General features: G+C 66.0%; 59 protein-coding genes and 1 pseudogene (2 of these 60 only partly in view). 34 read left to right on the top strand and 26 right to left on the bottom strand.

The window, feature by feature from the left end; all coding sequences use genetic code 11:
- Positions 1 to 74, top strand: partial view of a VOC family protein gene (locus NG696_RS08040; protein ID WP_252575075.1) — the 3' end only. It extends 307 nt beyond the left edge of the window; only the last 74 of its 381 coding nucleotides appear in the window; its start codon lies beyond the left edge, outside the window; its stop codon occupies positions 72 to 74.
- A gap of 230 nt (positions 75 to 304) precedes the next feature.
- Here NG696_RS08040 and NG696_RS20745 read toward each other — a convergent pair whose 3' ends face one another.
- The 5 genes from NG696_RS20745 to NG696_RS08020 all read right to left on the bottom strand — a co-directional run bounded on the left by NG696_RS20745 (position 305) and on the right by NG696_RS08020 (position 2,025).
- Positions 305 to 433: a hypothetical protein gene (locus NG696_RS20745; RefSeq protein WP_256470929.1), complete on the bottom strand. Its 129-nt coding sequence runs from the start codon at positions 431 to 433 to the stop codon at positions 305 to 307.
- Positions 434 to 486: 53 nt separating this feature from the next.
- On the bottom strand, positions 487 to 636 hold the full coding sequence (locus NG696_RS08035; protein WP_252575074.1) for a hypothetical protein: 150 nt from the start codon (positions 634 to 636) through the stop codon (positions 487 to 489).
- 191 nt (positions 637 to 827) lie between these two features.
- Complete coding sequence (locus tag NG696_RS08030; RefSeq protein WP_252567690.1) at positions 828 to 1,211, bottom strand: PIN domain-containing protein; 384 nt, start codon at positions 1,209 to 1,211, stop codon at positions 828 to 830.
- Positions 1,208 to 1,477, bottom strand: a complete 270-nt coding sequence (locus NG696_RS08025) for a type II toxin-antitoxin system Phd/YefM family antitoxin (protein ID WP_252567692.1) — start codon at positions 1,475 to 1,477, stop codon at positions 1,208 to 1,210. Before NG696_RS08025 ends, NG696_RS08030 begins: the two co-directional genes overlap by 4 nt.
- A 143-nt stretch (positions 1,478 to 1,620) precedes the next feature.
- Positions 1,621 to 2,025 carry a DUF5997 family protein gene (locus NG696_RS08020; RefSeq protein ID WP_252567694.1) on the bottom strand — a complete coding sequence of 135 codons (405 nt, stop codon included), beginning with the start codon at positions 2,023 to 2,025 and terminating at the stop codon, positions 1,621 to 1,623.
- 112 nt (positions 2,026 to 2,137) lie between these two features.
- Between NG696_RS08020 and NG696_RS08015 the strand changes: the two genes are divergently transcribed.
- Positions 2,138 to 2,887, top strand: a complete 750-nt coding sequence (locus tag NG696_RS08015; protein ID WP_252567696.1) for a LysR family transcriptional regulator substrate-binding protein — start codon at positions 2,138 to 2,140, stop codon at positions 2,885 to 2,887.
- A 38-nt stretch (positions 2,888 to 2,925) separates the two neighbouring features.
- Here NG696_RS08015 and NG696_RS08010 read toward each other — a convergent pair whose 3' ends face one another.
- Complete coding sequence (locus NG696_RS08010; protein ID WP_252567697.1) at positions 2,926 to 3,261, bottom strand: hypothetical protein; 336 nt, start codon at positions 3,259 to 3,261, stop codon at positions 2,926 to 2,928.
- A gap of 17 nt (positions 3,262 to 3,278) precedes the next feature.
- On the bottom strand, positions 3,279 to 4,007 hold the full coding sequence (locus tag NG696_RS08005) for a GntR family transcriptional regulator (RefSeq protein WP_252575072.1): 729 nt from the start codon (positions 4,005 to 4,007) through the stop codon (positions 3,279 to 3,281).
- Positions 4,008 to 4,113: 106 nt separating this feature from the next.
- Here NG696_RS08005 and NG696_RS08000 point away from each other — a divergent pair, with 106 nt between their 5' ends.
- Genes NG696_RS08000 through NG696_RS07985 form a run of 4 tightly spaced genes read left to right on the top strand, consistent with a single transcriptional unit; the run spans position 4,114 to position 9,799 of the window.
- The gene (locus NG696_RS08000) at positions 4,114 to 4,872 is read left to right on the top strand and encodes a LamB/YcsF family protein (protein WP_252567701.1); all 759 of its coding nucleotides are present in this window, start codon (positions 4,114 to 4,116) and stop codon (positions 4,870 to 4,872) included.
- A 60-nt stretch (positions 4,873 to 4,932) separates the two neighbouring features.
- Entirely contained in the window at positions 4,933 to 6,285 is a 1,353-nt protein-coding gene (locus NG696_RS07995) for an MFS transporter (protein WP_252567703.1), read from the top strand.
- Between the two features lie 18 nt (positions 6,286 to 6,303).
- Positions 6,304 to 8,016: a 5-oxoprolinase subunit B/C family protein gene (locus tag NG696_RS07990; protein ID WP_252575064.1), complete on the top strand. Its 1,713-nt coding sequence runs from the start codon at positions 6,304 to 6,306 to the stop codon at positions 8,014 to 8,016.
- 7 nt (positions 8,017 to 8,023) lie between these two features.
- Complete coding sequence (locus NG696_RS07985) at positions 8,024 to 9,799, top strand: acetyl/propionyl/methylcrotonyl-CoA carboxylase subunit alpha (protein WP_252575062.1); 1,776 nt, start codon at positions 8,024 to 8,026, stop codon at positions 9,797 to 9,799.
- Between the two features lie 144 nt (positions 9,800 to 9,943).
- Here NG696_RS07985 and NG696_RS07980 read toward each other — a convergent pair whose 3' ends face one another.
- A complete protein-coding gene (locus NG696_RS07980; protein ID WP_252567709.1) occupies positions 9,944 to 10,348 on the bottom strand; it encodes a RidA family protein in 405 nt (134 codons plus the stop codon).
- A gap of 570 nt (positions 10,349 to 10,918) precedes the next feature.
- On the bottom strand, positions 10,919 to 11,140 hold the full coding sequence (locus tag NG696_RS07975) for a hypothetical protein (RefSeq protein ID WP_252575060.1): 222 nt from the start codon (positions 11,138 to 11,140) through the stop codon (positions 10,919 to 10,921).
- 272 nt (positions 11,141 to 11,412) lie between these two features.
- On the opposite strand from NG696_RS07975, the gene NG696_RS07970 reads away from it, so the two are divergent.
- Positions 11,413 to 12,108 (top strand): HD domain-containing protein, encoded by a 696-nt coding sequence (locus NG696_RS07970; protein ID WP_252567713.1) that lies wholly within the window; start codon positions 11,413 to 11,415, stop codon positions 12,106 to 12,108.
- A gap of 71 nt (positions 12,109 to 12,179) precedes the next feature.
- Entirely contained in the window at positions 12,180 to 12,974 is a 795-nt protein-coding gene (locus tag NG696_RS07965; protein ID WP_252575058.1) for an IclR family transcriptional regulator, read from the top strand.
- 4 nt (positions 12,975 to 12,978) lie between these two features.
- Here NG696_RS07965 and NG696_RS07960 read toward each other — a convergent pair whose 3' ends face one another.
- Positions 12,979 to 13,569, bottom strand: a complete 591-nt coding sequence (locus NG696_RS07960; protein ID WP_252575056.1) for an RES family NAD+ phosphorylase — start codon at positions 13,567 to 13,569, stop codon at positions 12,979 to 12,981.
- A 41-nt stretch (positions 13,570 to 13,610) separates the two neighbouring features.
- Positions 13,611 to 14,003: a hypothetical protein gene (locus tag NG696_RS07955; protein ID WP_252575054.1), complete on the bottom strand. Its 393-nt coding sequence runs from the start codon at positions 14,001 to 14,003 to the stop codon at positions 13,611 to 13,613.
- Positions 14,004 to 14,649: 646 nt separating this feature from the next.
- On the opposite strand from NG696_RS07955, the gene NG696_RS07950 reads away from it, so the two are divergent.
- From NG696_RS07950 to NG696_RS07915, 8 genes are all read left to right on the top strand, one after another.
- Entirely contained in the window at positions 14,650 to 15,927 is a 1,278-nt protein-coding gene (locus NG696_RS07950; protein WP_252567721.1) for a cytochrome P450, read from the top strand.
- 2 nt (positions 15,928 to 15,929) lie between these two features.
- Positions 15,930 to 17,045 carry a PEP/pyruvate-binding domain-containing protein gene (locus NG696_RS07945; protein ID WP_252575052.1) on the top strand — a complete coding sequence of 372 codons (1,116 nt, stop codon included), beginning with the start codon at positions 15,930 to 15,932 and terminating at the stop codon, positions 17,043 to 17,045.
- 63 nt (positions 17,046 to 17,108) lie between these two features.
- Positions 17,109 to 18,986: a PEP-utilizing enzyme gene (locus NG696_RS07940; RefSeq protein ID WP_252575050.1), complete on the top strand. Its 1,878-nt coding sequence runs from the start codon at positions 17,109 to 17,111 to the stop codon at positions 18,984 to 18,986.
- A complete protein-coding gene (locus NG696_RS07935) occupies positions 18,979 to 19,752 on the top strand; it encodes an SDR family NAD(P)-dependent oxidoreductase (RefSeq protein ID WP_252567727.1) in 774 nt (257 codons plus the stop codon). Before NG696_RS07940 ends, NG696_RS07935 begins: the two co-directional genes overlap by 8 nt.
- A 45-nt stretch (positions 19,753 to 19,797) precedes the next feature.
- Positions 19,798 to 20,118 carry a 2Fe-2S iron-sulfur cluster-binding protein gene (locus tag NG696_RS07930; RefSeq protein ID WP_252567729.1) on the top strand — a complete coding sequence of 107 codons (321 nt, stop codon included), beginning with the start codon at positions 19,798 to 19,800 and terminating at the stop codon, positions 20,116 to 20,118.
- A gap of 2 nt (positions 20,119 to 20,120) precedes the next feature.
- Entirely contained in the window at positions 20,121 to 21,422 is a 1,302-nt protein-coding gene (locus NG696_RS07925; protein ID WP_252575048.1) for an NAD(P)/FAD-dependent oxidoreductase, read from the top strand.
- 30 nt (positions 21,423 to 21,452) lie between these two features.
- Positions 21,453 to 22,202 (top strand): HD domain-containing protein, encoded by a 750-nt coding sequence (locus NG696_RS07920; RefSeq protein ID WP_252567732.1) that lies wholly within the window; start codon positions 21,453 to 21,455, stop codon positions 22,200 to 22,202.
- Positions 22,199 to 23,728 carry an aldehyde dehydrogenase family protein gene (locus NG696_RS07915; protein ID WP_252575046.1) on the top strand — a complete coding sequence of 510 codons (1,530 nt, stop codon included), beginning with the start codon at positions 22,199 to 22,201 and terminating at the stop codon, positions 23,726 to 23,728. Before NG696_RS07920 ends, NG696_RS07915 begins: the two co-directional genes overlap by 4 nt.
- A gap of 27 nt (positions 23,729 to 23,755) precedes the next feature.
- On the opposite strand, the gene NG696_RS07910 is transcribed toward NG696_RS07915, so the two are convergent.
- Complete coding sequence (locus NG696_RS07910; RefSeq protein WP_252567736.1) at positions 23,756 to 24,766, bottom strand: DMT family transporter; 1,011 nt, start codon at positions 24,764 to 24,766, stop codon at positions 23,756 to 23,758.
- Between the two features lie 240 nt (positions 24,767 to 25,006).
- Between NG696_RS07910 and NG696_RS07905 the strand changes: the two genes are divergently transcribed.
- The 8 genes from NG696_RS07905 to NG696_RS07870 are packed head-to-tail and all read left to right on the top strand — an operon-like array spanning position 25,007 to position 31,166.
- Complete coding sequence (locus NG696_RS07905; RefSeq protein WP_252567738.1) at positions 25,007 to 25,309, top strand: urease subunit gamma; 303 nt, start codon at positions 25,007 to 25,009, stop codon at positions 25,307 to 25,309.
- Positions 25,310 to 25,323: 14 nt separating this feature from the next.
- Complete coding sequence (locus tag NG696_RS07900) at positions 25,324 to 25,671, top strand: urease subunit beta (RefSeq protein ID WP_252575044.1); 348 nt, start codon at positions 25,324 to 25,326, stop codon at positions 25,669 to 25,671.
- Positions 25,668 to 27,380: an urease subunit alpha gene (gene ureC, locus NG696_RS07895; protein WP_252575042.1), complete on the top strand. Its 1,713-nt coding sequence runs from the start codon at positions 25,668 to 25,670 to the stop codon at positions 27,378 to 27,380. Before NG696_RS07900 ends, ureC begins: the two co-directional genes overlap by 4 nt.
- 24 nt (positions 27,381 to 27,404) lie before the next feature.
- Complete coding sequence (gene ureE / locus NG696_RS07890) at positions 27,405 to 27,890, top strand: urease accessory protein UreE (protein ID WP_252567744.1); 486 nt, start codon at positions 27,405 to 27,407, stop codon at positions 27,888 to 27,890.
- Entirely contained in the window at positions 27,871 to 28,581 is a 711-nt protein-coding gene (locus tag NG696_RS07885) for an urease accessory protein UreF (protein WP_252575040.1), read from the top strand. The genes ureE and NG696_RS07885 overlap by 20 nt, the downstream gene beginning before the upstream one ends.
- Positions 28,582 to 28,623: 42 nt before the next feature.
- Entirely contained in the window at positions 28,624 to 29,238 is a 615-nt protein-coding gene (ureG, locus tag NG696_RS07880) for an urease accessory protein UreG (RefSeq protein WP_252567748.1), read from the top strand.
- Entirely contained in the window at positions 29,235 to 30,104 is an 870-nt protein-coding gene (locus NG696_RS07875) for an urease accessory protein UreD (RefSeq protein ID WP_252575039.1), read from the top strand. Before ureG ends, NG696_RS07875 begins: the two co-directional genes overlap by 4 nt.
- Positions 30,105 to 31,166: a HoxN/HupN/NixA family nickel/cobalt transporter gene (locus tag NG696_RS07870; RefSeq protein WP_252575037.1), complete on the top strand. Its 1,062-nt coding sequence runs from the start codon at positions 30,105 to 30,107 to the stop codon at positions 31,164 to 31,166.
- Between the two features lie 52 nt (positions 31,167 to 31,218).
- Here the strand turns inward: NG696_RS07870 and arfB are convergent, their stop codons facing one another.
- Complete coding sequence (gene arfB / locus NG696_RS07865) at positions 31,219 to 31,641, bottom strand: alternative ribosome rescue aminoacyl-tRNA hydrolase ArfB (RefSeq protein WP_252567754.1); 423 nt, start codon at positions 31,639 to 31,641, stop codon at positions 31,219 to 31,221.
- A 163-nt stretch (positions 31,642 to 31,804) separates the two neighbouring features.
- Here arfB and NG696_RS07860 point away from each other — a divergent pair, with 163 nt between their 5' ends.
- Positions 31,805 to 33,031 carry a multidrug effflux MFS transporter gene (locus NG696_RS07860; RefSeq protein WP_308291955.1) on the top strand — a complete coding sequence of 409 codons (1,227 nt, stop codon included), beginning with the start codon at positions 31,805 to 31,807 and terminating at the stop codon, positions 33,029 to 33,031.
- A 36-nt stretch (positions 33,032 to 33,067) separates the two neighbouring features.
- Here the strand turns inward: NG696_RS07860 and NG696_RS07855 are convergent, their stop codons facing one another.
- From NG696_RS07855 to NG696_RS07835, 5 genes are all read right to left on the bottom strand, one after another.
- Complete coding sequence (locus NG696_RS07855) at positions 33,068 to 33,361, bottom strand: type II toxin-antitoxin system RelE family toxin (protein ID WP_252575035.1); 294 nt, start codon at positions 33,359 to 33,361, stop codon at positions 33,068 to 33,070.
- Positions 33,358 to 33,633, bottom strand: coding sequence for a type II toxin-antitoxin system Phd/YefM family antitoxin (locus NG696_RS07850; RefSeq protein ID WP_252575033.1), 276 nt, complete (start codon positions 33,631 to 33,633; stop codon positions 33,358 to 33,360). The genes NG696_RS07855 and NG696_RS07850 overlap by 4 nt, the downstream gene beginning before the upstream one ends.
- Positions 33,634 to 33,734: 101 nt before the next feature.
- Positions 33,735 to 34,439 (bottom strand): alpha/beta fold hydrolase, encoded by a 705-nt coding sequence (locus NG696_RS07845; RefSeq protein WP_252575031.1) that lies wholly within the window; start codon positions 34,437 to 34,439, stop codon positions 33,735 to 33,737.
- Positions 34,440 to 34,448: 9 nt separating this feature from the next.
- A complete protein-coding gene (locus NG696_RS07840) occupies positions 34,449 to 35,213 on the bottom strand; it encodes an ABC transporter ATP-binding protein (RefSeq protein WP_252575029.1) in 765 nt (254 codons plus the stop codon).
- A 34-nt stretch (positions 35,214 to 35,247) separates the two neighbouring features.
- Positions 35,248 to 36,402, bottom strand: coding sequence for an ABC transporter permease (locus NG696_RS07835; RefSeq protein WP_252575028.1), 1,155 nt, complete (start codon positions 36,400 to 36,402; stop codon positions 35,248 to 35,250).
- 165 nt (positions 36,403 to 36,567) lie between these two features.
- On the opposite strand from NG696_RS07835, the gene NG696_RS07830 reads away from it, so the two are divergent.
- The 3 genes from NG696_RS07830 to NG696_RS07820 all read left to right on the top strand — a co-directional run bounded on the left by NG696_RS07830 (position 36,568) and on the right by NG696_RS07820 (position 39,959).
- On the top strand, positions 36,568 to 37,989 hold the full coding sequence (locus NG696_RS07830) for a sensor histidine kinase (protein ID WP_252575026.1): 1,422 nt from the start codon (positions 36,568 to 36,570) through the stop codon (positions 37,987 to 37,989).
- Positions 37,989 to 38,642 carry a response regulator gene (locus tag NG696_RS07825; RefSeq protein WP_252575024.1) on the top strand — a complete coding sequence of 218 codons (654 nt, stop codon included), beginning with the start codon at positions 37,989 to 37,991 and terminating at the stop codon, positions 38,640 to 38,642. Before NG696_RS07830 ends, NG696_RS07825 begins: the two co-directional genes overlap by 1 nt.
- A 165-nt stretch (positions 38,643 to 38,807) precedes the next feature.
- Complete coding sequence (locus NG696_RS07820) at positions 38,808 to 39,959, top strand: GGDEF domain-containing protein (protein WP_252567768.1); 1,152 nt, start codon at positions 38,808 to 38,810, stop codon at positions 39,957 to 39,959.
- A gap of 90 nt (positions 39,960 to 40,049) precedes the next feature.
- Here the strand turns inward: NG696_RS07820 and NG696_RS07815 are convergent.
- A pseudogene (locus NG696_RS07815) lies at positions 40,050 to 40,915 on the bottom strand (SulP family inorganic anion transporter); the annotation flags it as partial.
- A 168-nt stretch (positions 40,916 to 41,083) separates the two neighbouring features.
- Here NG696_RS07815 and mptB point away from each other — a divergent pair.
- The gene (gene mptB, locus NG696_RS07810; RefSeq protein WP_252575022.1) at positions 41,084 to 42,703 is read left to right on the top strand and encodes a polyprenol phosphomannose-dependent alpha 1,6 mannosyltransferase MptB; all 1,620 of its coding nucleotides are present in this window, start codon (positions 41,084 to 41,086) and stop codon (positions 42,701 to 42,703) included.
- A gap of 40 nt (positions 42,704 to 42,743) precedes the next feature.
- On the opposite strand, the gene NG696_RS07805 is transcribed toward mptB, so the two are convergent.
- The 6 genes from NG696_RS07805 to NG696_RS07780 form a co-directional block, all read right to left on the bottom strand.
- Entirely contained in the window at positions 42,744 to 43,046 is a 303-nt protein-coding gene (locus NG696_RS07805) for a hypothetical protein (RefSeq protein WP_252575020.1), read from the bottom strand.
- Positions 43,047 to 43,070: 24 nt separating this feature from the next.
- Positions 43,071 to 44,291 (bottom strand): glycosyltransferase 87 family protein, encoded by a 1,221-nt coding sequence (locus tag NG696_RS07800; RefSeq protein ID WP_252567774.1) that lies wholly within the window; start codon positions 44,289 to 44,291, stop codon positions 43,071 to 43,073.
- Between the two features lie 61 nt (positions 44,292 to 44,352).
- The gene (locus NG696_RS07795) at positions 44,353 to 45,705 is read right to left on the bottom strand and encodes a glycosyltransferase family 87 protein (RefSeq protein WP_252567776.1); all 1,353 of its coding nucleotides are present in this window, start codon (positions 45,703 to 45,705) and stop codon (positions 44,353 to 44,355) included.
- Between the two features lie 132 nt (positions 45,706 to 45,837).
- Positions 45,838 to 46,947: a GTP pyrophosphokinase gene (locus tag NG696_RS07790; protein ID WP_252567778.1), complete on the bottom strand. Its 1,110-nt coding sequence runs from the start codon at positions 46,945 to 46,947 to the stop codon at positions 45,838 to 45,840.
- Positions 46,948 to 47,060: 113 nt separating this feature from the next.
- On the bottom strand, positions 47,061 to 48,110 hold the full coding sequence (locus NG696_RS07785; RefSeq protein WP_252567780.1) for a LacI family DNA-binding transcriptional regulator: 1,050 nt from the start codon (positions 48,108 to 48,110) through the stop codon (positions 47,061 to 47,063).
- Positions 48,111 to 48,157: 47 nt separating this feature from the next.
- Positions 48,158 to 49,201 carry an NAD(P)-dependent alcohol dehydrogenase gene (locus tag NG696_RS07780; protein ID WP_252575018.1) on the bottom strand — a complete coding sequence of 348 codons (1,044 nt, stop codon included), beginning with the start codon at positions 49,199 to 49,201 and terminating at the stop codon, positions 48,158 to 48,160.
- 127 nt (positions 49,202 to 49,328) lie between these two features.
- On the opposite strand from NG696_RS07780, the gene NG696_RS07775 reads away from it, so the two are divergent.
- From NG696_RS07775 to NG696_RS07755, 5 genes are all read left to right on the top strand, one after another.
- Complete coding sequence (locus NG696_RS07775) at positions 49,329 to 50,228, top strand: helix-turn-helix domain-containing protein (protein WP_252567784.1); 900 nt, start codon at positions 49,329 to 49,331, stop codon at positions 50,226 to 50,228.
- Between the two features lie 42 nt (positions 50,229 to 50,270).
- A complete protein-coding gene (locus NG696_RS07770) occupies positions 50,271 to 50,819 on the top strand; it encodes a DapH/DapD/GlmU-related protein (RefSeq protein WP_252567786.1) in 549 nt (182 codons plus the stop codon).
- Between the two features lie 140 nt (positions 50,820 to 50,959).
- Positions 50,960 to 51,988, top strand: a complete 1,029-nt coding sequence (gene uriH, locus NG696_RS07765) for a uridine-preferring nucleoside hydrolase UriH (RefSeq protein WP_374211194.1) — start codon at positions 50,960 to 50,962, stop codon at positions 51,986 to 51,988.
- Positions 51,989 to 53,416 (top strand): uridine transporter UriT, encoded by a 1,428-nt coding sequence (gene uriT / locus NG696_RS07760; RefSeq protein WP_252575015.1) that lies wholly within the window; start codon positions 51,989 to 51,991, stop codon positions 53,414 to 53,416. It abuts the gene before it with no gap.
- The gene (locus tag NG696_RS07755) at positions 53,413 to 54,396 is read left to right on the top strand and encodes a ribokinase (protein WP_252567790.1); all 984 of its coding nucleotides are present in this window, start codon (positions 53,413 to 53,415) and stop codon (positions 54,394 to 54,396) included. The genes uriT and NG696_RS07755 overlap by 4 nt, the downstream gene beginning before the upstream one ends.
- A 102-nt stretch (positions 54,397 to 54,498) precedes the next feature.
- Here NG696_RS07755 and NG696_RS07750 read toward each other — a convergent pair whose 3' ends face one another.
- Positions 54,499 to 55,404, bottom strand: partial view of a polysaccharide deacetylase family protein gene (locus tag NG696_RS07750; protein WP_252567792.1) — the 3' portion only. Its footprint extends 54 nt past the window's final position; only the last 906 of its 960 coding nucleotides appear in the window; its start codon lies off the right edge, out of view; it ends in the stop codon at positions 54,499 to 54,501.

Genomic DNA, 55,404 nt, shown 5'->3' with positions numbered 1-55,404 from the left:
CAGAGGATCCGTCTGGGATCAGTGCGGTCTTCGACGACGGCTGCGGCAACTTCGTGCAGCTGCACCAGGACTGATTAGCCGGCCTTCGGCACGGCGAGGAATGTGCTTTCCTGAAGTTCACACGTGGTTTCGATGCTGCCTGGCAGGTGGTACCAGCGGGGTGCGGGGCCGAAGTTGAGGACTCTGATGAGGTGGAAGACCTCAGCTTGCGCTTTCCGGCACTGTGCAGCCGCCGTCGTTCAAGGTCGACGACGGCTTCCTCGCCGCCGACCCCGAGCTTTCGGTTGCTCGCCTCAACTGTTGCTTAGTCGTAGTGACGCGCTGACCGGGCGCCGGCCCGGGCGTCCGGGAGGACGATTTTGGGGATCGGGGACCACTCGAAGTCGAGTGCGCCAATTGCTGCGGCGTCAGGCGTGTGCAGCGCCTCGGCCAAGACTTGCTCAATGATCGACGGCGAGGACGCCAGTTGCGCTTGAACTTCAGCGATCAGCGCGTGCTGGTAGTTCTGGCTGGCTGGTATCCCTTGATGGGGCGAAGGCCCAGCCTCATCATGACGGCCGAGATGTTCTGGTGCTTATACTCGACGGCGGTGCTGGTCCGGTTGTTCAGCAGGGCCAGCAGCCGATCCCGGAACATCGTTTTACTGTAGGGCTGCCCTAGCACTTCCAATCGCAGCATCTCAAGGTAGCTGGCTACGGTTGCCGCGATTTCAGCTGCTGACCAGTCTCTGGCCGTCAAGGTGTTTCGCTCCCGGTGCGCATAGCGTCCAGGCTATCGCTTCGGCGCACGGACCTGGCCGCGAATGGGTTGGATTGTCAGTCCCGCACTCAGTCGCCTGCCTCCAGGATCTCCACCACATCTTCGACCAACTCGAAGTCCCTGGCGTTGCGGGTCATCAACGGGATGCCAAGAGAGTGGGCTTGCGCGGCGATCATTATGTCCTTACTCCTGGCATGTTGGGGCCTCAGGCGCTTGACCCGCGCAGCCAGCTCGCCATAACTCTCGGCGGCATGCTCGTCAAAGAGAATCCAGTCCATCAGTTCCCGCCAGACGGCAAGGCGGTGCACCCGGTTCCGGCGGATCTCCTCAGACGCTGACGATCGGATTCCGAATTGGAGCTCCGCCAGCGAGATGATGCTCGAGCCGAGTACGGCGCCGGCCGGCCACACGGCCGGTGGTGCGATCAGGACATTCGTGTCAAGGAGGATCACTGGGTAGTCCACGGATCAACAAGGGGATCGGCATCTCTGGATTCTTCATGTTCCGTGAGCCACCCGGTCTGGTCTGCGCCGAGCTGGGCGAGCTTCAGGGCAATTGCCACTTCAGCGGCTGAAGTCCACTTCTTGCGATGCGTTACAGGTGAGATCACTGCGACCGCACGGCCTTGGAGGGTTATCTCAAGAGTGGCTCCGTGCTCAACCCGCTCAATGACAGCCCTTGGATTTTGCTTGAGTTCCCGAACCCCTACCTTGTCCATGGCTGCATTCTACGCTTGATGTAGCCCTTGTTCTACGATTGGCAATGAAAGGAACAACAGAGGCCTGTCCGCGGATCCGAATCGTGAAGGTTCAGATCCGCGGACAAGCCTAGGAAAAGCGCAGGTGACTCAGAAAGCGGAGGCTATTCGGCCTGGGCGCGGGCTTTCTTGGCGTCCCTTTTGACGGCTTCGTCCTTGACGCGCTGGGCTTCGGTGCGGACGGCGGCATGAGTGGAGCGCTCGGTGACCAGCCATGCCGGGGGAGCCTGCAGCAGCGCGGTGATTTCCGCCGTCGTCAGCGCTTCCTCAACACCGCCGCGGGCCAGGCCGCTGATGGAGACGTTCAGCTTCTGGGCCACCACCGGGCGGGGGTGCGGGCCGTTGCGCCGGAGCTCCGCGAGCCACTCCGGCGGGTTGGCCTGGAGTTCGGCGAAATCGGCGCGGCTGATGGTTGAATCCTGGAACTCCTGCGGTGTTGCCGGCAGGTAGATGCCAAGCTTCTTGGCAACGGTGGCCGGCTTCATGGACTGGGAGTTTGCAGAGGTCATGGTTCAAGGGTATCCGGCTGCCTGCCCGTAGGGCACCATCTCAGCACCAGTCCCGCACCAGCTCCACCCCAGTTCCGGCATTGCGGGGCCGCGCGGGCGGTACTGTGAAGACGTGCCCGCAGACAATGAATCCCCCCAGAACGCAAGCCCCGCCGAATCGCCGGAGCAGGAGGCACCCCGAGTGCTCCGCTTCGCCTACGTGGCCGGCGTGACCCCGGGCAAATGGATCCGCCGCTGGGAAGAGCGCGTCCTGGACATCCCGCTGGAGTCGTTTATGTCCGACGACGGCGCCCAGCTTTCCGTATTAAGTGACGGTTCCGCGGACCTTAGCTTTGTCCGGCTTCCGGTGGAACGCGAGGGCCTCAACGTGATCCCCCTGTATGAGGAGCAGCCCGTGGTGGTGGCGCCCAAGGGGCACGAGATTTCGGTGTTTGAGGAAGTGGCCCTGGCCGACCTGTCGGCAGAGACGTTCCTGGACGTAGCCGAAATGGGTGGCCCGGAAGCGGCCATGCAGGTGGTGGCGTCCGGTGCGGGCCTGGTAATCCTGCCCATGTCCGTGGCCCGGCATTTCAACGTCAAGGACACCGTTGCCCGCCGGCTAACGGGTTCCCCGGTCACGGAGATCGCGCTCGCCTGGCCCAGCGATTCTTCGGACGACATCATCGAGGAGTTCATCGGGATTGTCCGCGGCCGCACCGCGGCGAGCTCCCGGCAGCCCTCGGCCCAGCAGGAGAAGCCCAAGAAGGAGCCGAAGCCGGACCGGCGCGGCCCCGCGGTCAAGAAACCGAAGGTGGCCCAGCGTTACGCCCCGAATCCGGACAAGGGCCGCGGCAAGGGCTCACGCAAAAAGGGCAAGCGCTAACTTGTGAGCCCGCGTTGCTCTAACAGGAACAGCCGGAACTAAGCCGAGCAGGCTTCCGTCAGTGCTGTGACTGACTCAGCCGGCACCTGGTCTCCGGCTTCGGCGATCTGGCCCAGCGGCGTCGTAATTTCCGCGGGCACCCCGGCAGTGTCCGCGGCGGACACCAGCCCGCCCAGCAATGCCTTGTCCTGGACGCTGACCAGCCCGTCCTCCACCACGGTGCAGACCTGCTTCCTGACCTCGTCCGAGGCTGCGGTAGCCACCTTGGAGGCGGCATCGTTTGCGGTGTTTTCAGCGACTTCCTGGACCGATCCGCAGGCGGAGAGGAGGAGTATCAGGGGGACGGCGGACAGGGCTGCAAGGCGGCGTTTCATTCGTCCAGCCTAACGGCTCAGTCTGTTCCGGCTTCGCCGTGCACTTCGCTCAGGTTGTCTTCGGAGCGGTCCAGATACGCCTGGAGAAGGTCGGCCGCGCGGTCCAGTTCCCCGGCTTCCAGGGCCAGGCAGATCGCTTCGTTGTCCGGCAGGTAGTGCTGGTAGAACTGCGCGTCCACGGTGGCTTTGTGGAAGAACAGGCGCATCTCGGCCAGGACCTGGCTCATGATGCTGTTCAGCCGCGGGCTTCCGGCCATGGCCACAATGGCGCCGTGGAAGTGCTGGTTGGCGGTGCCCAGGGCTTCGTCGTCACTGGCCGCCGCGGCACGCTTGCCTTCCTCGACGGCGGCCCGGACGGCGGCCACATCCTCCGGGCTGCCTCCGGCACGCAGCGCGCTGACCTCGATGGCGCGACGGACGGTATAGACGTCATGGACGTCCCCTGCCTCCAGGCTTGCCACGAAGACGCCGCGGTTGGGATGGCGGACCACCAGGCGTTCGCTGGCAAGTTCAACGAAGGCCTCACGCACCGTGTTGCGGGAGACGCCGAGGTCCTCCGCGATGGTGGATTCGGTGAGCCGAGTTCCCGGGAGCAGGGCTCCTTCCGCCAACTGCAGGCGGAGTTCATCCGCAACCCGCTCCGCCACGGACGGAACGGCCACCCGCAGGCGCCCTGCGGCGGTCCGGGCCGCCGAGTGATTCGTCGAAAGTCGGGAAGAGGGGACAGTCGGTTCTGAAGAGGCCATACTCGAGAATTTACACGATCGTCACATTGTTGAATCGAAGGATTGTTGAACAATCCGTAAATTTAGTGCATCCTAGTAGGACCACTCAATGAGACGGGGATCACAAATGGCAGCGATTGACCTGAACAGCGACGTCGGCGAGTCCTTCGGCCGCTGGAGCCTCGGCGATGACCTGGCCATGTTCGGCTCGGTTTCGAGCGCGAACGTGGCCTGCGGATTCCACGCCGGCGATCCCAGCGTCATCCGCAGGACCTGCCGCGAGGCTGCTGGAGCCGGCGTTGTCATCGGCGCCCACGTCGGCTACCGGGATCTCGCCGGTTTCGGACGCCGTTTTATGGACATCAGCCCCACAGAACTGGCCGACGATGTGGTGTACCAGATAGGTGCCCTGCAGGCCCTGGCCGCCGTTGCAGGAACCCAAGTCCGGTATGTGAAGCCGCACGGCGGACTGTACAACGCCATCGTCACACACACAGCGCAGGCCCAGGCCGTCGTCGACGCCGTGAAATCGGTTGACCCCAACCTTCCGATCCTCGGCCTCCCCGGTTCGGAAGTCCTGCGGCTTGCAGAAGCAGCCGGACTGCGCGCAGTGACAGAAGCGTTCGCGGACCGGGCCTACAACCCGGACGGCACCCTGGTGTCGCGCTCCCTCCCGGGAGCAGTCCTTGAGGATCCGGAACAAGTGGCGGAACATGTCCTACGGATGGCCACGGAATCCTCAGTCCGCGCAATTGACGGGTCCACCCTCAAAATCCGCGCGGAAAGCATCTGCGTGCATGGTGACTCACCGGGGGCCGTAGCGATGGCCACTGCAGTGAAGTCCGCTCTCGGCGACGCCGGTGTCAGCATCAGCTCGTTCCTCTAGCCCCATCCCACGGCCGCACGCCGGCCCCCCGCACCACCCCTCATCCCCCCGGAGGAAACCATGACCAGCACCAACAAGGCAGCAAAGACCGCGGCAAGGAAGCCGCCGCCTGGCGCGCTCAAGGCGTACGTTGCCAGCCTCACCGGCACCTCGCTTGAGTACTACGACTTCGCCATCTACTCGGTGGCGTCAGCCCTCGTCTTCCCCAAGATTTTCTTCCCCTCGGACGATGAATTCGTAGGCCTCCTCCTGTCCTTCTCCGCCTTCGCCGTGGGCTACCTCGCCCGCCCGATCGGCGGCATCATCTTCGGCCGGCTCGGCGACAAGGTGGGCCGCAAGTACGTCCTGGTCTTCACCCTGGTACTGATCGGCATCGCCACCGTCCTCATCGGTGCGCTGCCCGACTACTCCGCAATCGGGATCTGGGCCCCCATCATCCTGGTGCTCCTGCGCCTGGCCCAGGGCATCGGCGTCGGCGGCGAATGGGGCGGCGCGGTACTGCTGTCCAGCGAATTCGGCGACCCCAACAAACGTGGTTTCTGGTCCTCCGCAGCCCAGATCGGCCCTCCCGCCGGCAACCTCATGGCCAACGGCGTCCTGGCCATCCTCGCCGCCTCACTCAGCACCGAAGCGTTCCTTTCCTGGGGCTGGCGCGTAGCCTTCCTGGCCTCGGCCCTGCTGGTGGTCTTCGGCCTGATCATCCGCCTCAAGCTCGAGGAAACCCCGGTCTTCAAGGCCATCGCGGCCCATGGTGACCAGCCGAAGGCCCCCATCAAGGAAGTCTTCACCACCCAGCCCCGTGCGCTGATCTCCGCTGCCCTGTCCCGCGTCTGCCCGGACGTGCTCTACGCACTGTTCACCGTTTTTGTGGCCGTTTACGCCACCAAGGAACTGGGCATGACCACCGGCAACGTGCTGGCTGCCATCCTGATCGGCTCCGCGTTCCAGCTCTTCCTCATCCCGCTCGCCGGCGCCCTGACCGACCGGTTCAACCGCCGCTGGGTTTACGGCATTGCCGCTGCCGCCACCGCCGTCTACATTCCCCTGTTCTTCCTGATGATCGCGGGCAAGTCCGTGGTGATGCTGATCATCGGCGTGGTGATCGGACTGGCCCTGCACGCCTTTATGTACGGCCCGCAGGCAGCCTTCATCACCGAGCAGTTCCCGGCCCGCCTCCGCTACGCCGGCAGCTCCCTGGCCTACACCCTTGCCGGCGTGATCGGCGGCGCTGTGGCTCCGTTGATCTTCACCGCCCTTTACGGCGCAGCGTCCGGCGGCTGGTACCTGATCGCCGGGTACATCCTCCTGACGGCCATCATCACCATCGTGGGCATGCGCCTCGGCCGCGACCCGCAGCCGGAAGAGGACCTCCGCCTGCTGCACAGCGATGACGCGAAGGAGAGCCGCGCCTGAGCGGCGCGGCCTGATCCCATGGAGACAGTCAGCAAGCCCGCTGCCGCGGCCCGGGTGCTCGCCGTCCGGCCGGTAGGTACGACGGCGGTGCTCGCCGAACTCTCCGGGCTCCACGACGTCCTGGCCCTGCAGGCCCTCCTGCTGGAGGAGCCGCTGCCCGGCCAGGCGGACGTCCTGGCCGCCGCCGAAACCGTGATGGTCAAGGCGGATTCGCCCGCTGCGGCGCGCCGGATGGCGGCCCTGCTGCTGGAGATGGACCTGACGGTCCAGTCCCACGCCGAAGGCAAACTGGTGCAGATTGAGACCGTGTACGACGGCGACGACCTCGCCGAAGTGGGCCGGCTCACCGGGCTGGGCGCTGACGGCGTCATTGCAGCCCACACCGGACAGGTCTGGACGGTTGCGTTCGGTGGCTTCGCGCCGGGCTTCAGCTACATGGTGGGGGAGAACCAGCTACTTGAAGTCCCGCGTCGGAGTTCGCCCCGGACCGCCGTCCCCGCAGGTTCCGTGGCCCTGGCTGGCAATTATTCGGCCGTGTACCCGCGGAAATCCCCGGGCGGCTGGCAGCTGATCGGCCGCACCGCGGCCTCCATGTGGGACCTCAGCCGGGAGCAGCCGGCCCTGGTTGCGCCCGGTGACCGAGTGCAGTTCAGTGCGGTACGCGAGCTCATTGAAGTCGCGGACACCCAGGCGGGGGCGGCGGATTCCGAAGCCCCGGCCAGCCAGGAACCGGACGTCCAATCCGGCCTGCTGATTCTGTCGCCGGGACTGCAGAGCCTGATCCAGGACCTCGGCCGCCCCGGTCACGCCGGGCTCGGGGTGTCCTCAGCCGGTGCACTGGACCGCTCCTCCCTGCGACGCGCCAACCGGATCGTGGGCAACGACCCGTCGGCCGCCGTCGTCGAATCCGTTGCCGGCGGGCTCCGCGTGCAGGCCGTTGGGGACCAGGTGCTGGCAGTGGCCGGCGCGCCGTCGGCACTGACTGTGGTGACGCCGTCGGACGTTCCCGGCCCGGACGCACCGGACGACGCTGACCAGTCCGATTTTGACCGGCCGGAGCAGGTGCGCGAGGTGCCCATGGCCACCGCGTTTGCCCTGCTGGACGGCGAGATCCTGACCATCGGCGCGCCCGAACGCGGCTTCCGCAGCTACCTGGCCATCCGCGGCGGCGCAGCAGTCGATGCGGTGCTGGGGAGCCGGTCCACGGACACCATGTCCGGGATCGGACCTGCACCGCTGGCCGCCGGGCAGCTGCTGGGCGCCGGCGCCGCCACGTCCTCCAACGTGGTGGGCAACCCCGAACTGCAGCCCGACTTCCCGGACACCGGCGTGACGGTCCTGGACATCGTTCCCGGACCCCGCGATGACTGGTTCGACGCCGCAGCACTGGAATCACTCTGCGCCCAGGACTGGGCGGTGACGCCCCGCTCCAACCGTGTGGGCATGCGCCTGGACGGTGAGGCGCTCAGCCGAAGCCGCGACGGGGAGCTGCCCAGCGAGGGAACCATGGCCGGCGCGCTCCAGATCCCGCCGGAGGGACAGCCGGTTCTCTTCCTGGCCGACCACCCCATCACCGGCGGCTACCCCGTGATCGCCGTCGTGGTGGATCACCAGCTGGACCTGGCCGCCCAGGTTCCCATCGGCGGGTCCATCCGGTTCCGCTGGGCTCCCGGCTACGGGCTGCCCACCAGCTTTTCCGAATCATCCCCAGACATTTCCCAGACAAAGTGAGCATCTGATGCGTAAGGTCCTGATCGCCAACCGCGGAGAAATCGCCGTCCGCATCGTCCGCGCCTGCGAAGACGCCGGGCTGGAGTCCGTGGCTGTCTACGCGGACGTCGATGCCGACGCCATGCACGTGGGCGCTGCCACCGAGGCGTACAGCCTGGGCGGCAACGCGCCGTCGGACACGTACCTCGATATCCCCAACCTCCTGCGCGTGGCTGCGGAGTCCGGGGCGGACGCAGTTCACCCCGGCTACGGCTTCCTGTCCGAGAACGCAGGCTTTGCCCAGGCGGTCCTGGATGCCGGCCTGACCTGGATCGGCCCCACCCCGGAGGCCATCCGGCAGCTCGGCAACAAGATCACGGCGCGCGAGATCGCCGTCCGCGCCGGCGCCCCCTTGGTGGCCGGCACGGACGGTCCAGTGGCTTCGGCTGCTGAGGTCCGCGAGTTCGCCGAGGAGCATGGCCTGCCGATCGCCATCAAGGCGGCCTTCGGCGGCGGCGGGCGCGGGCTGAAGGTGGTCCGCGAGATGGACCAGATCGAGGAGTCCTTCGATTCCGCGGTCCGTGAAGCGGTGGTGGCCTTCGGCCGCGGCGAGTGCTTTGTGGAGCGGTACCTGGACCGGCCCCGGCACGTGGAGGCGCAGGTCCTGGCGGACCAGCACGGCAACGTGGTGGTGGTGGGCACCCGCGACTGCTCGCTGCAGCGCCGGCACCAGAAACTGGTGGAAGAGGCCCCCGCACCCTTCCTGACCGAAGAGCAAACCCAACAGATTTACGACGCCGCCAAGGCAGTGTGCCGCGAAGCCTCCTATTCGGGGGCCGGGACGGTGGAGTTCCTGGTGGCCGCCGATGGCACCGTCGCGTTCCTCGAGGTGAACACGCGCCTGCAGGTGGAGCACCCCATCACCGAGGAGACCACTGGCGTGGACCTGGTCCAGGAGCAGTTCCGGATCGCTGCCGGTGAGCCGCTGCGCTTCACCACCGATCCCACACCGCGCGGCCACTCGTTCGAGTTCCGGCTCAACGCGGAGGACGTGGGCCGGGGCTTCCTGCCATCGCCCGGAACCATCGCCACCTTCAGCGGCCCCACCGGTCCGGGCATCCGGCTGGACTCCGGGGTCCGCTCCGGTTCGGTTGTCGCTCCGCAGTTTGATTCCCTGCTGGCCAAGCTGATCGTGACCGGCGCCGACCGCCAGCAGGCACTCCGCCGGGCCCGCCGCGCCCTCGCCGAAATGGAGATCACCGGCGTGGCCACCGTCCTGCCGTTCCACCGGGCCGTGGTCCAGGCGCCCGACTTCACGTCCGAGACCGCGCTAGGCATCCACACCCGCTGGATCGAGACGGACTTCGCGGATTCCATCGCTGCGGATCCGGAGTTCGGCACGTCCGTTCCGGACGGTGAGCGGCGCACCATTACCGTTGACGTCGACGGCCGGCGCCTCGCCGTTGCACTTCCCGCTGACCTACTGGATGGCTGGGCGCGCTCCGGCGCGGCCGTTCCGGCGGGGGTTTCCCTTGACGGGGCTGGTTTGGATGGCGCTGCCGACGGCGGTGCTGCCGCTGGCGTCGCTGATCCCAGCGAGCTCCGCGCGGACATGGCCGGGACTGTGGTGAAGTGGCTCGTGGAGCCGGGCGCCGAGGTGGCGGCGGGGGATCCCGTCGTCGTGCTTGAGGCAATGAAAATGGAGACCCAGGTGACCGCCCACCGCACCGGGACGCTGAGCGGGATCCGTGCGGATGCCGGCGGCGTCGTCGGCGCGGGGGCGGTGCTGGCGCTGATCGGATAGCCGGGTCAGCGCTGGGACTTCGCGTTGCTTAAGCGCACGTCACGACAGCCGTAACTTCGGACTAAGAGCGCTGGCCAGCGGGGCAGCCGTGGGCCCTCTTTGACCCGCCCCGTCTAATCGCTCAGACGAGGCGGGCGGGGGCTGTCAATCAAGCTGCGCGATGCCGGAAATTTCGACGAGGAATTGAGGTCTAGCCAGGGCAGCGACTCCGACGACGGCGTGGGTGGGCTTGACCGGCCCGGTGAAATACTTCGCCCGGGCAGCGCTCACAATGTGCGCGGTGGCCACGTCTGTCAAATATGTTGTCGTGGAGACGATGTCGGCCAGAGTGCCGCCGGCCTCCTCGACGACACTGCGGAGGTTGGCGAAGACCTGCTCGGTCTGTGCCTCGATGTTGCCCTCGCCGACAATCGATCCGTCGGCATCGAAGGCGACCATGCCGGATATGTGTAGCGTGTCTCCGACACGGACACCGTAGGAGTAGACGGTCCGCTCTGCCGGACCGGCGGGCAAGGCGGCGGGCATGATCGCCCGAGGGGTGGTGTTCATGGTGTTCCTCTGATCTGCTGGTAGGGAACTCGTCAATATCGAATCCTTTCACGCGGAACCGCTCGATCGTGCCGCTGGCGATCCAGCGTTCGATCCAGCTCTCGAAGCTGCCGGCTGTGACCTCGGGGTGGAACTGCACGCCGAGGTAGGGTCCGTCGCTGAATGCTTGCGGCGCGTTTTCGTTGCGCGACCTCTCGTGCAGTTGCATCCAGGGACCTTCGGGGATGAGTTCGTGGTCGTCGGAAGCGATCGCTTTAAATCCTTGTTCGGGACGTGGAGAGGACGATACCCATCCGCCGAGCACGCGTGCCAGCAGTTGGCTCCCGAAGCAGATTCCAGAACCGGCATGCGCCGGTCGACGGCGTCAGCTATGAAGCCGGTCTCCGTGGCCAACCAGGGAACTGTGTTCTCGTACGCCGATTCGTGCGAGCACGCAGGTGACATTGGGCCATGCATGGCGCTTCGGACGGAGACCCGGATTCTCGGGATGGAATTGCCCTGAGGTGCTCGTAACCAGGAAGATCCGGCCGGTGTGGAAACCGGCCGGACCGTTCTCACGTCGGGGGTGTATCAGTCGACGTGCTTGGACAGGGCCACCAGGACGCCTGCCACTGCAAAGTACTTGTTACTGCCGAGATCGCGGACTGTCTTGATCCCCATGCCGGCCAGGAGTTCGGCGTGCTTGTCCGTGAGGCCGGCCAGCGCGGACGGCGGAGCGTCGAGGACTTCCTCCAGGCTCTTGTTTTCGTAGTCTTTGTCGAGTTTCTTGCCCAGCTCGATTGAAACGGCCATGATCATCCTTTGCTCGAACGAAACATTAGACACAACCCGACGGCTGCATTGCCCCGGATCCAGGACGCCAGGAAAATTTCCCGATCCCAGTGGCTACGCTAGCGCAGGCGGGTAGCCCGGGGGAGGAATCCGGCACATTTCCTTCAAAGACCACGACGTGGCCCCGCAGGTACCCGTTGGCGGACGCGCCCGCTTCCGCTATGGCGAGGTGTGATTCCGCTGGGCGGAAGAAATCGTTGCCAGCGGATCCCTTGGCGGGGCACGCTGGTTGGATGACAAAGCTACGGTCGGCAGCCAATCACTCGGGTCTCGACGTTGCGGCAGTCTCTGCCGCGATCAAAGCGGAGCCGGACGGGGTCATCGCCCTGGACCCCCGTCTGGCCGTTATCTGGGAGCTCGCGGCGCCTCTGTTGAAGGTACGGGACAACGACGCCCATACGCTCTACGCCTTTGGGCTGGCCCGCGCACTGCTGGCCGCGCACCCGGAAGCGGATGCCGCCGTCGTGCTTCCGGCGATCATGCTGCACGACATCGGCTGGTCCCAGGTGCCGTCGTCGGATGTCCTGGCAGCAATCGCGCCGGGCGGCGGACGTCCGGACCTTGTGCTGCTCCACGAGAAAGAGGGGGCCAGACTGGCCGCCGGAATCCTCGCTGAGGCCGATTACGATGACGTGAAAGTCCCGGCAATTCTGGACATCATTGACGGGCACGATTCCCGCCGCGAAGCACTCTCCATCGAGGACGCTATCGTCAAGGACGCGGACAAAACCTGGCGGCTCAGTCCACACGGCATCGACACAGTGATGGATTGGTTCGGGCTGGACCGCGGGCAGGCGCTGCGGCTGTGCAGCCAACGCGTCCACGGCTACCTGTTTACCGACGAGGCGAACGCCATGGCGCGGGCGCTGTCTGCGTTGGAATCGGTCACCCTGTGGCCGCAGCGGCAGCGCCTCCTCGACGAGAGCTGAGGAAACGACTTGCGTCACGTCTAGACTCAATTCCGGACGCCGCGAGGCGCACCGGAAACCAGGAGGTCACCATGGCTGGCGGCAGCCGCGAACCCGGACGCACCGTGACCTCCAAGGTGCTGGCCATCCTGGAGGCCTTCGAGAAGTCCCGCGGAGCCCTGAGCCTGACCGACATTGCGGAGAAATCCGGGCTGCCCCTGAGCACGACGCACCGGCTGGTCAACGAGCTGACGGACTGGGGTTTCCTGACGCGCGAATCGAACGGCCGCTACCAGCTGGGCATCCGGCTGTGGGAGCTCGCCCAGAACACCGGCCGGCAACTGCGCGATGCTGCCCGCCCCTACGTCCAGGACCTGTTCTCCCTGACCGGCGAGACCGCGCACCTCGCGATCCGGGCAGGGCATGAAGTCCTCTACATCGACAGGGTCTATGGCTCCAAGCGCGTCCCCCGGGCCTCCCGCGTAGGAGGCCGGCTGCCGATGCACGCCACCGCCGTCGGGAAAGTCATCCTCGCCTTCGAGGAAGACTGGGTCCGGGACGCCTACCTGAACCGGGATCTGGAACGGCCCACCGCCCACACCCACATTGACCCCCGGCGGTTCGCCGCAGAGCTGAGTGAGATCCGCGAGCAAGGCTACGCCATCACCTTGGAGGAGGTGCGGCTGGGTTCGTGTTCCATCGCCGTTCCGGTTTTCCACACCGGCAGGATCGGCGCCGCGATTGGCCTGGTGCTGCCCACCTCCCACGCGTCCACCCTGACCAGGCACCTCCCCGTCCTTAAGGGAATATCGGCCCAGATCGAGCGAGCCACCGCGCGGATCCCGCTGGAAACACTGATTGGCGTGCATCGCGGGGCCAAGGGCTGAGACGTCAGAGCTCCACATCCACGTTGATGAAGGCGCAAAAATTGATAAGCCAGTCCAGATCGGGACCGTTCAGGAAGACTTTTGGTGAAACCCTCCCGGTAAGGCCGAAAGCGTCCTTGGCACGGTCGAAGAAAACGTAAGCCACGCCGGAGTCGAGCCGGCGGCTGGTCCAGACACACCCGTCCAGGCCGGCCTTCCAGGCGGCTTCCGCCCATTTCACCGTGTCGGCGTACCACGTGGACTCTGTGTCAGTCAGCTGGGACCGGTCCAACCCGAAGTGCCGCAGCCCGACACCCCGGAAGGATGCCACTTGCAGCGGCCTGAGCGTCGTGATCCCTGCGGCGATTCGGTCCGCGTATTGCCTAGGAAAGACAGTCCCTCCGGCAGCGGGCAGATGATGGAGTACCGACTCGCAGACAGCCGTTTCCACATCCTCGGCTGCGTAGAGAACGGGCACCGGCACCCCATGCTCGTCGTCAAAGAAAGCGAACCGCGTCGGCTCCCCAATGCCCGGGTTGGATGACGTCGGGAGGCGCTTCCCATTTGGGCCGGCACCGTAAACGCGGTGCAGCAAGGTGCCCTCGGGGATGGTCATCTGCTGAGGGTCGAAAGGGGTCGGAGGGGCGGGTACCGGCCCTACCAACGTTCTGCCAGGTCCTGGCGTGCAGCCTCGATAATTTTGCCCGGCTCATCCATCATCCGGGCCGGGATGCGGCCTTCCAGGTACCCGTTCGGGGAAGCCAGCCAGAGGAGCAGGTGCGAGTCGGACCATCGATTGCGCCGTCCGATGGCGGCAACTTCCGCGATGACGGGCCGGACTTCACCGTGGTCGAACTCGAACCCCGGGAACAGGGTGCCTCGTCCACGTTTCACTCCAAGGATCTTGCCTTCCTTGGCCAACTGGTGGGCCTTGTTCCGGTTCGTCCCGCTGCCGCCCAGGAGGGCGGCAACCGAACCGCTGTCGAACAACCCGTACTCCTTGGCGATGGCACGCCACCGGTTTTCGGACGCCTGCAGGGATCGTGCCACTTCCGGAGTGGCCTCAAGTCCCTGATCTGTGCGCTCCAGTATCTCAGCGAGGGCCCTGGCCGTTCGCCGGAGCTGTTGTTCACCATTCCGGAGACGTTCCTCAACTACGCGGACGGACCCCCGTTTCGGCTGGGACGTCCAGGCCGTCATATTCCGCCGTCCGGTCTTCGCAGGTGCGGTGACATACATCGTCCTCGCAGCCTGGGGTGCCGACTTCCCTGAGGCCCTCGGCGTTGGCTTCTTATGGGTCGACGCGGAGTTTGGCGCCCGTCCTTCGAGGCTGGCCGCGGGACCTTCCGGGACCTTGAGGGTTCCCGGCTTGGACACGCCTGCATCGTTTTGGTGACGGTTCATACCAATAGACATTAGCGTCATTTGCGTTGCTAGCGGTAGAGGTGCAGCCCTTTGGACCGGTCATTGCGGTATTGGTCGGCCAAGGAGACGTGGGCCCAAATGGTCGAGACATCAAGGATGGGGATACTGGCGACCTGTACGGGAAGCCCGACGGCGTCCGCCCAGCACTGACATTGCCTTCCGCTGAGTGGAAGTAAGGGCTGTCATCGGCCGGTGATGTGGACCACACTGGTCACTAAGAACCCCCGCCACCCTGACGGTGCCGGGCGGAACCAAGTCACCAGGAGTCAAGATGTCATCGTCGACAGAAACGGCCGGCCGCTGTCCCTTCGGGTACGGCGCCGAAGCCCCCGCCGGGCACCACGGCTACGAACCTTTCCAGATGAAGGATCCCTTCGGCGCCTACGCCGAGCTCCGGGCCGAGCAGCCCGTCATGTTCGATGAGCGCGTGGGCCTATACGTTGTCTCCCGCTACGACGACATCAAGGCGGTGTTCGAGGACTGGGAAACGTTCTCGAGCGAAAACGCCCAGGCGCCGGTCCGTGAACGCGGTGCCGCCGCGAAGAAGATCATGGAAGAGGGCGGCTTCACCGCCTACTCAGGCCTTTCCGCCCGCCGCCCGCCGGAGCACACCCGGATCCGCGCCGTGGTGCAGAAGGCGTTCACACCCCGACGCTACAAGGCGCTGGAGCCTTTCATCAGGGAGAACGTGGAGGCCCTCATCCAGAAGATGCTGGCCCGTCCGGATCGCCGCGGCGACCTCGTCAAAGACCTTGCTTATGACGTCCCCACCATCACCATCCTGACTCTGATCGGCGCGGACGTCTCCCAGGTGGACACGTTCAAGCGCTGGAGCGACTCCCGCGCCGCCATGACCTGGGGCAACTTGAGCGACGAGGAGCAGGTCCCGCACGCGCACAACCTGGTGGAGTACTGGCAGGAATGCCTGCGCCTGGTCAGGGTGGCACGCGAGCAGGGCGGCGACAACCTCACCGGCGACCTGGTCAGGGCCCAGCAGGACGGCGCCGACATCTCCGACCACGAGATCGCCTCCGTGCTCTACAGCCTGCTCTTCGCCGGGCACGAGACCACCACCACCCTGATCTCCAATGCCCTGCGCGAGCTCCTGGCCCGCCCCGAACAGTGGCAGCAGCTGGTCGAGGACCCCAAAAAGGTCCCCGCCGCTATCGACGAGGTCCTCCGCTTCGCCGGCTCGATCGTCGGGTGGCGCCGCAAGGCACTCAAGGACACCGAAGTGGGCGGGGTGGCCATCGAGGAAGGTTCCCAGCTCCTGCTCCTGATGGGCTCCGCCAACCGCGACGAAAGCAAGTTCACCGGCGGAGACGACTTCGACATCGCCCGGCCCAATGCCCGCGAGCACCTCTCGTTCGGGTTCGGAATCCACTACTGCCTAGGCAACATGCTCGCCAAGCTCCAGGCCAAAATTGCGCTCGAGGAAGTGGCACGGCTCGCCCCGGAGCTGCAGCTGGAGGACCCGGAGGGCGTCGCCTTCCGCGAAAACCTCTCCTTCCGTGTTCCCGAGACCGTTCCTGTCAGTTGGAAGGCCTAACCATGAAAAGCAACGAATTCATCCAGTTCTTCGACGGCGGTGTCACACCGAAGCTTGAAAACCTCGGCGGCAAGGGCGCATCCCTGGTCACCATGACCTCCGCCGGTATGCCCGTCCCGCCCGGCTTTGTGGTCACCACCGCAGAGTTCGACGCCTTTATGGACGAGGCGGGGATTACGGCAAAGATCAACCAACTCCTGGCCGACCTGGACCCGGAGGACCTGAAGCAGGTGGACAGCGTTTCCGCCGCCATCCGCGAGGACATCTGCTCACGGCCCGTGCCCCAGGCCCTGCACGAATTCACCGTGGGCGCCTACGAGTCCCTCATGGCCCGTTTCGACGCCCCGGTGCCGGTGGCCGTACGGTCCAGCGCCACTGCCGAAGACCTGCCGGATGCCTCGTTCGCCGGCCAGCAGGACACGTACCTCTGGCTCGACGGCGTCAATGCCGTCACCGAGCACATCCGTCAGTGCTGGGCTTCCCTGTACACCTCCCGGGCCATCATCTACCGGCTCAGGAACAACATCCCCAACGAAGGCCTGTCCATGGCCGTGGTGGTCCAGAAGATGGTGAACTCCCGGGTCTCCGGCGTCGCCATCACCATGGATCCCACCAACGGGGACCGCTCCAAAATCACCATCGACTCCTCTTACGGGATGGGCGAGATGGTGGTGTCAGGCCAGGTCACACCGGACAACATCGTCCTGGACAAGGTCACGCTCGCCGTCGTCGCCGATCACCTGGGCGACAAGCACGCCGAACTGGTCCCGGACGCAGGAGCCAAGCGCCTGGTGGAACGCGAGGTCGACGCCGAACGCCGCGGCCGCCGCAGCCTCACCGATGCGGAACTCACCGCCGTCGCGCAGATGGCCAAGCGTGCCGAGAAGCACTACAAATGCCCCCAGGACATCGAATGGGCCCTCGATTCGGACCTGCCGGACGGCGAAAACCTGCTGCTGCTCCAGTCCCGCCCGGAGACCGTGCACTCCTCCAAACCGTCCGCGCTGCCCACGGTCACCACGGGCGGCTACTTCACCGGGCTCCCCAGCAAGGCGCCGGCCACCGGCGGCTTCAGCCTCGGCAGCATCACGGCTTCGCTGCTCAAACCCTCCATCTAAGGCTTCACTTTTAAGGCTTCACCCACCAAGGCTCATCGCCGAGCCCGTATTGAAAGGACCGCCATGTCCCTGAAGTCCTTCCCCAAACCCTCCGAGCTCGCGGTCCCCGCCGGCGCCGAAGGCTGGGAAAAGATCTACCCCTATTACTTGGTTTTCCAGGACAAGCTCAAGGAGCAGGAAGACGCCAAGTTCTGGTTCTGCGACAGCCAGCACTGGCCCACCGTGTTCAAGCCGTTTGAAACCATTGGCGGCGAATTCGCGGTCAAGTGCCTGGGCCAGTACAACGCCCGGCACCTGATGATCCCCAACGCCAACGGCATCGAGTTCCGCATCCACCTAGGCTACCTCTACATGTCTCCCATTCCCGTGCCGGAGGATCAGATCGCTGCCCGCGTGCCCCTGTTTGGGGAGCGGATCGGCCACTACTTCCAGAACTGGGACCAGTTGCTCAAGGAGTGGCACGTCAAGGTCAAGGGGACCATCGAGGAGATGGAAACTATTTCCTTCCCCAAGCTCCCGGACATGGTCCCGATGGACGACATCGTGTCCGGCAAGGGCAAGGACGGCTCAGAGAAACTGCTGGAAAGCTACGACCGCCTCATCCAGCTGGCGTACCAGAACTGGCAGTACCACTTCGAGTTCCTGAACCTGGGCTACATCGCCTACCTGGACTTCTTCAACTTCTGCAAAGAGGTCTTCCCCAACGTTCCGGATCAGTCCATCGCCACCATGGTGCAGGGCGTGGACATGGAACTGTTCCGCCCCGACGATGAGCTCAAGCAGCTGGCGAAGCTCGCCGTGGAACTGGGACTCCAGACTCATTTCAGCAAGGCCAGCAACACGGACGACGTCGATGCCACCTTGGGTGCCATCGCCGCCGCTCCCGGCGGGGACCGCTGGATGGCCCAGTACGAAGGCGCCAAGGACCCGTGGTTCAACTTCACCGTGGGCAACGGATTCTATGGCCACGACAAGTACTGGAACGAGTACCAGGAAATCCCGCTGGGCTACATCGCTGACTACATCCGCCGCGTGGACGAGGGCCAGGAGATCATGCGGCCCACGGAGGCCCTCATCGTCGAACGCGACCGCATCATCGAGGAATACCGCGACCTGCTTGAGGGCGAAAACCAGGCCCTTTTCGACGCCAAGCGCGGCCTCGCTGCCACCGCCTACCCGTACGTGGAGAACCACAACTTCTACATCGAGCACTGGACCATGGGCGTCTTCTGGCGCAAGATCCGCGAGCTGTCCCGCATGATGCAGGCTGAGGGCTTCTGGACCGAATCGGACGACCTGCTCTACCTGGGCCGCAACGAGGTCCGTGACGCGCTCTTTGACCTGGTCACCGGCTGGGGTGTGGGCGCCAAGCCCATCGGCCCGGACTACTGGCCGGAGGAAATCGAACGCCGCCGCGGCATCGTCGATGCCCTCAAGACCGCCCGTCCCGCCCCGGCCCTGAACACCCCGCCGGAGTCCATCACCGAACCCTTTACCCGGATGCTCTGGGGCATCACCACCGAGCAGGTCCAGCAGTGGCTGGGTGCCGGCGAAGAAGTGGAGGGCGGCGGCCTGCGTGGCATGGCAGCCTCGCCCGGTGTGGTGGAAGGACTGGCCCGCGTCATCACAGATGCGGACCAACTCTCCGAGGTGCAGCAGGGCGAGATCCTGGTGGCAACCGTTACCGCACCGTCCTGGGGTCCGATTTTCGGCAAGATTAAGGCCACCGTCACGGACATCGGCGGCATGATGAGCCACGCCGCGATCGTTTGCCGCGAATACGGGCTCCCCGCCGTGACCGGAACCGGTTCGGCATCCACCACCATCAAAACCGGCCAGCGGCTGCGGGTGGACGGGACCAAGGGAACGGTGCAGATCCTTGACGCCGAGGACGAGCTGGTCGTCGCCGGCCCCGGCGCCCAAAGCCATAGCCATGTCTGAACTGAACGTGCCTGCAGCCCAGAACGACGGCAAAACCGTCCTGATCACCGGTGCCGCCGGCGGGCTGGGTCGGGCGTTTGCGCTCGGCTTTGCCAGCCGGGGTTACCGGGTGGCTGTGGCCGATATCAATCTTGAAGGTGCCGAGCAGACAGCGAAGCTGGTCCGCGAGGCCGGTGCCGAAGCGACGGCCTTCTCCGCGGACGTCACCAGTGTGGACTCCACGGAGGACCTCGCGAAAAGCTGCGCGGAGTTCGGGAACGGAAGCATCGACGTCGTCCTTAACAACGCAGCGGTGTACGCGGGGGTGACCCGCAGCCCCTTTGAGGACATTGATCCGGCCGAATGGGACCTGGTGATGAACGTGAACCTCAAGGGCCCCTGGCTGGTGACCCGCGCGGCGAGCCCCTACCTGCGCGAAGGCGGGCGCGTCATTAACCTCTCCAGCGCCACGATCTTCAGCGGCTCGGAACAGTGGCTGCACTACGTTGCCTCCAAGGGTGGCGTGGTGGCACTGACCCGGGTCATGGCCAAGGAACTGGGCCGGCGGGGGATCACGGTCAACGCGATCGCCCCCGGCTTCACCCTCACCGAGGCCAGCTACGGGCTGATGGAGAACGCCGAGAACTACGGCGTGGACCGCGGAGCCATCAAGCGGGCCAGCCAGCCGGAGGACATCGTGGGTGCCGCGCTCTTCCTCGCCGGGCCGGACAGCTCCTACTACACCGGCCAGACCATGGTGGTCGACGGCGGCCGGCAGTTCATCTGACCGCCGTCCCCACCTTCCAACTCACTTCAATCCAAAGGAGGACCAATGCCAACGGTTCACTTCACCGACGCCGAAGGCGCTGTCCGCGACATCCAGGGCAACGTGGGCGACTCGGTCATGGAAACCGCGGTGCGCAACGGCGTCCCCGGAATCGTGGCTGAATGCGGCGGCTCGCTGTCCTGTGCCACCTGCCACGTGTTTGTCCGGGAGGACTGCGTTTCGCAGCTCCCGCCGATGGAAGACATGGAGGACGAGATGCTCTACGGCACCGCGGTCGACCGTGAGGACACCTCGCGGCTGTCCTGCCAGCTGCGCCTGACGGACGAGATCGAACTGTTCGTCACCACCCCGGAAACCCAGGTGTAGCCGTGGGCACGCACGCAGTGGAGCAGGCAACTGACACCGCCACGGTTCCTACCCGCACCGGGCTCCTGATCATCGGCGCCAGCCAGTCAGGAGTGCAGCTTGCGGTATCGCTCCGGGCGCTGGGCTTCGACGAGCACATCACCCTGCTCGGGGATGAGGACCACCGCCCGTACCAGCGGCCGGCGTTGTCCAAGGAATTCCTGCAGGGCACGGTGGAGAGCGAATCGCTGATCTTCCGCTCCAACGAGTACTGGGCCGAGCACAACGTGGACCTGGTCAAGGGCGAGTACATCGTCCGGATCGACAAGGAAGCGGACGGTTCCGGGGTGGCGCATGCGTCCTCCGGCCAGCAGTTCCCCTTCAAGCGGCTGGCCCTCACAGTGGGTGCCCGTGCCCGCAAGCTGGAAATTGAAGGCGGCGACCTCGACGGCGTGCTGTACCTGCGCAACGCCGACGACGCCCTGGCGCTCAAGGCCCGGGTAGGCGACGCCACGGATGTGGTGGTGATCGGCGGTGGGTTTATCGGCCTCGAGGCCGCGTCCAGCCTGCAGAAGATGGGCAAAAACGTCACCGTGCTCGAATTCGGGCCGCGGCTCGTTGGCCGTGCTGTGGGGGAGGAGACTGCCGAGTACTTCCTTCAGGCACACCGCTCCCGCGGCTTGGATATCCGGCTCAAGACGAGTGCTGCACGCTTTACCCCGGCGGACGGCGGCAAGGCGGTTGCCGCCGTCGAGCTTCAGGGCGGCATGGTTTTGCCTGCCCAGATCGTGCTGATCGGCATCGGCGTCATCCCTAATACCCAACTTGCTGAACAGCTGGGGCTGGACGTGGAGAACGGGGTGGTGGTGGACCGGTTCGCGCTGGCTTCGGACGGCACCACGGTGGCGATCGGCGACTGCGCCAACATGCCCAACCCCGTGCCAGGCTCCACTCCGGGTGAGCGGATCCGGCTGGAGAGCGTCAACAACGCCATCGAGCATGCCAAGGTGGCCGCGTACTCGCTCACCGGCCGCCGCGAGGAATACGCTGGCATCCCGTGGTTCTGGTCCAACCAGGCCGACCTCAAGCTGCAGATCGCCGGCCTGTGCAACGGCTTCGACCAGACGGTCCTCCGGCGCGATGAGGAACGCGGGAAATTCAGCGTCCTCTACTACCGGCAGGGCCGGATCATCGCCGCCGACAGCGTCAACGCACCCTTGGACTTCATGGCGGTGAAGAACGCCCTGGCTAAGGGCCAGAACATTCCGGCCGACGCCGCGGCGGACCCCGCCACCCCCCTCAAGACCATCACCACGGACAGCTAGCCGCCAGGCCGGCCCACCCGAAGGAGCATTATGAGCACCCACCAGACTCCGGTTGCCGCGGCGGGCCCCGTCGACGCCGGCACCGATCCCACTGATACGTTGGCCGAGGCTTTCGCCGCCGAATACAGGGTCCGTCCCATTCCGGCGCCCGGCCCGGTGGACACCACTCCCATCAGCACCACGCCCGCTGCCCTCGAGGAGCTCGACGCGCTCTGGCAGGCGGTGGTGCACGAGACCCGGACCCGAGGCAACGACATCCACCTGCCGATTTCCCTAGCGTTCGCCGAACGCCTCTGCCGGGCCTACCCCGATGCCGACGCCGAAATGGTGCGGGTAGCCACCCTGCTGCACGACACCGGGTGGGCCCACGTGGATGAATCCCGGATCATCTCGGAGGGGTTCGCGGGGGACTGGCGCAAGGCTGCCATCCGCTACGAACATGAGCAACAGGGCTGCAACGTGGCACGCCGGGTGCTGCCGGGGCTGGGCTATTCCCCGGCCTTTGTGGAACGCGTCTGCGAAATCATCGACGAACACGACACCCGGCCCGTGGCCCGCTCGCTGGAGGACGCACTCATGCGCGACGCCGACCGGCTGTGGCGGTTCGACCACGCCGGAATTGCCCTGGCTTCCACCTGGTTCAAGATGGATCCGGCCACCTACACCGACAGGCTTGCCGCCGAAATCGTGCCCGAACTCATCACCCAGGCCGCAGTGGAGATGGCCACCGCGGACCTCAACCGTTCCAACGCCCTGCTGAAGACGGCGGTAATCCGATGACCTCCGCGACCCATGATGCTCCGGCCCTGAGTGCCCGGACGGGCCTCGCCCTGCCGCATACGCACGTGGAGACGATTTTCATCGACGGTGCCTGGCAGCCCTCACACGGCACCGGCCGGAACCCGGTGACCGATCCCGCCACGGGCGAAGTGTGGGGCTCGGTGCCGGACGGCACCCCCGAAGACGTGGACGCCGCCGTCGGCTCCGCCCAGCGGGCGTTTTCTAGTGCCGGCGGCCCCGCGTGGCCACGGCTGACCCCTTCTCAGCGGGCCGCCTACCTGGTCCGGATTGCCGAGGAAGTGGAAAAGCGCGCCGACGAGCTGTCGCTGACGAACTCGCGCGAAAACGGCTCTCCGGTGGCCGAATCCGCCGGCGCGGCGGCCAATGCAGCAAGTATCTTCCGGTACTTCGCGACCCTGGCCGAATGCCTGGAGCGTGAGGACGTCCGCCCGTTCCCGCGCGGCGGCGGGGAGTCCGTGGTCCGGCGCGAACCGCTGGGAGTCTGCGCGCTGATCGCGCCGTGGAACTTCCCCATCAACCTCGTGGTCATCAAACTGGCGCCGGCGCTGCTGGCCGGCTGCACCGTGGTGATCAAGCCGGCGTCGCCCACGCCCCTATCCATCCGCGTGATCATCGACGCGATCGCCGCGGCCGGGGTCCCGGCCGGGGTGGTCAACCTGGTCACGGGTTCCGGCCGGCTGGGAGATGTGCTGGTGAAGCACCCGGGCGTGGCCAAGGTGGCGTTCACGGGCTCGACGCCGGTGGGCCGGAAAATTGCCGCGGCCTGCGGTGAACTGCTGCGCCCGGTCACGCTGGAGCTGGGCGGAAAATCCAGCGCCATTGTGCTGCCGGACGCGGACCTGGACGCCATGTCCGGAGTGCTGATCAAGTCCTCCATGCGTAACACCGGGCAGACCTGCTACATCTCCACCCGGATCCTCGCCCCGGCAAGCCGCTATGACGAGGTGGTGGACATGGTCACGGCCACGATTGCCGCCGGGAAGCAGGGTGATCCGCTGGAGCCGGACACCGTGTTTGGTCCGTGCGCCACGGAGACCCAGTACCGGACCGTGCTGGAGTATGTGGACTCGGGGCTGGCCGAGGGTGCCCGCGCCACCACAGGAGGCCGGGCCGCGTCGCTGTCCGGGGGGCTGGAGCACGGCTATTTCGTGGAACCCACGGTGTTCGCCGACGTCACCCCGGACATGCGCATCTCCCGTGAGGAGATTTTCGGGCCGGTGATCTGCATCCTCAAATACGACGACGCCGGCGGCAGTGTTGAGGAAGCGGTGGCCCTCGCCAACAACACCGAGTTCGGCCTGGGCGGGCTGGTCTTCGGCAACGATCCGGACGCCACACTCGCCGTGGCAGACCGCATGGACACGGGCTCTGTTGGCCTGAACTTCTTCGCCTCAAACCATGCCGCACCGTTCGGGGGACGGCACAACTCCGGCCTCGGCACGGAGTACGGGATTGAAGGCCTGAACGCGTACCTGAGCTACAAGTCCATTCACCGGAAGCCGTAGCCCGCGGCGGTGGCGTCCGCTTCCGGCCTACCGGGGTCCCCGTCGCCAGAACTTCCGCAGTGCTGATCCCGGCAGCGCGGCCACGACGATCGCGGCCAGTGTGAGCAGAGTGCCGAACACCGTCTGCGGATAAATGGCGCTGCCAGCCACCGGCAGCAGCCAGTCCATGAGCAGGGCTCCGATCAGCTGACCGGCGATCATGCTCAGCCCGGTCAGCAGCACGCCGATATGCCGGATCAGCAGGGCGCTCAGGACCAGGTTGATGCAGCCCAGCACGCCGCCGGTGTACAGCCACGGCTCGGCCGGCAGCGTGGGCAGACCCCCGGTGAGGGCCAGTTTCAGCACCCAGATCAGCGCCAGCCCGACACTGCCGACCACATAGTTGATCAGGGTCCCCGGAATCGGCGACCGGACCTGCGCGGCGATTCTGCCGTTCACGGCGTGCTGGAAAGTCATCAGGATCCCGGCCAGGACAACAAGTGCGAGCGGGACCAGCATGGCGGCCGGATCCGGCACGCCGTAGAGCCGGGGCGACACCGCCCAGAACACCGCGCCCACCGTGAGCAGCACACCGAGCACCCGCAGCGCGGTAATGGCCCGTTTGCCGCCGGGACCCAACCCGATCCGGTCCACGGCCAGCCCGCTGACCGTCTGGCCGGTCACCACCGCCACGGTATAGATGGCGATCCCGACGCCTGCGACAAAGCTGGTCTGGGCAAAGATAAAGTAGGCGCCGATGACGCCAGCGGCATGGAAGTACCAGGGGATGGTGCGCTGGCGGGTGCCGGAGAGGAGTTTGCCGAACGCGGCGCGGCCGCTGGGGAGGACGAGTGTGGCAGCGGCCATGATCAGGGCGGCACCGCCGAAGCTGAACAACCCGGCCAGCAGCGGATCCTGCAGCCGTTGCCCCAGCTCGCCGTTGATCCGGGCCTGCAGTGGCAGGGTCAGGCCTGCGGTAACAGCCAGCGGGATGCCCGCGGCCAGTACGCGTGCTGCCGATCTGAGCTGCGGAACCGGTTCGGTGTGCGGCGTGGTCAAGGTGTTCCCCCGTAGGCAGGTGTGCTGGATTGTCGCCGTCGACAGGGGACTTTCGACCATATCACCGGGGTATGCGGGAGGTGCAGTTGGAGACGAAGGGGACGGCGTTGGTTAGGGCCCCAGATCCTGGTGAGACTCTGATAGTCTTCAGTCATCCACGGGCCTCCCGGTCGCCTCTTTGGCCGGTTGTAGATAACGAGTGGGAGCTCGCGATTTATCGCGAATGATTGGGAGGCTTTAATGCATCTAACGCCACGCGAAAGCGAAAAACTGATGATTGTGGTTGCTGCCGATCTTGCACGACGCCGGCAGAAGCGCGGACTTAAGCTCAACCATCCGGAATCCATCGCGATCCTTACCTATGAGCTGGTCGAGGGCGCCCGCGACGGACGCCGGGTCGCCGATCTTATGAGCTATGGCACCACCATCCTGACCAGGGAAGATGTCATGGAAGGTGTCGCCGACATGATCCATGACGTCCAGGTCGAGGCGACGTTCCCGGACGGCACCAAGCTCGTCACCGTGCACAACCCCATTCGCTAGGCGAAGGAGAACCCATGAAACCCGGCGAATACGTCCTCCGCCCGGAGCCCATCACGTGCAATTCGGGCCTCATTCCCCGCGCCCTGGCCGTGATCAATCGCGGTGACCGCCCAATCCAGGTGGGGTCCCACTATCATTTCTTCGAGGTGAACGATGCCCTCGAGTTCGACCGGGATGCGGCCCACGGCTTCCGGCTGGACATCCCGGCAGGCACTGCTGTGCGGTTCGAGCCCGGTGATGCCAAGACGGTCAACTTGCTTGCTCTCTCGGGCGAGCGTGCGGTGTTCGGATTCCGGGACCGCATCAACGGCCCGCTCGAGCCGAGCCGCGGCCTGATCTCCCTGCAGGACGACACCAAATGAGCTTCGAGCTGAGCCGCAAACAGTACTCGGACCTCTACGGCCCCACCACGGGAGACGCAGTTCGCCTGGCGGACACTGATCTGTTCCTCGAGATTGAGCACGATCACACCAACTACGGTGAAGAAGTCGTGTTTGGCGGCGGCAAGGTCATCCGTGACGGCATGGGCCAGAACGGGCAGCTGGTCCGGGACGAGGACATCCCGGACACCGTGATCACGAACGTGATCGTGTTGGACTACACCGGCATCTACAAAGCCGATGTGGCCCTGCGCGACGGGCACATCTTCAAAATCGGCAAGGCTGGAAACCCTCAGATTTCCCAGGGTGTGAACATCACCATCGGTGTCGCTACCGACATCATCGCGGGCGAGGGCAAGATCCTCACCGCCGGCGGCATTGATACGCACGTGCACTTCGTAAGCCCCGATCAGGTGCCGGTGGCCTTGGCGTCGGGGATCACCACGCTGATCGGTGGCGGTACCGGACCGAGCGAAGGGACCAAGGCCACCACCGTTACTCCGGGTGCCTGGCACATTTCACGCATGCTTCAGGCCATGGAGAACCTGCCGATCAATATCGGCCTGCTCGGCAAAGGCCACGCAAGTGCCATCGAGCCCCTCGCGGAACAGATCCGGGCCGGCGCCATCGGGCTGAAAGTTCACGAAGACTGGGGCGCCACCACGTCCTCGATCGACATGTCATTGCGCGTGGCTGACGAGTATGACGTGCAGGTGGCCATCCACTCCGACACGCTCAACGAGTGCGGCTTCGTCGAAGACACCATCCGGGCCATCGGCGGCCGCGTCATCCACACGTTCCACACCGAAGGCGCCGGCGGCGGGCATGCCCCGGACATCATCAAGATCGCGGCGCTGCCCAACGTCCTGCCGGCGTCGACCAATCCCACCCTGCCGTACACGGTCAACACCATCGACGAACACCTCGACATGCTGATGGTCTGCCACCACCTGAGCCCGGACATCCCCGAGGATGTGGCCTTCGCCGATTCGCGTATCCGCAAGGAGACCATCGCAGCGGAGGACGTGCTGCACGACATGGGCATCTTCTCCATCACCAGCTCCGACTCCCAGGCCATGGGCCGGGTCGGCGAGGTGGTCCTGCGCACCTGGCAGGTAGCGGACGCCATGAAGCGCCAACGCGGAAAGCTCGACGGCGACCCCGAGGTGGGAGACAACTTCCGACTCAAACGCTTCGTGGCCAAATTCACGATCAACCCGGCGATCGCCCACGGCATCGCGGACTCGGTCGGAAGCGTCGAAGAGGGCAAATTTGCCGACCTTGTGCTCTGGGACCCGATGTTCTTCGGCGTCAAGCCCGAGCTCGTGCTCAAGGGCGGGCAGGCGGTCATGAGCGTTATGGGGGATCCCAACGCCTCCATCCCCACGCCGCAGCCACGCACCCTGCGCGGCAACTTCGGGGCACTCGGCACCGCGGTACATGCCTCATCGATCACGTTTCTTTCCCAGGCCGCCATCGCCGCCGGAGTCCCCGAGCAGTTGGGCCTGCGCCGCGTGATCCGGCCGGTGAGCGGTATCCGTACCCTCACCAAGGCAGACATGAAGCACAACGGCGCGACGCCCGATATCGGCGTTGACCCGGAAACCTACGAGGTGACTGTCGACGGCGAGCCAATCTCGGCGGAGCCCTCGACGGTGCTGCCCATGGCGCAGCGCTACTTCCTCTTTTAGACACATATCCCTAAGGGGGCATATATGATCATCGACCACGTCATCGCCAACCGGCATGATCTCCCCGAGGACGAGCTGGCCGGCCTCCACGAGGAACAGGTTCTCCTGCCGAGCGCGGAACTCGTCAAGAAAATCCAGCGGGTGACCACCGACCACGGCCGTGAGCTGGGCATCCGGCTCAGCGATGCCGCCGGCCCGGTGCGGGACCTCCGCGACGGCGACATCCTGTTCCGCGACCACAAAACAGTCATCGTGGTGACTGCCCTGGCAACCGACGTCCTGGTTATTGCCGCGCGCAGCATCCGTGAAATGGGGGTTGTGGCGCATAACCTCGGCAACCGGCATATGCAGGCGCAATTCTTCGACGCCGACAGTGAATATGCCGCCGAGGTGATGGTGGTGCAGTACGACCACACGATCGAGGACTACCTGATCCACGTTGGCGTGCCGTACTCGCGCCAGGAACGTGTGGTGCCCGTGCCGTTCCGCCATGCCGAACACACCCACTGAGCGCGTGAACGAGCCGCCGTCGTACCTGCTGCCGCTGTTGCAGCTCTCTGACTCCGCGCTCCCCACCGGCGGGTTCAGCCATTCCTTCGGGATGGAGACGTTCCTGGAACGTGGACTCATCGACGGCGAAGCGAGCTTCGCCAGCTGGTTGAGCCAGTTTGTGAGCATCCAGCTGACGTACAGTGACGGGTTCGCCCTGCGCCTGGCGTACGAGGCGTACTCGGTTGACGATGTTGCCCGGGTCGACCGGATGATAGCCGCGGCGGCGCTGCCCCGTGAAGTGCGCGAGGCGGGGACCAAGATGGGCGCACGGATGCTGGCCATCGCCGGTACCGTGGCGCCAGGTGCCCGGCTCGCGGGCTACGCGGCCGACGTCGGATCTGGGCGTTGCGCCGGGCATCCGGCGGTCGCGTTCGGCGTTGCCGGCCGGCAGTTGGGCGTCCCGCTGGAGGAATTGCTCGCGAGCTACCTCTTCACGGCGGTCACGTCACTGACCCAAAACGCCATCCGTGCCATCCCCGTCGGGCAGGACGCCGGGCAGCGTGTGCTTCTGGGAACGCATCCCAACATCGTGGATGCCGTCCGCCGGATCCAGGCACTCGAAGCCGACGACTTCGGGATCACCGCCCCTGGCCTCGAAATCGCCCAGATGCGCCACGAACGCCAGCGCGTCCGCATGTTTATGTCTTAGCAGTCCGCGATTCGCCGCACCCAATACGTAGCAAGGAGCACCATGAAACTCATCAAAATCGGCGTCGGCGGTCCTGTCGGCGCAGGCAAGACCCAGCTCGTGGAACGCCTGACCCGCCACCTCAGCACCGAGATTTCGATGGCCGCGATCACCAACGACATCTACACCATCGAGGACGCCAAGATCCTCGCGGCCAACGGGATCCTGCCCCTGGACCGGATCATCGGAATCGAAACCGGCGGCTGCCCGCACACGGCGATCCGGGAGGACACGTCGATGAATTCGGCCGCTGTGGAGGAGCTGCGGCTGCGCCACCCCGGCCTCGAAGTTGTCTTCATCGAGAGTGGGGGAGACAACCTGTCGGCCACGTTCAGCCCGGAGCTCGTGGACTTCTCGATTTACATCATCGATGTGGCGCAGGGCGAGAAAATCCCGCGCAAGGCCGGCCAGGGCATGATCAAGTCCGACTTCTTCATCATCAACAAAAAGGACCTGGCCCCGTATGTGGGTGCTGACCTATCCGTGATGGAGGCGGACACTCTCGAGTTCCGTGGCAACAAGCCCTACTGCTTCACCAACCTCAAAACCGACGAAGGGCTGGAGCACGTCATCAACTGGATCAGGCGCGACGTGCTCATGCTTGACCTCCGCCAGTGACGGGTGCGCCTGCGCCCGAACTCCCGGTGCGCCGAGCCGCCGTCGAACTCGCCGGTACGCTCGCCCTCACGGTGGGTGTGCGGGGCGAGCGTTGCATCGCCACGAGCCAGTACCACCAGGGCGCGCTGCGCATCCTCCGCCCGCACTACCTCGATGACACCGGCCAGGTCTGCTACGTGGTGGTCAATCCCGGGGGCGGGTACGTCGGTGGCGACGAGTATGAAATCGACATCGCCGTGGAAACAGGGGCCCGGCTCCTGCTGACCACACAGTCAGCCACGAAGATCTACCGCACTCCCGGGACCCGCGCCGAACAGCGGACGCACATAAGGCTCGGCCCCAACGCGAGCCTGGAATATGTGCCGGACCCGCTGATCGCCTACCGCGGGGCGACCTACCGCCAGGCCACAGTGGTTGAGATGCACGGCAGCGCCTCGCTGGTGATGGCCGAGATCGTCACCCCGGGCTGGTCACCGGACGGCGCCCTGTTCGGCTACGACGAAATCCGCCTGCGGAACGAGATCTCGGTCGACGGGCGCCTGGCGGTGCTCGACAACCTGCTGATCCGTCCGCTGACCGGTGCCGCCCCGATAGACGGCATGGCCTTCCTCGAGGACTACACCCACGTCGGTTCCCTCCTGGTTATGGATGCCCGCGTGGATGCCGCGCTGCTGAACGAGCTGCATGAGCAGCTGCTGCCGCTTGCCGACGGCTGCAACCTGGGAATGTCACTGCTCGACGGCGGCCTGGTCATCCGGGCCCTGTCCCACGCCACCGAGCCGCTGGACGCCGTCATCCGCGCCGGCATCGATTTTCTGCGGTTGCGCTGGCACGGCCAGCCCCGCCTCGACCTTCGAAAGTACTAAATGAAAGCCCTCTTGAACCACCACGAGCGGGAAGCCCTCCCGACGGCCCGCCGCTTGGCGGTCACCTTCGCGGCAGTCGCCGCCCTCCACGTCGTTATGCTTGCGCTGCTGGCCGATTCGCTGCGCACAAACCACAGCCCTGTGGTGCTCGGCCTGCTCATCACGGCTTACCTGGCCGGGGTGAAGCACAGCTACGACTGGGACCACATTGCGGCGATCGATAACTCCACCCGCCGGTTCGCGGCCCAGGGCCGCAGCCCAGTCAGCGTGGGTTTCGCCTTCAGCATGGGCCACAGCATGGTGGTTGTGCTTGCCGGGGTACTTGTTGTCAGTGGTGCAGGCATCATTCAGGACGCGCTTAATGACGGCTCGTCCGCGAACATGGTTTTGAGCATTACCGGGGCATCTGTCTCGGGCCTGTTCCTGCTGACCATCGGTGTTTACAACGCCGCCGCGTTCCGGCGAACCGCGTTGCTGTACCGCCGCGTCAAAGATGGTGCGACCGTCACCCGCGAGGCACTGGCCCCGACCGGGCTGGTGGCCCGCCTGCTCAACAAACCGCTCTCCCGCGTCAACCGTCCACGTGACATCTTCGTCCTCGGATTCCTCTTCGGCCTCGGCTTCGACACGGCCTCGACCATCGCGTTCCTGCTCCTCACCGCGACGGCCGCCCTCGCCGGCATCTCCCCGGTCGCCCTCATGGCCCTGCCTTTTGGCTTCATGGCGGCGATGACGCTGTGCGATACGGTGAACGGCGTCGCGATGATGAAGATGTACCGAAGCGCCGTTGTGGACCCCAAACGCCGTATCGGTTTCAACATGGTCATCACAGGGGTGTCCGCAGCCTCTGCCCTGTTCATCTCGGTCATCACCATCGCTGGCCTACTGCACGCGATGCTCGGTCTCACCGACCCGGTGACCACCTTCCTTGCCGAACTCGACCTCGGCCACGCCGGGCTGGTCCTCGTGGCGCTGCTGCTGTTCATCTGGGCTGCGCATACCTGGGTGCGCCGCGCCGGCGAAGCCGCCTCAGCCACAACGGGCGGAAACCCGCAGGGATAGGGCTCGACGGCGGGATCGCCGCTGGGTCCTGCCGGAGCCCGGCTCGACGGCGCTACTCGGCGGACGGCCGCTGCCGTTGCCGTTTCGTCGCCGACCGCTGTTCCTTGGCGGCGAGACGACGGCGGTTCGAACCCCGCGTGGGTTTGGTCGCCCGGCGGCGGGGGCCTTCGGGTGCCAGACCTTCTGCCACGAGATCGGCGAGCTTGGACAGGGCGGTCTCGCGGTTGCGCAGCTGGGAGCGCTGCTCGGAGGAGGCCACGGTGATCACCCCGGCGACGAGGCGTGGTGCGAGACGAGTCAGCAGCATCTGCCGTTGGTCATCCGAAAGTACGGCGGAGCCGGCGATGTTCCATGAGAGTTCGGCGCGGCTGTCCGTTGTGTTGACGTGCTGACCGCCTGGCCCGGACGACCGCGAGAACCGCCAGCGGAGTTCCGACGCCGGAATCGTGAGCGCGGGCGACACCTCCAGATCCATGCAACCAGCGTTGCACACTATGGGCGCTTACCCGCTACGGCTGCGGCAGGGGAGGGAGGTACTGGCAGACCCCTGATAACCAGAGCCCTCGCTAGGACAGGCATGACCGCGTTGTATTGAACGTGAACCGCAGTCCTGCCCCTACCCACAGACCGGAGCCAGCGTGACCGCCGTCGTAACCCCGATTCCCGCACGCGAGCAGACAGTCGGCCGCCCCCTGGCGATTGTGCTTGGCCTGCTGACCATCTTCGGTCCCATCTCCATGGACCTCTACCTCCCGGTCCTCCCAGCCCTCACCGCTGAGCTGCAAAGCACGACGTCGGTGGCCCAGTTGACCATCACCGCCTGTGTGCTGGGTCTCGCCATCGGCCAATTAGTAGCGGGGCCGCTCTCGGACCGCCTCGGGCGGCGGACGCCGCTGCTGATCGGCGTCGTTGCCTACACGCTGACGTCTGTCCTCTGCGCGCTGAGCCCAACCATCGAGACGCTCATCGTCGCGAGGTTCGTCCAGGGCCTGGCCGGAGCCGTGGGCATCGTCATTGCGCAGGCCGCCGGGCGGGACGTCTACTCGGGCGCCAAGCTCATTCGCTACTACGGCCGCCTCACGGTTCTCGGCGGACTGGCCGCCATCATCGGCCCGGTCATCGGCGGGCAACTCGCCACCGTCACCGACTGGCGCGGAGTCTTCCTGTTCCTCGCAGCCGTCGGCGTCGCCGTCCTGCTGGCGTCATTGGTGGTCTTCCAGGAGACCCTGCCCGCGAACCGGCGAGTGACTGGAGGGTTTTCGCAGACCCTCCACGGTTTCCGCCGGCTCCTCGCTGACCGCGTATTCGTCGGGGCCGTGCTGATCACCGGTTTCACGTACTCGGCGGTCTTCGCCTATCTGAGCGGGGCAACCTACATACTCCAAGGCATGTATGGGCTCTCCCCGCAGGGCTACTCGTTCGCGTTCGGCCTGAATTCACTGGGCTTTGTGGTCTTCGGGTTCATCGCCGGCCGGCTCGCTGAACGGTGGTCCGAACGTGGGACGCTCACCGCGGGCCTGATAATGACGGCCGCCGGCGCCTTGGGGCTGCTGGCGACGGCGGCCCTGCACCTGCCGCTGATTGCCATTGTCCTGTCCCTGTTCACCATGGTCAGCGGCGTGGCCGTCACCAGCCCGCCGGCCACGTCGCTTGCCCTCAAGGATTATCCCGATATCGCTGGGACGGCATCCTCGTTGCTGGGGCTGGCCCGGTACGCCTTCGGCGGCATCGCTGCACCCTTGGTGGGCATCGGCGGCGCCAACGACGCCGTCCCCCTCGGCATCGTCGCGGCCGCTTCAGCGGCAGCCGCCGTGCTTTGCCTGGGGCTGGTCAAGAGGCGGCATGGTCAGGATCGAATTCGCTGACCCGGACCACACTCGCACACTGCCTATGGGTCTTTGTCAGCGAGGCTTGTAGACGTCCGCGCGGTGCTCGATGCGGTGGACATATAAGGTGTGCTCTTCAACATCGACGGTGAACAACACGCGGTAGTCACCGCGGCGTGCGGTGCGCAGGCCCAGGAGTTCACTTGTGAGGGGCTTGCTGAGCCGGCGGGGATTGTCGGCCAGAACTCCAGTAACGAATTCGGCAATTGCGGCAGCAGCCTTCTCCGGCAGCCGACGAAACCCCTTCAGCGCGGGGCTGGTGACTTCGATTCTCCAGGGGCCCTGCTCGTTCGATGGTTCCTCAGTCACCTCGGCGGTAGCCCAAACTCTCGGCGCAGGTCATCGCCGCTGACGGTGTTCCCTGCCTCGATGTCGCGCTGGGCCTGTTCCAAATCTGTCCTGATGTCCGGCTGCGATAGCCAGTGGATGGTTTCCTGAAGTGACTCGAGGTCGTCAGCGGACATCAACACCGCTGACGGGTGCCCGTGGCGGGTGATCTGGATGATCTCATGCGTCTTGTCCGCCTCCTCCACGAGTGCGGAAAGCTTGTCCTTGGCTTCGCTAAGGGGCACGGTTTTCATACTGTGATTATAGCCTGAAGTCAGGCTATTTAATGGCCTGACTTTTAGCCGATGATGGACCTCGCGGGGATCGGCTGATGTCACTGCTTAGACCCGCCGCGTCACCCCCTCCGCTCCACCGCCGCCAGGATCACCTGGCCCAATTCCACAGGTTTGGTGAACTGGGGCCAATGGCCGGTGGGGAGGTCCACGTACTCGACGTCGCGCATGCGGGCCAGCTCGGCGGTGAAGGGATGCCCGGCGTCGATCCATTCGGTGAGGAGCGACGACGGGAACTGGCACGCGATCACAGTCGCCGGAACGTCGTATCTGCGGACGTCATGCAGGCGCTGCCGGCCATGCGCAACGCCCCTGGGCTCTGGGATGGCGCGCGCCCGGAACGACGCGCGCAACTCATCGGTGAGGTCCACCAGATCGGCGTCATCGAAGCCATCCCACGGCGGCAGGGGCACGTCGTCGCCCTCGGTGGGCAGCCCGTCATTGATGACGCCGCCCTCGCCCAGGGGTCCGCTGTCCACGTAAATATTCCGGGCAACGCGGTCCGGCCGTGCGTCCGCCACGCCGTGGATGACCGCGCCACCACCGGAGTGCCCCACCAGAACCACCTTTCCGTCGAGACCGTCCAGAACGTCTACGACGGCGGCAATATGGTCCTTCAGAGTGATGCCGCCACGCCGTGCGTCCACAGATTCAAGGCCGGGCAGCGTCACTGGGTGGGGTGTGTGCCCCGCCGCCGCCAGTGCCGGCGTCACCTTCTCCCAGGATGAGGCGTCCAACCAGAAACCGGGTACCAAGATGATGTCCATGACGGAACCCTACTCCGCGACCCCGGCGCTAAGTAAGGCGCCGGGTAAGACCGGGGCGGTCAGGCCGCCGTCGCGCATTACGGCGACGGCGTCGGTCAGCGGGACGAATTCGGTGTCGTGCGTGACCATCACGGTGGCCACCTGGAACTCGTCGGTGACCCGGCGCAGCAGCCCGACGATCGATGCGCTGCGCGCGTGGTCCAGCGCCGCCGTCGGCTCGTCCACCAGCAGCACCTTCGGGCTGCCCATCAGGGCCCGGGCGATGTTCACCCGCTGCCGCTGCCCGCCCGAAAGCTGGTGCGGTCGCTTGTCCGCGGACGCGGCCAACCCCACCAGATCCAGGAGTCCCGCGGCGTGCGAACGCGCGGCCTTCAGCGGCTTGCCGCGCAGGTGGTGGCCAATCATCAACTGCTCGACGGCGGTCAGGGACGCCAGGAGGTTGGGCTGCTGGAAGATGATGCCCACCTTCTCCCGCCGCACCGCGGTCAGTTCCCTGTCCTTCAGCCCCGCGGTGTTGATCCCGTCAATGATCACGTCCCCGCTGGTGGGGTGGACCAGGGTGGCGGCGACTGCCAGGAGGCTGGATTTGCCCGAGCCGGACGGGCCCACCAGCGAGACCATCCGGCCTGCTGCGACCTGGAGGCTGATGCTGTCCAGGGCCTTGATGGTTCCGCCGCCGTCCGGGTATTCGAGGGTGACGTTGCTGAGGGTCAGCGGGTGGGTGAGCGCGGAGCCGGCGGTGGGAATGAGGGGCGCAGCAGTTGTAACAGACATGGGAAGTACCTTTCGGGAGTTTCAGGGAGAGGAATTAGTTGCCACCGAGGGCGATCAGCGGATCGACGGTGGTCACCCTGCGAACTGCCAGCGCGGCGCCCGCCATGCCCAAGGCCACAATTCCCAGCACGGGCAGCAGCGTGGTGGCGGGCGTGACCAGGAAAGGCGCGGCCTGTGCCGCGGCGAATCCGCCCAGAATTCCGACCGCCCCGCCCAGGCCCGCGCCGGCCAGCAGCACAATGGCGGCCTGGGTCATGGCATCGCGCAGTACGTAGCCGCCCGACGCGCCCATGGCCTTGAGGACGGCGATATCGCGGGTGCGCTGCACGGTCCAGACCGTCAGGAACGCCACGATCACCAGCGCCGAAATCCCGTAGAGGAACGCCTGCATCAGCATCAGCGACCCGTTTTCGCTCTTGAAGGAACCCAACGCCTGGAACGATCCTGTGCGGCTGGTGCTGACCGTGCGTGCCATCGCGTTGGCCGCTTCCTCGTCCACCACGGCCCCTTCCTGATAGGTGACGGCGACGACGGTGGCCACCGGCATGCTCCCCGGCGCGCTGCCGGCCACGGGCGCCAGGCGCGCCACCTCCGCCCAGGTGGGCAGCGCCGTCCACACCACGCCGGTGTGCGAATACCACTGGTCATCCACGACGGCGGTAACGGTCACCTCAGTGCCAGCCACCGTGGCCGTGTCTCCGACGTCGAGCGAAAGGTCCGCGGCGACGGTCGCGCCGATCACCACCGACCCCGCCCTGACCGGCGACGGCGCCAGCTGCCCGTCCTCGGCAACGCCGAAGACCGCCACGTTGGTGGTGCCGCCATCGCCGCCCTGGAGGCGGGACTGGCTGATGCCCAGGGCCTCGGCCCGGACCACCCCCGCGGTGCGCTTCCAGCTGTCCACCTGCGCGGCCGTCACTTCGCTTTCGGTGAAGGATGCCGTGGGCTGGTTGGTTCCGGGTGCGCCAAAAACGATGCTGTCCACCTGCTTGGCCGCAGCCCCGGAGTCAGAACCGGAGCCAGCACCGGATCCGGCACCCAGCTTCCCGATGGCGGACGTGGACTGGTCGCCCAGCCCGGCGGTGAGCCCGGAGAGCAGCACCAGCAGCAGCGTCACCAGGGCCACGACGCCGCCCATCAGGGCAAACCTGCCCTTGGCGAACCGGATGTCGCGAATAGCGAGAAACACGTTGTACTTCCTTCAGTGGGGGTGGAATTCCTTCTGAATCCACTCTCCGGCGCCTCGGCCCGGCCCACATCAGGGACTTGGTTGAGGCCGGCGGGACAAGGGGTTGAAGGGGCGGTCAACCTTTTGGTTGATCCGCACATTCCCACAGGCGCCTAAGCTGGTGAAATGCCTGCCGCGGACCCACAGACCACCCCGTCGGGGGCAGCCATCCTGCGGTTCCTTCGGGTGACGCTTCACGTCGGTTTTGCCGTGCTGCTGCTGGTCGCCATCCTGCGGCTCCACTTCGCTGACGGAGCCGTCGGCGCGGACGGCGCGGACGGCGCCGCCGGAGTGAACGGCCCCGCAATGCCGGAAGGCGCAGCAACCGGCCAGCGCCTCGCCTGGTCCGCACTCGCCCTTGCGCTCGCCGCGGCCTATCTCGTCGGCACCATCCTGGAGAAGCGCTTCGCCGCCGGCCGCTCCAGCTTCAACCCGCACCCCTACGCCGCCCCCTGGCTGGGCCTTGTCACAGCACTGTGGGGCGTCCTCCTCGCGGGCAGTGCCGAATTTTCCTGGGTCGCCTTTCCGCTCTTCTTCCTCCACCTGCACATACTGCCGCGCCGGATTGCGCTGCTCACCATCGCCGCGATGACGGCCGCCGTCGTGGCTTCGCAGTGGGTGGCCAGCGGCCTGCCGTCGCCCACCCTGCCCATGGTCCTGGGACCGGGGCTGGGGGCCGTTTTCGCCGTGGTCACCGGGCTGGCTTACCGCGCGCTCTACCAAGAGAGTGAGGCGCAGCGGCTGGCCGCGGACGAACTCCGGCGGACCCGGGCCGAGTTGGCCCGGACCCAACATGATGCCGGCGTCGCAGCTGAACGTGAGCGCCTGGCCCGCGAAATCCATGACACCCTCGCGCAGGGCCTGTCCAGCATCGTCCTGGTTGCGCGGGCGGCAGAAAAGTCCCTGGCCAGCGGCGACCTTGCCACCGCCGCCGAGCGGTTCGCGCTGGTGCAGCAGACGGCGTCGGAAAACCTCGCGGAGGCCCGCAGCTTTGTCCGCGGCCTCACCTCGCCCCAGCTCCAGGAGTCGTCGCTCCCGGAAAGCCTGCAGCGGCTCTGCGGCGAAACCGAAACCCTGGCCGCCGCTCGCGGTGAAGGACTCCGCTGCCGCTTCGAGCTGGTGGGCGACCCGGCGGAGCTGCCGCCGCAGTACAGCGTTACCCTGCTCCGGGCTGCCCAGGCCAGCCTGGCCAACGTCCGGCTCCACGCCAAGGCGAGCACCGCCGTCGTCACCCTCGCGTTCCTCGGGGACGAGGTAACCCTGGACGTGTACGACGACGGCACGGGCTTTGTGCCGGAAGCAACGGGTCCCGGCGTGGCGGGCCGGGCGGACGGCAGCGGGTTTGGGCTGCGCTCGCTGGCTGCCCGGGTGGCTGAGCTGCACGGCTCCCTGGACGTGGAGACGGCACCCGGCGAAGGGACCGTCGTCGCCATCCGGCTGCCGCTCTCGGGAAGTGTGCTGCCTGGTCAGTCGCCCCCTGGAGGGGCGCTGCCCGGACGGCCCTTGGTAAGCCCGGAACTGCCCGGCCCGGCGGTGGAGCGGCACTGATGGGCAAGCTCCGTATTCTCCTGGTGGATGACCACCCCGTGGTCCGCGCGGGACTGCGCGCCATGCTCACCGAATTTGAGGACTTCAGCGTCGCTGCCGAGGCCGCCGACGGGGACGCGGCGTTGCGCGAACTGGCGCGGCTGCGGACCCTGGGGGACCGCGTGGACGTGGTCCTGATGGACCTGCAGATGGGCGCCGGGATGGATGGCGTCACCGCCACCGCAGCGATCCGGCAGCTGGACTCCCCGCCGCCGGTCCTGATCCTGACCACTTACGACACTGAGGCGGACATCTTGGCCGCCGTGGAGGCAGGCGCCAGCGGCTACATGCTCAAGGACGCCCCGCCGGAACAGATCCGCCAGGCCGTGTTGTCGGCGGCGGCGGGCCAGACGGCGCTGGCGCCCAAGGTCGCGGCCCTGCTGATGTCGCGGATCAGCAGCCCGGAAACCGCCCTCACAACCCGCGAGGTCCAGTTGCTTGAACTGCTGGCCACCGGCCTGACCAACCGCGCCATCGCCCGGCGGCTCTTCATTTCCGAGGCCACCGTCAAGACCCACCTGGTGCACATCTACGGCAAGCTCGGCGTGGACAACCGGACCTCGGCCATCGCCCTGGCCACGCAACGACGGATCATCCGCACGCCAGGCCAGTAACCTCCCTGAGTTTTTGGGAAGATATCGGCCGCTAAATGGCTTTCGGCGCGGATTATGTGGACAAAAAATCCAGGGGTGTCGCAGTTTCGGTTGCAGGGCGAAAATGTCCGATGGCGGTGCGATACTGAGGTCTGCATCACTCGGCAGTCGGGGGGAACGTCGGACATGGTCCTGGACACTTCTACGCTGAGGATTGCCTTCGGCGTGATGGCTTTGGTCCTGGTGCTGCTGTTCTACTTCTTGGACTACCGCTACACGCGCTCGCCGTACGGCGGCTGGTGGTGCCTCGCATTGGTGTTCTTCCTTTCCGGATCCGCCGCCTTCCTGCTCAACGGAACCGCCCACCAATGGTGGGCCAATATGCTGGGCAATGTCCTGCTGGTCCTCGGCGGCGCAGCCGTCTGGGCCGGTGCCCGGTCGCTCCGGGAGGTGCCGCCGCTGCGGTGGGCGTTCACCGGGGTACCGCTGGTCACCCTGGTTGCCTCCGCCGTCGACAATCCCGGCACCAACACCTGGTCCGGCGGTGCAGTCTTCCTCGCCGCAATGTGCCTGACGGTGGGGCTCGCCTCCCGGGAACTCTGGCGGCTGGACCCCGGATATTCGCGCGTGCGGGTCCCCATGGCTGCCGCGGCGGCCGGGTTGTCCGCGTTCTATTTCGGCCGGCTTGTCCTCTTCCTCCTGGAGGGCCCGAACGGTCCCACGTTCGTCACGTTCTTCGGGTCCGCAGTGACCACGTTGGTGACCATGGTGCTGCTGGTGGTGGTGTCCTTCAGCATGGCCGCATTGAGCACCGAACAGCAGACCCGGGCTCTGCACATGGTGGCCACCCGGGACGATATGACGGGGCTGCTCAACCGCAAAGCCTTCCGGGACCTGGCCGCGGCGCTGTTGAAGGACAGGACCGTCGCCCGGGGAACGGGTGCCCTGATCCTCGCTGACCTGGACCATTTCAAGGCAGTCAACGACACCCACGGACACGCTGCCGGCGACCTTGCGCTCCAGGCCTTCGCCGACGCGTGCCGGGACGTGGTGAGATCCACGGACCTCGTGGGCAGGTACGGCGGGGAAGAGTTCATCCTCCTCATCCCGGGCGCCTCCGCCGGGCGCGCGGAGGAAATCGCCGAGGAGGTCAGCAGGCGGCTCGCCCAAGTGCCCACCGTCGACGGGCTGGAGATGCCCACCGTCAGTTACGGTGTGGCATTGTACGACGCCGCGACGTCCGATGTGGAAGACCTCATCGCAGCCGCTGACCGGGCCCTCTATGCGGCCAAGTCGCTGGGACGGAACCGCGCCGTCCACAGCGACCCGCGAGGCTAGCCCGTCAGTTGAGCTTTCCCGCCAGCCGTTCCCGCACAGCCACGCTGGCGGCATTCAGCCCGATCAGCTCCACTTTTCGCCCGTGCTCCGCGGAGCGATGGAGTGCCAGTCGAAGGTGATGGCGGAACGAAGATCATCACGGCCACCAGCGCGGCCATCGGAATCAGGCCAACAACGTCGCCGAGCACCACCACCAGAACCAGCAGGAAGACGCCGGCCAGGAATGTGGATACCCGGCTCCGGGCCCCGGATCCCTTGACGTTGATCATGGTCTGGCCGATCACGGCGCAGCCGCCCATGCCGCCGAAGAAGCCGGTGACGATGTTCGCCACGCCCTGGCCCCAGGACTCGCGGGTCTTGTTGGAGCGGGTGTCCGTGATGTCGTCCACGAGCTTGGCGGTCATCAGCGATTCGAGCAGCCCCACCAACGCCACAGACACCGAGAACGGTGCGAGGACCTGGAATATCTCCCACGTCAGCGGGACGTTGGGGACAAACGCCGAAGGCAGGCTCTCGGGCAGCTGGCCCTTGTCCTGGACGGTGGGCACATCCAGCAGGATCTGGAAAACGCCGGCCAGGATCACCGCCGCGATCAGGTGGTCCAGGCCGTGGCTGCGCATCAGCGGGGCGATGACCAGGGCGACGGCGCCGGTAGCGGCGGAAATCATGGCGGGCCGGCCGCCCACAAAGGAGATGGTGACAGCCATGGTGAACGAGGCAAACAGGCCGATCCGCGGATCCACGCCCGCGATCACCGAGAAGCCGATCGCCTCCGGGATCAGCGCCAGCGCCACCACCAGGCCTGCCAGCGCCTCGGTCTTCAGCCGCCGCGGCGAGCGAAGCGTGGCACGGACTGATTGGAGCTGCTGAGGCGTGCTGGTCCGGGCATCTGGGACGCTTCGTACGGCCACGGCTGGGTCCAATCGTGCAGGTGAAGCCGGCAGTGGCGGCTTCATTCATAGGCGGGGATGGGGCGGCGCCACGCCTCATTGCGAAATAGGGGGCACGTCCGCCCCTACAAGTCTGGGGCAGGCCGCGGGCCAACTGCTAAAATGACTGGGTTGTAGACCGGCCTATAGCTAGTCCAGCCAGCGCCGTAACGTAAGTAGGGGACCACACAAGACATGACGGCAGGCGGTTCACACATCAGCACTTCGGAGAGCGTTCCCGGTCCGTCGAAAAAGACAGCGGCCGGCGCGGAGCTCCCGAAATCTTCCGCCCCCGCCGTAGCTCCCCCCACCAAGCGCCGGGTGTACATCGCCACCTGGCAGGGCTTCCTCGGCGCCCTCATGATGTTTGTGGGCTCGATCGGAACGGGCTGGATCGCCAACGGCTCACCCATGATCCGCCAGCCGGTGGTCATCGCCCTGCGGACCGAGGGCTGGGGCGTGACGCTGTCCACCGTGCTCCTGACGGTGGGGGCGATGCTCCTGATGCGGTCCTGGCTCCGGCTGGGCCAGCGGCTGGACGACTGGGGCGAACACTCGCTGCGGTCGGTGGTCATAGCCATCTCCGCCTGGTCCCTGCCGCTCCTGCTGGCCGTCCCCATCTTCTCCCGCGATGTCTACGCCTACACGGGACAGGGCCGCCTGGTCATGGAAGGCCAGAACCCCTACGCCGTGGGCATTTCCACCCTCAACAACTGGTTTGCCCTCGGCGCGGACCCGGCGTGGGCCGAGAACCGGACCCCCTACGGGCCTTACTTCCTGTGGCTCGCCCGCGGCGTGGTGGAGCTGACAGGGGCGCAGCCCGACGTGTCCGTGCTGCTGTTCCGCCTGATCGCCGGCGTCGGGGTCCTGCTCTGCGTCATTTACGTGCCCAAGCTGGCCGAACTGCACGGCATCAACGGCGCGCGGGCACTCTGGATCGCGGTGGCCAACCCGCTGTTCCTCATCAGTTTCGTGGCCAGCGCCCACAACGACGCGCTCATGGTGGGCCTCGCCGTCGCCGGTGTCTACTTCGCCGCGACGAAGCGATACCTGGCCGGAATCCTGCTGGTCACCGCCTCCATCGGGATCAAGCCCATCACGGTTCTGCTGCTCCCGTTCATCGGGGTTATGTGGGCCGGGCCGGCCGCCTCGTGGACGCGGAAGTTCCTCATTTGGGGCGCGACGGCGGGAATCAGTTTCGCGGTGCTGGCCGTCAGCGGGATCCCGTACAACCTCGGGTTGGGGTGGGTGTGGGCCATCATGGACCCGACGCCGGGTTACACCGGCTATTCGCCGTCAGGGTTCCTGGGGCAGCAGGTCGAGTTCCTCGGCAACGTGCTGGGATTGCCGGGCGGCACCATCGCGGACCTCCTGCGGACTGGCATGAAGTGGGCGGCTATCGGGCTCGTGCTGCTGCTGATGTTCCGTGGCGATTACTCGCGGGCAGTGCGCCGGCTGGCTCTGGCGTTCACCGCCGTCGTGATGCTTTCGCCCATCATCCAGCCTTGGTACATCCTCTGGTTCCTGCCGTTCCTGGCGGTGACGGGCATCCGGAACGACTGGCAGATCCGGTGCCTGTACGTGGGCGTGACGTTCTTTGTGGTGTTCGGCGCGCAGGACCAGCTCTCGGTCTGGTCCTTTGTGGAGCTGCCGATTAATGCGTCCTCGCTGGCGTTCGTGACGGCGCTGCTGTTCACGTTCTACCTGCTGGTCCTGGACATCCACACGCGGAAGCTGCTGATCGAGGGCAAACCCTCGGACTGGGCCCGGCGGGGTTGGCGCTGGGTCCTGGACCAGCGCCGCACCGCCCGCTGAGGCGCGCCGGCTCCGCCAAAGAGCTCTAACGAGCGGAACTCTACGACGCGGCCCTGCGCCGAAGACCCAGGCGGTAACGGTAACCCAACCAGAACGCCAATGTCAGCAGGGCCACTGCAATGAGTAAATAACCGGTCCGAGCACCGCTGTCCATCAGGACCATCGTGTCCGATGTGAAGGTCTGGTTAGCCAGGGGTGCGTAGGCGAACCACCCGATCTCCTGCCGGGGCGCCAAGACTGCAGCAAGTCCGGTGGCAACCGCGGCTGCCGCAAGGATCGGTGCCAGCAGCGGCAGCCAACGGCGGAGCCCCGGCCTGTTTGTGTTTTCTTCCCCCAAAGTCATGGCACTACCCTAAGGCGGCCCGGGTCAGGCGGCCTGCGTGACCGCCTGTGATTTCCGGCCGAGCTCGGCGGTCCGCTTCACCGACCACCAGAGCAGCACCACCAGCAGCACGTTGCGCGTGGTGAGGATGGCGGCCATGACCGGGTGGGCGTGGATGAGCGGCGTGTAGAACAGCGGATAGATCACAAAGGTGGTCACCGCGATTCCCATCAGCAGCGCCGCGGGAACCTTCCACCGCTCCCAGTCGTGCGTCAGGCCCGCGATGATCACGGGGGCCAGCCAGATAATGAACTGCGGCGAACCCACCTTGTTGAACACGATGAACGCCGTGGTCATCATCAGCGCACCCTCGAGGAAGAGTTCCTCCCGCTCGGCACCGCGGTTCAGGGCCCTGACCAGCAGGACTGCCGCCACCACGGCGGCGAGGATCAGCAGGGGCTGCATCAGCAACGCGGCCACGCTGGCGCCGGGGCCGTAGACCTCTGTGGAGTTGATGGCCGTGTTGTCCGCCATCTTGGAACCGGCGATGTTGAAGACGCTGAGCCACACCCACGGCGTGGAGAACGTGGCTTCAAGCTGCATCCCACGCTCGCCCTGGTTGGTCAGGAAGTCCATGATGTGCGGCAGCCCGCCGGACAGGTACGTGCCCAGGCCCACGACGGCGGTGACTGCGACACCGGACGCCAGTACCTGGATCCGTTTCCGGCTGGCAATAACGATGGGCACGAGGACCGCTGCCGGCCACACCTTGAGCCAGGTGGCCACGCTCAGCAGGATCCCCGCCACCACGGGGCGTTCGGCCGCGTACAGCAGGGCAATCAGCACGATGGGGGCGGTGATTCCCTCCACCCGGGCGAAGCTGAGATAGCCCATAAATACCGTGAAAAACAGCCACCACCAGGCCGGGGCGATGCCCTTCACCTTCCGCGGCCCGCGCGTCAGGAAAGCAAGCCCGACGGCGTTGAGGGCTGTGATGATCAGGAACCAGCACAGGAGGTACAGGCTGGGTCCGGCAATGTTCGCGAGGAAGATGGGGATCTGCGCCAGCACTGGGTATACCCAGGGGCTGATCTTGCCGTCCAGGCTGTCCGGATTGTAGCCGTCCATGGCCCACTGGCGGTACTGCTCGGTGTCGCTGAACGTATCGCCGTTGAGGAAGAACGACGCCATCCAGCCAAGGAAATACAGGTGGATGACTGCGAAGCCCCACCAGACGCTGGACGGACGGGCGAACCAGTCCACCACGCGCGCGGGCAGGACGGTGCTGCGGACGCTGACCAGCCGGTCGAAGAACTTCGTGGAAATCTTAGGACTCCTTGAGCGCGGGGACGGACGCGGAAGTCTTTTTGCCCAGCGAGTACAGGCGCCGGACCGACCACAGGAACAGGACCACCAGGAGGACGTTGCGGATGGTCAGCACGCCGGCCATGAGGGGGTTGTTGTGGCTGAGGGCATCGTAGAACAGCGGGTAGATGAAGAACGTTGCCACCGCGATGGCGATGAGCATGGCCGCGGGGACCCGCCATTCACGCCAGCTGTGCGCCAGCCCCACCGCTACGGCGGGGGCCAGCCACACCATGAACTGGGGTGAGCCCACCTTGTTGAACACCACAAAGGCGGTGGCCAGGGTGAGGGCTCCGGCCAGCAGCAGCTCGGTGCGGTCCACCGCGCCGTCGGCCTTGCCGTTGCCGTTGAGCTTGCCGTTGTGCAGCGCCCAGAAGGTCAGTCCGGCCACGAGCAGGGCGGCAAGGATGAGGAGCGGCTGCATCAGCACGGACATCACTGCCGTTCCGGGGCCGTCCACCTGCATCGAGTTGATATCGGTGTTCATGTACATCCGGGAATCGCCGATGTTCAGCACGGACAGCCACAGCCACGGAGTGGTGAACGTTGCCTCGAGCTGCATGCCCCTGTCGCCCTGCTGCGTCAGGAAGTTCAGCAGTTTGGGAACACTGCCCACGACGGCGGCCAGAGCCACCACCACCGCTGAGGTTGCCACGCCTGCCAGCACCACCAGCAGGCGGTTCTTGACGACGGCGAAGAGGGCCAGCATCACTGCGGCCGGCCAGACCTTCACCCAGGTGGCTGCGGCAAGCAGGACCGAGGCGATAAACGGCTGGCCCACGCCGTAGGCCAGGGCCACCAGGACGATCGGTGCGGTGAGGCCGTCCACGCGAGCGAAGCCCAGCCAGCCCATGAGCAGGGTGAACACCAGCCACCACCAGCCCGCGGGGATCGCGTTCAGGTTGCGGCCGCGCTCCGTGAGCTTGGCCAGGCCCCAGCCGTTGAGGATGGTGGTCATCAGCACCCACAGGAAGAAGAACGGTCCGGGACCAGCCAGCCCTGCTAGCGCCATGGGGATCAGCGCGAGGATGGGGTAAACCCACGGGCTGGGGCCTCCGCTGAGGTTCGCTTCGTCGAAACCCGCCCGGGCCCAGTCGCGGTAAATGAACGTGTCGCTGAAAGCTTCGCCCCGCAGGGACAGCAGCGCCGCGAAGATCAGGAAACCCAGGTGCACCAGGATGAAGCCGGTGAGAAGTCCACGCGGCGTGTTCAGCCAGGACCGTGCGGCCGCAGGCAGGATGACGTTGCGGATCCGGGTGAGCGTGGCGAAGAATGCGTCCGTGGAAATGGCGGAATCCTTGTCAGAGAGGGGCATAAACAGGTGCCGGATCTTGCCGCGGGGCTGGAACCGGGAGCATCGGAGGTCCGTTTACAACAGCCTCCACCATGAGTCAAGGGTAGTTGAAATGTCGGTGGTGCCCAATAATCCTGCGGCTCCGCGATTGGTCTACTCGGACTTGGTCTGGCGGTAGCGCTCGATCTGTTTGAGCCGCCGCAGGAGGCTGTCGCGCCGCGGGTGCGGGACGGCGTCGGGCGCCTCTGCGGTGAGGTCAATGTGTTTGGTGCCGTACTGCCAGAGCAGGAGGTCATCCAGCAGGCGGTCCGGGCCGGGGGAGTAGCGGTGGTCCAGCGCCTTGCGGACCTCGGTGATCCGCTGGGCGCTCAGAAGGCCGGCCAGCTGGACGGTCTGGTTGAGGCCGTGGGCGGCCATAAGCTCGGCGGCCCAGCCCCAGTCGTCATCGACTTTGCGGTCCACGTGCGGCAGCAGCGTGCGCCAAACGTCCCGGATCCGGTTGGGTGTGAGCTGCGCGGCGCCCTCACCCTCGACATCCCAGTAGCTGCGGACTTCCTCGTAGCGTTCGTGCAGGTCCGCGAAGGCGCTCTCCACCGTTTCCAGCATGGCGGCGGTGGCGGTGAACTGGCGGTCGAAATGCGGAGTCCAGGCGCGGGGGTCCTCGGCCTTGAAGCGGATGTCGTGCTCGATCTCGCTCCAGGCGTGGGCGAAGACGGTGCGGATCTGGCATTCGAAGAAGTAGCTGCCGTTGGCCTGAATGTCCGGGTTGAAGGCCTGCTGGTAATCCTTGACGGCCTCGTTCTGGATGGTGCGCAGGATGAGGTGGCGGCTGGAGTAGCCGTACGTGCCGGACTCGATGGAGCCGATGTCCTTCTCCCGGTCGCCGCGGCAGTCGAACACCTGGCGCTGGCGCTTGATGATGTTGGCCACCAGGGCGTTCTCCGCGGGCAGCTTGGTGATAACGCGCACGCCCACCATGTCATTGAGGGTGCGGAACGGGTCCGGGAACTTCAGCACCGGGGGGCCGCCGGGTTCCAGCGGTTCCTCAATCCGGGAAATCTTCTCCCGGAAGGATTCCACCGATTTGGTGCGCCCGGTGACAAACAGCGGAGTGACCTCGGTGTCCTTCAACATGTCGCGGAGGATGTGGAGAACGTCCTTGGTGACCAGCTTCAGGGCAGGGCGGACGCGCTCGTAGATCTCCACGTTTTCCTGCACGGATTCACGCAGGCTGATGTCCAGGCTGTCCCAGTTACTCGGCATGCCCCCAGCTTACGGCGGGGGTGTGACAGCACCCCATCAGGACGCTCTCTCACTTATTCTAAGAAATGCGGCAACGCTCTCTCACTTTCTTAGGGAAAGTGAGAGAGCGTTGGCTATGAAGGGGCCGTTGCCGAGGTGGAGTTGCGGACCACCAGGGAGCTTTCCAGCGTCAGCTGCGGCTGCTCCAGCTGGTGGCCTTCCATAAGTCGGCGCAGCTGCCCGCCGGCCTTCAGCCCCAACAAGGTCGCCGGCAGATGCACGCTGGTCAGGCTGGGATTGCTGGTGGCGGAGTACGGCAGATCATCGAAGCCGGCGATGGCCAGCTGGCCCGGGATCTGGACGCCTGCCACCCGCGCTTCCTGCAGCACCCCATAGGCGTGGGTGTCAGTGCAGCAGACGACGGCGGTGACCCCGGCCTGCTGCCACGCGGGCCAGGCGGCGGCGAACGCGGCGGCAGACGCCCCGACGTCGATGGTGGTCCTGATGATGTGGCCGGGCCCCACCGATATTCCGTGGGCCGCTGCCTCGTCCAGGAAGGCTTCGCGGCGGATGGCGAACGTCGCTGTGCCGGTGACACTGTCCACGTAGGCCACCTGCCGATGCCCTGCATCTGCCAGGTGTCCCGCCAGCTCCCCCGCGCCGTGCGCAACGTCCAGATTGACGGACGGGGCGTAGGCCTCCAGCCCTGGAGCATCGAGCAGGACCACGGGGCCCGCGGCAGAAAGTTCTTCCAGGAATTCGGCGTTTGGGGCACCCACGAGCAGCCCGGCCGGCCGGAGTGCCATCAGCTTCCGGACGTCGCCGGCCTGCGGAAATTCGCCCGCGTCGGTGACGGACAGCAGCAGCTGGTAATCAGCCCCGAGTGACTCCCGGACCCCGGCAATCACCTTGGCGAAAAACGGGTTGGAGATGTCCGGAGACACGAGGATCACGATGGAGCTGACGCCTTTGGCCAGCGAGCTGCCGATCCCGTCCACCACGTACCCGAGCTCGGAAATTGCGTCCCGCACTCTGGCAATGTTGTCCTCAGAAACGCGACCGGCAGTCTTGCCGTTGGCCACCAGGGAAACCGTCGCCGTCGAGACGCCGGCGCGGGCCGCGACCATGGCGGCGGTGATGCGCCGAGAGCGGACGGATTGCTGCACCTGCTCCGCGGATTCCATCCTTCGATCGTAGTAGGCGTGGAGGGCCGGTGCTGCCCGCCGGTGTTCTAGACGAGAGTGGAGGTGTCGATGACGAACCGGTAGCGGACGTCGGAGGCAAGGACGCGTTCGTAGGCATCGTTGATCTTGCTGGCCGGGATGACTTCGATTTCGGCGCCGAGGTTGTGCTCGGCGCAGAAGTCGAGCATTTCCTGGGTTTCGCGGATCCCGCCGATCATGGAGCCGGCGAAGGAGCGGCGGCCCATGATGAGGGCGAACGCGTTGACCGGGAGCGGTTCAGCGGGAGCACCGACGTTGACCAGGGCGCCGTCGAGGGTGAGCAGCTGCAGGTAGGCACTGATGTCGATCGATGCGCTCACGGTGTTGATGATCAGGTCGAAGCTGCCGGCGAGATCCTCAAAGGTGGTCTCGTCGCTGGTGGCGTAGTAGTGGTCCGCGCCCAGCTTCAGCCCGTCCTCCTGTTTTTTGAGCGACTGGGAAAGTACGCTGACTTCCGCGCCCATGGCGTGGGCGAGCTTAACGGCCATGTGGCCGAGGCCGCCCAGGCCGACGACGGCAACTCTCTTCCCAGGGCCGGCACCCCAGTGCCGCAGTGGGGAGTACGTGGTGACGCCCGCGCACAGCAGGGGAGCGGCGGCGTCGAGCGCGATGCCTTCGGGGATCCGCACAACAAAGTCTTCGGTCACGACGACGTGCGTGGAGTAGCCACCCTGCGTGATGGTGCCGTCGCGGTCCACAGCGCCATAGGTGCCGACGTTGCCATTCAGGCAGTACTGCTCTTCGCCCTGGAGGCAGTTGACGCATTCGCGGCAGGAGTTGACCATGCAGCCGACGCCGACCCGGTCGCCGATAGCGTGCTTGGTGACCGCCGAGCCGATCTCGGTGACGATGCCGGCGATCTCGTGGCCGGGGGCCAATGGGTAGGACTGGGGACCCCAGTCCCCGCGGACGGTGTGGATGTCAGAGTGGCAGATGCCGGCGAACTTGATGTCGATCAGGACATCAAGGGGGCCGACGTCGCGGCGTTCGATCTTCGTGGGAACGAGCGGCTCAGCGGCGGACGGTGCGGCGTAGGAACTAACGGTAAACATTCTTCTCCTGTTTAGGGGGTGCCTTTGCATCAATATCACCCTATTTCCATCGGCTGAAGAAGGCTGCGTTTATTGGGGTACAAGCTCTCCCCCCTTTAGCCTGGTGAACTGGGGCTATCGTGGATTCATGGACAACCTGCCCGACAACCGCGCCGACATCCGGGACTTCCTGGCCAGCCGCCGCGCCAAAATCCGCCCGGAGCAGGTGGGGCTTCCCGCGGGCAGCCGTCGCCGCGTTCCCGGACTGCGCCGCGAAGAGGTTGCTGTCCTCGCCGGAGTGAGCACCGAGTGGTACGCGCGGCTGGAGAAGGGCAACATCAGCGGCGTGTCTGACGACGTCCTCAAGGCCGTCGCCGGGGCACTGCACCTGAATGATGAGGAATGCCTGTACCTTTTCGAGCTGGCACGGGCCGCCCGGCCCATGCGCCGGACGCATTCCCGCCGCAAGGAAGTGGGGCTGGCGGTCACTGTCCATTGGCTGCTTGACTCCATCACCACGTCGGCCGCGTTCGTCCGCAATGGCCGCCTCGATATCGTGGCCTCTAATGCGCTGGGGCGCGCACTCCACGCGCCCATGTTTGCTAGCGAAACCACCACTGCCAACGGCCAAGCAAACTTCGCACGCTTTCACTTCCTCGACCCGGCCGCGCGGGAGTTCTTCGTCGACTGGGACGCCGGCGCCGCGGCCACCGCCGCCCTGCTGCGTGCCGAAGCCGGCCGTGAGCCCAACGACCGCTCTCTGCGCGAACTCGTAGGCGAACTATCCACCTTGAGCCCCGAGTTCCGCACGCTGTGGGCATCGCATGACATCCGTTTCCGACACGAGGGAACCAAGCGGCTGCGACACCCCGTGGTCGGCGACCTGGAGCTGACCTACCAGTCCCTGGCGTTGCCTACCTCCCCGGGTGTCGTCAGAGACGTCAGCTTCTACACCGCCGAACCCGGGACGACCCACGAAGAGCGCATCAAACTCCTCACCAGCTGGGCGGCCACGGCGGTTTCGGAAGCAGCAAAACCCAACAATTAACGTGTGCGAACACGCGTGACGAGCTTTGACTGAAAAGACACCATGGAACTCGCCGATCTCCTTGAGGCGCTGAATGCCGGACACACCATCACCGGGGACTCGCCGTTGCATGAGGTCATGCACCGGGTCAGCCAGGATGCCCTGCGCATCACTGGCGGATATCAGGAACCGGAGCGGGTACGGGAGCTGTTAGCTCAGCTGACCGGCAAGCCGGTTGACGAATCTGTGACGGTTTTCCCGCCCTTCTACTCCGACTTCGGGAAGAACATCTCCCTCGGGGAACGGATCTTCATCAATTCCGGGTGCAAGTTTCAGGACCAGGGCGGTGTGGTCATCGGGGACGACTGTCTGATCGGGCACAACGTGGTGATAGCCACGCTCAACCACGACCTCATGCCGAGCCGTCGCGCGGACATGCACCCGGCCCCTGTGGTCATTGGCCGCAATGTTTGGATCGGGGCCAACGCCACAATTCTGCCGGGCGTGACGATCGGTGATGATGCCGTTGTGGCGGCTGCGTCCGTGGTCACGAAGGACGTACCGGAAAGTGCCATTGTTGTGGGCTCGCCTGCACGAGTAGTGGCTCGCTAGCCAACTGAGGCCCCACGGTCTGAAAGCGCCGCCAAGACATCAAGCGTTTGACGTGCGGCAACGTTAAGCGCTTGACGCGCGGCTTGGGCAGGTGTCATGATCTCCGTGAATGCTTTCGGCCACTGCTCCGGCAGGCCCCAATGACGTGGAGATTTAACGTGGAATCCAAACCGATGAAACCCGCCCCCAAGAAAATCATTCTTGACTGCGACCCCGGGCATGACGACGCCGTGGCCATCCTGCTCGCGCACGGCAACCCTGATATTGAACTGCTGGCCGTCACCACCGTGGTGGGCAACCAGACGCTCGAAAAGGTCACCAAGAACGCGCTCGCCGTCGGGACCATCGCCGGCATCACCGGCGTACCTTTTGCCGCCGGCTGCGGCCGGCCCCTGGTCCGCACCATCGAAACCGCGCCGTCCATCCACGGAGAAACGGGCATGGACGGCCCCGCACAGCCCGAGTCCACCATCGAACTGGACCCGCGCCACGCCGTCGACCTCATCATTGACACTGTGATGGCCCACGAACCCGGAACGGTCACCCTGGTTCCCACCGGCGGCCTCTCCAACATCGCGCTGGCAGCCCGCAAGGAGCCACGCATTGTGGAACGCGTCAAGGAAGTTGTCCTTATGGGCGGCGGCTACCACGTGGGCAACTGGAGCGCCGTGGCCGAATTCAACATCATCATCGACCCCGAGGCCGCCCACATCGTATTCAACGAGAAGTGGCCCGTGGTGATGGTGGGCCTGGACCTCACGCACCAGGCCCTGGCCACCCCGGATGTGGTGGAGAGGATTGCGGCTGTGGGTACCGGACCCGCCAAGTTCGTGATGGAACTGATGGAGTTCTTCACCCAGACCTACAAGGACGCCCAGGGCTTTGACTTCCCGCCCGTCCACGATCCGTGCGCCGTGGCCTACGTGATCGATCCCAGCATCGTCACCACTCGCAAGGTTCCGGTGGACATCGAACTGCAGGGCACACTGACGCTCGGCATGACCGTGGCCGACTTCCGCGCCCCCGCACCGGACGACTGCACCACGTCCGTGGCCGTTGACCTGGACCACGCCCGTTTCTGGGACCTCGTCACGGATGCCCTCGTGCGCATCGGCGAACCGGCCGTTCTTGAAGCAGCAGGCCTTGCAGCAGCCACGGGAGGCAAGTAAATGAGGGCCACCCTCATTGAGGCAAAGACCAGCCGGGGCAACGTCACCGCCCTGATGGTCGCCCTGCTGGCCGCGTGCGTCGCCTTCCAGCTCAACGCCTCCATGCTCAGCCCCGCCCTGGTCACCATGGGCAAGGAACTGAACACCGATCAGGCCGTCATCGGCCTCTCCCAGACCTGGTTCTTCACCGCGGCCGCCCTGTTCTCCGTCTTCCTGCCCCGCCTGAGTGACATCATCGGCCGGAAGAAGATCCTGATCGGCATGATGCTCCTGATGGCCGGCGGTTCGGTCATCGCGGCCATGGCTCCCGACGTGACCTGGCTCTTTGTGGGCCGCATCATCCAGGGCGTCAGCGGCCCCACGGTGCCGTTGTGCCTGATCATGCTCCGCTCCGCCGTCAGCAACCCGCGCAAATACGGGACGCTCATGGGCCTCATCACCGCGGTCAACGGCGGCGTGGCCGGCGTCGACTCGTTCGTGGGCGGCTACTTCGCCGAGCACTTCGGGTTCCGCAGCATCTTCTGGCTGATGGTGGTCCTGGCCCTCGTCGCCACCGCCCTGATCGCCGTCCTCGCCGGCGAGAGCAAGCCGGCCGCCGGCACCTCCATGGACTGGCTGGGCGTGTTCTTCATCGTCGTGGCCGTGGGTGCGCTGCTCACCGCCCTCAACGAGGGCTCCAAGCTGGTGGGCGCCTTCGCGCCCGGCACGCTCCTGCTGGCCATCGGGCTGGTGGTGGTTGCCGCCGTCGCATTTTACTGCTTCTGGACGGTGGAAAAGCGCGCCAAACAGCCCATGGTGGAAACCGTCCACCTGCGGCAGCGCTCCACCTGGGCGCCGCTGCTGACCACCACGCTGACCATGACCGGCATCTTCGCCGTCATCAACGGGATCGTACCGGCGTACGTGCAGGCCGCTGACCCGGGATTCGGCATCGGCCCCACGGAAATGTCGCTCATCATCCTCACCCCGTACGCCCTGCTCGGCTGGCTGGTGGGTCCCCTCAGCGGCAGGCTCGCGCCCATTCTCGGTTACACCAAGGTCCTGCGTATCGGCATGCTGGGCAGCATCGCCGCCCTGGCCATCATCGCGTTCTTCGGCCTCAGCAGCCTGCCCATGATGATCGCCGGAACGGTCTTGCTGGGCATCATGTACGCCGGTACGGTCAACATCATGCTGAACGGACTCGGAGTTGTCCTCTCACCCGCCGGAAACCCGGGGTTCCTGCCCGGCATGAACGCGGGCGCCTTCAACCTGGGCGCCGGCTTGAGCTTCCTGGTGCTGCCCGCAGTGCTGGTGGCCACCTCGGCTCTCGGCGACGCCAAGGCGTCCTACCTCTCCGTGGTGGTGACGGGCCTGGTCATCACGGTGGCCGCGTTCGCCGCGTCGCTCCTGATCCCCAAGCCCGTCGAGGCTGAGGTGACCGAATGACCGCCGCAACAGCCGGCACCCGCGGCCGGATCGTCGTCGTCGGTTCCCTGAACGCGGACCTGACCATTTATTGCGAGCGGCTGCCGCTGCCCGGCGAGACGGTGCACGGCAACGGTTTCGCCGTGAACCCGGGCGGCAAAAGCGCCAACCAGGCCGTCGCCGCCAGCCTGCTGGGCGGGTCCGTCAGTCTTGTGGGTGCCGTGGGCGTGGACGCCAACGGCGACATGCTCCTGTCCTCCGCTGCCGGCGCCGGGGTGGACATCTCCGGCGTGCGCACCTCAGCAACCGAGGCCACCGGCGTCGCCGTCATCGCCGTGGATTCCAGCGGCGAAAACAACATCATCATCTCCGCCGGCGCCAACGGCACCCTCTCGCCGGCGGACGTCGCCGCTGCGGCGGAAACGTTCGACGGCGCCGCAGTGGTCTGTCTCTGCCTGGAAGTCAGCCTTGACACGGTTGAGTCCGCCGCCCGGGCAGGGCACGACGCCGGCGCCACAGTTCTGCTGAACCTCTCGCCGTACGCGGAAATCCCGCAGGCGCTGGCGGACCTGACCGACGTCCTGCTGGTCAACGCCCATGAGGCGTCGCTGTTCCTCGGCTCCGCCGGGAATCCCGGTTCCGCCGAAATTCCCGGCAGCGACGCGGATGTCAGCCATTGGGAAGCGGTCAGGCTGCACTTCGCCGAGCGGGGCCTGCAACGCGTCCTGGTCACGCTGGGGGCCCACGGCTCTGTGGTGCTGGATTCGCTGGCTCCTGCCGGGCAGCAGCTGGTCCGGGTGGCACCCATCAAGGTCAAGGCCGTGGACACCACCGGCGCGGGCGACGCGTTCACGGGGGCCGTGGCGGCCCGCCTGGCAGCCGGCGCGCCGCTGGCTGACGCCGCCGCTTTCGCTTCGATTGCCGCCGCGCTGGCTACCACGCGCAAGGGAACGCAGGCGGCCTACCCGGAAGTGGCGGACGTGGAGCGCCTGCTCGCCTAGGGTGTCCGCTGACGGTCCCACACAACGCAAGAAGCGCCCGACGGCGGCAGTCTCCTGCCGCCGTCGGGCGCTTCCTTGTGTGCCGCTTATCGCAGTCCGGGGTTACCGGCCGTGGCTACCGGCCGGTGTCTGCTGCCGGACCGCGGCCGGCGTGAACCGGGCGCCCGTGTCCGGAAAGGAAGGGACCTCGATCCGGGCGTGGATGTGGACCTCCTCGACGGTCCTGCGGGTATGCTCGGCGATGTCCTCCATGGTGGTGACCCACATTCCGTCCATTGACTTCACCCGGTCAATCAGCTTTTCCAGGGCAACGGCCTTGGACGGCCGGCCGGAGATGAACGGGTGGTTGGTCAGGACAAAGCAGCTGCCCTGGGCATGGTGTGCCTCCGCCTCCAGGGTCCACATTTCCAGGACCTTGGCCGGGCTTTCGATGACGCCGCTGCCGGTAACTCCGGGGTAGAACGCGTACTGTTCCCAGTCGTCCAGGGTCCAGTCGACCGGGATCTCCACGATGTCCCGGCTGTCGCCGGGGGCGACGCTGAAACGGTACGGTGCGTCGCCGTCGAGCAGGCTCGAATCGTAGAGGAAACCTCGGTCCGCCAGGAGCGCAGGGGAGTGCCAGTTCAGTTCCCACCACGGCGCGCGGTAACCCACCGGTTCCACGCCGACCTTCGCGAGGGCCTCGAGCCCGCGGTCGATGTAGCGGGCCTCGGTCTCGGCGTCGATCCCCTGCATGGGTTCGTGCAGGTACCCGTGGTGGGCCACCTCGTGCCCGGCGTCCACGATGCGCCGGACCGTGTCCGGGTAGCAGTCTGCCGTGAAGCCGGGAACGAAGAAGGTGGCCCGAATGTCCTGTCGCTGGAGGATCTGAAGCAGACGCAGGACCGCCACCTTGGGCCCGTACGACTGGTGGGTCATCAGGGACATCCGGCGCGTGCTCTTCGGATCGTGGGCGATGGTGCAGGACTCGGCGTCGACGTCGAACGTGAACGAGGCTGCTGCCCGCTT

Origin of the sequence: Pseudarthrobacter cellobiosi, assembly GCF_023913755.1 — a bacterium.
Lineage (GTDB): Bacteria > Actinomycetota > Actinomycetes > Actinomycetales > Micrococcaceae > Arthrobacter > Arthrobacter cellobiosi.
The sequence above is the reverse complement of the archived record's forward strand: the minus strand, read 5'-3'. Positions and strand labels throughout refer to the sequence as shown.

Coding starts and splice junctions, on each gene's coding strand:
- NG696_RS08005 (WP_252575072.1), bottom strand. CDS start 4,007: ATGGCCTCTTCAGAACCGACTGTCCCCTCTTCCCGACTTTCGACGAAT.
- NG696_RS07775 (WP_252567784.1), top strand. CDS start 49,329: ATGGACAACCTGCCCGACAACCGCGCCGACATCCGGGACTTCCTGGCC.
- NG696_RS07820 (WP_252567768.1), top strand. CDS start 38,808: ATGGTCCTGGACACTTCTACGCTGAGGATTGCCTTCGGCGTGATGGCT.
- uriH (WP_374211194.1), top strand. CDS start 50,960: ATGACGTGGAGATTTAACGTGGAATCCAAACCGATGAAACCCGCCCCC.
- NG696_RS07950 (WP_252567721.1), top strand. CDS start 14,650: ATGTCATCGTCGACAGAAACGGCCGGCCGCTGTCCCTTCGGGTACGGC.
- NG696_RS07885 (WP_252575040.1), top strand. CDS start 27,871: ATGCCGAACACACCCACTGAGCGCGTGAACGAGCCGCCGTCGTACCTG.
- NG696_RS07930 (WP_252567729.1), top strand. CDS start 19,798: ATGCCAACGGTTCACTTCACCGACGCCGAAGGCGCTGTCCGCGACATC.
- NG696_RS07975 (WP_252575060.1), bottom strand. CDS start 11,140: ATGGCCGTTTCAATCGAGCTGGGCAAGAAACTCGACAAAGACTACGAA.
- NG696_RS08025 (WP_252567692.1), bottom strand. CDS start 1,477: ATGGACAAGGTAGGGGTTCGGGAACTCAAGCAAAATCCAAGGGCTGTC.
- NG696_RS07830 (WP_252575026.1), top strand. CDS start 36,568: ATGCCTGCCGCGGACCCACAGACCACCCCGTCGGGGGCAGCCATCCTG.
- NG696_RS07940 (WP_252575050.1), top strand. CDS start 17,109: ATGTCCCTGAAGTCCTTCCCCAAACCCTCCGAGCTCGCGGTCCCCGCC.
- NG696_RS08020 (WP_252567694.1), bottom strand. CDS start 2,025: ATGACCTCTGCAAACTCCCAGTCCATGAAGCCGGCCACCGTTGCCAAG.
- NG696_RS07850 (WP_252575033.1), bottom strand. CDS start 33,633: ATGAAAACCGTGCCCCTTAGCGAAGCCAAGGACAAGCTTTCCGCACTC.
- NG696_RS07920 (WP_252567732.1), top strand. CDS start 21,453: ATGAGCACCCACCAGACTCCGGTTGCCGCGGCGGGCCCCGTCGACGCC.
- NG696_RS08000 (WP_252567701.1), top strand. CDS start 4,114: ATGGCAGCGATTGACCTGAACAGCGACGTCGGCGAGTCCTTCGGCCGC.
- NG696_RS08010 (WP_252567697.1), bottom strand. CDS start 3,261: ATGAAACGCCGCCTTGCAGCCCTGTCCGCCGTCCCCCTGATACTCCTC.
- ureG (WP_252567748.1), top strand. CDS start 28,624: ATGAAACTCATCAAAATCGGCGTCGGCGGTCCTGTCGGCGCAGGCAAG.
- arfB (WP_252567754.1), bottom strand. CDS start 31,641: ATGGATCTGGAGGTGTCGCCCGCGCTCACGATTCCGGCGTCGGAACTC.
- NG696_RS07755 (WP_252567790.1), top strand. CDS start 53,413: ATGACCGCCGCAACAGCCGGCACCCGCGGCCGGATCGTCGTCGTCGGT.
- NG696_RS07845 (WP_252575031.1), bottom strand. CDS start 34,439: ATGGACATCATCTTGGTACCCGGTTTCTGGTTGGACGCCTCATCCTGG.
- NG696_RS07805 (WP_252575020.1), bottom strand. CDS start 43,046: ATGACTTTGGGGGAAGAAAACACAAACAGGCCGGGGCTCCGCCGTTGG.
- NG696_RS07840 (WP_252575029.1), bottom strand. CDS start 35,213: ATGTCTGTTACAACTGCTGCGCCCCTCATTCCCACCGCCGGCTCCGCG.
- NG696_RS07960 (WP_252575056.1), bottom strand. CDS start 13,569: ATGACCATCCCCGAGGGCACCTTGCTGCACCGCGTTTACGGTGCCGGC.
- NG696_RS07905 (WP_252567738.1), top strand. CDS start 25,007: ATGCATCTAACGCCACGCGAAAGCGAAAAACTGATGATTGTGGTTGCT.
- ureE (WP_252567744.1), top strand. CDS start 27,405: ATGATCATCGACCACGTCATCGCCAACCGGCATGATCTCCCCGAGGAC.
- NG696_RS07790 (WP_252567778.1), bottom strand. CDS start 46,947: ATGCCGAGTAACTGGGACAGCCTGGACATCAGCCTGCGTGAATCCGTG.
- NG696_RS07980 (WP_252567709.1), bottom strand. CDS start 10,348: ATGAACACCACCCCTCGGGCGATCATGCCCGCCGCCTTGCCCGCCGGT.
- NG696_RS07970 (WP_252567713.1), top strand. CDS start 11,413: ATGACAAAGCTACGGTCGGCAGCCAATCACTCGGGTCTCGACGTTGCG.
- NG696_RS07995 (WP_252567703.1), top strand. CDS start 4,933: ATGACCAGCACCAACAAGGCAGCAAAGACCGCGGCAAGGAAGCCGCCG.
- NG696_RS07870 (WP_252575037.1), top strand. CDS start 30,105: ATGAAAGCCCTCTTGAACCACCACGAGCGGGAAGCCCTCCCGACGGCC.
- NG696_RS07795 (WP_252567776.1), bottom strand. CDS start 45,705: ATGCCCCTCTCTGACAAGGATTCCGCCATTTCCACGGACGCATTCTTC.
- NG696_RS07965 (WP_252575058.1), top strand. CDS start 12,180: ATGGCTGGCGGCAGCCGCGAACCCGGACGCACCGTGACCTCCAAGGTG.
- NG696_RS07770 (WP_252567786.1), top strand. CDS start 50,271: ATGGAACTCGCCGATCTCCTTGAGGCGCTGAATGCCGGACACACCATC.
- NG696_RS08035 (WP_252575074.1), bottom strand. CDS start 636: ATGTTCCGGGATCGGCTGCTGGCCCTGCTGAACAACCGGACCAGCACC.
- NG696_RS07825 (WP_252575024.1), top strand. CDS start 37,989: ATGGGCAAGCTCCGTATTCTCCTGGTGGATGACCACCCCGTGGTCCGC.
- NG696_RS07900 (WP_252575044.1), top strand. CDS start 25,324: ATGAAACCCGGCGAATACGTCCTCCGCCCGGAGCCCATCACGTGCAAT.
- mptB (WP_252575022.1), top strand. CDS start 41,084: ATGACGGCAGGCGGTTCACACATCAGCACTTCGGAGAGCGTTCCCGGT.
- NG696_RS07990 (WP_252575064.1), top strand. CDS start 6,304: ATGGAGACAGTCAGCAAGCCCGCTGCCGCGGCCCGGGTGCTCGCCGTC.
- ureC (WP_252575042.1), top strand. CDS start 25,668: ATGAGCTTCGAGCTGAGCCGCAAACAGTACTCGGACCTCTACGGCCCC.
- uriT (WP_252575015.1), top strand. CDS start 51,989: ATGAGGGCCACCCTCATTGAGGCAAAGACCAGCCGGGGCAACGTCACC.
- NG696_RS07985 (WP_252575062.1), top strand. CDS start 8,024: ATGCGTAAGGTCCTGATCGCCAACCGCGGAGAAATCGCCGTCCGCATC.
- NG696_RS07935 (WP_252567727.1), top strand. CDS start 18,979: ATGTCTGAACTGAACGTGCCTGCAGCCCAGAACGACGGCAAAACCGTC.
- NG696_RS07785 (WP_252567780.1), bottom strand. CDS start 48,110: ATGGAATCCGCGGAGCAGGTGCAGCAATCCGTCCGCTCTCGGCGCATC.
- NG696_RS07945 (WP_252575052.1), top strand. CDS start 15,930: ATGAAAAGCAACGAATTCATCCAGTTCTTCGACGGCGGTGTCACACCG.
- NG696_RS07915 (WP_252575046.1), top strand. CDS start 22,199: ATGACCTCCGCGACCCATGATGCTCCGGCCCTGAGTGCCCGGACGGGC.
- NG696_RS07780 (WP_252575018.1), bottom strand. CDS start 49,201: ATGTTTACCGTTAGTTCCTACGCCGCACCGTCCGCCGCTGAGCCGCTC.